The sequence below is a fragment of the Enterobacter cloacae complex sp. ESBL7 genome, assembly GCF_041679625.1.
In the GTDB taxonomy this organism is placed as follows: domain Bacteria; phylum Pseudomonadota; class Gammaproteobacteria; order Enterobacterales; family Enterobacteriaceae; genus Enterobacter; species Enterobacter asburiae_B.
In genome coordinates, this window is sequence record NZ_JBGORN010000003.1 from 456365 (window position 1) to 513878 (window position 57514).

Genomic DNA, 57514 nt, shown 5'->3' on the forward strand with positions numbered 1-57514 from the left:
CAGCTCCTGCCAGCGCAGGTTATTGGCGGTAATGTCCGCCAGCAGCTGCGGCGCCTCCACCGTACCGCGCACTTTCACGAGGCCCTTCGCCGTGCCGCCCAGCCCCGGCAGGGCGTTATCCAGATTCGGCGCGTCGATGGTGGCGTCCAGATTGAGATCTTTCACCCCCAGCTCGCCTTTGATATCCGCCGTGTTGCGGCCCAGCGCCACGTGCAGCCCCGGGATAACCCACTGCAGATAGCTGTTGCCTTTCACCGAGCCTTCAACGTTAACCTTGTTCTGCTTCACGTTCCCGGTGAGCTTGATTTCCGGCACGTCCATCTGCCACGTACCGCCGTACAGGCTGCCGCGGGTTTTAATCAGGCCATCCAGCTTCGACGGCCAGTCCGGCACCTCTTTGGCGGTGTTAATACCCGTCAGCTTCAGCTCGCCGCGCCAGCTGATCGCCTGCTGCCAGTCGAGCAGCGCGGTCAGCTCGGTTTTGCCTTCCAGCGCCGCGACTGTCAGCTTGTCGAGGTTGACCTGCTGTTCGTTGCCCTTCGCATCCAGCGTGATATTCGCAGGCGGCACGCCCTGGCCCTTCACCGCGGTGCGGAACGAGAGCGTGTAGTCGGTCATCTTGCCGCTCAGCTTCAGCTTCAGGTCATCGGCCTGGAACTGCTTTTCGCCGGTGAACGGCCAGTAAAGCTGCTTGCTGACAACCTCCAGATTGAGCGGCAGCCCGGCTTCCGCCAGCTGCGTTTGCGCGCGCAGGACCATGTCCACCGGGCCGGAGAGATTCACCCCGACATCCAGCTTATCGCGCAGCGCACCGCCCACTTTGACCTTCACCTTTTCGCCTTTCAGCGGATCGATGTTGAGGGCACTGTTAAGCGTGATGTCCACCGGCCAGTTATCGCGCAGCAGGGCATTCCCTGACGCATTCACCGAGCCCTGGTTGGTGTCGATATCCAGCGCGTCGAGCTTCATGTTGCCGTCAATGCTGCTGACTTTCAGCAGCATGGTGTAGACCGTCAGATCGGTATCGCCGGTCAGGCGCAGCTGCTCACCTTTGAACTCCTCGATATTAAGGTTCAGCGGCAGATGAACGTCGGTCATTTCCGGCAGGACAGGCTTCGAGAAGAGATCTTTCAGCGTTTCGCCCAGCGGCTTTTCTTCCGGCTGCGGGTTCTGGATCTTCGGCTCGACGATCTCTTCCTGCGCCACGTCGGCCACCTTCGGCAACGCGATCAGCAAGCCCTGCAGGGACGTCGGCGTCAGGGTCAGGTTTTTCTCCTGCCAGCGCAGGCCGGAGGTGAAATCCATCACGGACACGGTAGTGTCGTCGATTTTGATATTGACGTTATCGAGCGCGACCCGATAGAGCGCGATCGGGTACGGCGTGGAGAGATTCAGCGGGCCGCTGTCCTCTTCCTCGACCGGCGCAGACTTCGGCATTTTTTTCGAATCTATCGCCACGTTGACGTCTTTTAGCGACAGATCGTTGACGCAGAGCTTGCTGTCGCGCAGGCAGCCCAGCTTCACCGCCAGGTGGAACTCCCCGGCGTTCACCGCCACGCCCGGCTGCTCGTAGCGGATATTCTTCAGACGCAGATCGCGCCAGCCGCCCGTTACCTGGCCAATCTCCAGCCCAGGCACCCAGCGGTTCGCGGCGTTAAACAGCAGATGCAGCCCGGTCGTCGTTCCCACCAGAAACGCCACCGTACCGAGCAGCAGCACGATAAAAATCAGCACCCCGAGGCTTATTTTCTTCCATAAACTCATAATTCAGGCCCCAGACCGATGTAAAACTGTAATCCGTGCTCTTCTTTGTCGCCGACAGGCACGGCGAAGTCGAGCTTGATGGGCCCGACGGGCGACTGCCAGCGTACGCCCACGCCCGCGCCGGTTTTAAAGTCGCTGCGGCGGATATCGTTCACCGCTTCGCCACCGTCAACAAACATGGCGCCCCACCACTTTCCGCTGACGTTGTACTGATACTCCAGCGATCCGGTCGCCAGTTTTGACGCACCGGTCAACTGGCCCTTTTCGTTCTCAGGTGAGATCGATTTGTACTTATACCCACGAATGCTGCGGTCGCCCCCGGCGAAGAAGCGCAGATCCGGCGGAACGCGCTCGAAGTCGCCCGTTTCAATCCAGCCGAGATTGCCGCGCATCACAAAGCGGTGTTTGTCGTACAGCGTGCGGATCCAGACGTTTTGCGCCTGAATAACCGAGAAATCCACGTCGGAGCCCCAGGCGGAGTTGGAATAATCGATGGAGTAGCGCTGTGAGTCGCCCCAGGTCGGCATCAGGCCGCCGCGCGAGCGGGTACGGCTGATCATCACGCCCGGATAAAGCAGCATGGTGGTATTGGTGACGTTGGCCTGGGTAAAGTGGTCCAGGCTCCAGCGCAGGTTAATGGCGCGCTGCCAGCCGCTGGAGAGATCCCAGAAGCGGGAGACCGCAAGGGTCGTAGAATCCTGCTTGGTGTCGTTCAAGTCGGTGCGCTTAAAACCGCCCTGCACAAGGTAATATTGCTCAAGCGGGTTTTTCAGCAGCGGCATTTTGTAGCTGAAATCCAGCTGCTGCTCGGGCGCAGAGAGGCTCAGGCTGGTGGTCAGGCTGTGACCGTACGAGTTCATCCACGGCTTTTTCCACGAGGTTCTCACGCGTGGTCCAACATCCGTCGAGTAGCCAACACCGGTCTCAATGGTGTTCTCGGTGCGCGGCGAGACAACGCCATGCAGCGGCAACACCTTCGTTTTGCGAGACTTATCAAATTCCGGTGCGACAACCACGGAGTTAAACCAGCCGGTAGCGGAAAGACGACGGTTCAGTTCCGCCAGGTCTCTCGACTGGTAGTAATCCCCTTTTTTGAACGGCACGAGGTTTTGCAGGTATTCTTCACGAATTTGCGAACCTTCAAACGTCACATCGCCAAAGCGGTAGCGTTCTCCGCTGTCGTAGTCGATATCCCAGAAGGCCTGACGCCGATCCAGCGCAATCCCCAGCTGGCTTTTATTGAACTGGCTGTCGAAGTAGCCCTTACGCAGGGAAACGTTCGTCAGCTCTTTTTTGAAATGGTCGTAGTCACCGTGGTTAAGCACGGTACCGATTTTCGGCCGCGTGCTGAGCAGGTCCAGGTAATCCCGGTCGGTACGCGCCCCGCCGCGCAGGATAACGTTCGTGCCGCCAATCAATACCGGCTCACCCGGCGAAACGCGGGCAATAAGAACCTGGCGCCCCTTCTTTGGCGGCGGGCGAAGATCGAAATCAATGGTGGGTTCGTAATACCCCAGCGCTTTAAGCCCTTCACGGATAGCGTCATCGACGCGCGCGCGAAAACGCCGGTCCGGCGTCACCTCATCACTCTGGATGGTCGACAACTGCGCACGCACGTTTTTTTCCAGCGCCCCGGATAACCCCTCAACCTGCAAACGGACATTCGCCGCGCTGGCAATCCCGCTTGTCAGCAACACACTGACTAAACATAACTGGCGGATTTTTGTCACGTTTTCTCCTGAATATCCCTGTTTCCACCCTGGAAGCAAATGAAGTACCGCTCCGCGGCAAAATACGGCCTGTTGGCCAAAAACCCAAATCACGGGTTGAAAACGGGTGTAACACCCAAATATTTCTTATGATTAAATCTAGACTCATTCAGCGCATTTATTGTGTTCAATTAAACGCTTCGTGACAACCTTAACCGAAACATCGCACCCCGGGAGGCCCCATCGTGAGTTTATTCGACAAAAAGCATCTGGTTTCACAAACTGATGCATTACCGGGACGCAACACCCCTATGCCTGTGGCGACCTTACACGCCGTCAATAACCATTCCATGACCAACGTGCCGGAGGGAATGGAAATCGCCCTGTTCGCCATGGGCTGCTTCTGGGGCGTTGAGCGCCTCTTCTGGCAGCTGCCCGGCGTTTACAGCACGGCGGCTGGCTACACGGGCGGCTACACGCCGAATCCTACCTATCGCGAAGTCTGCTCCGGCGAAACCGGGCATGCGGAAGCGGTACGCGTGGTCTATGACCCTGCAGTCATTAGCTACGAACAGCTCCTGCAGGTCTTCTGGGAAAACCACGACCCGGCGCAGGGCATGCGTCAGGGCAACGACCACGGCACACAGTACCGTTCGGCCATTTATCCGCTCACGCCCGAGCAGGATGCCGCCGCGCGCGCCAGCCTTGAGCGTTTCCAGCAGGCCATGCGTGAAGCGGGCGATACGCGCGAGGTGACGACGGAAATCACCACCGCGAAACCGTTCTACTATGCCGAGGACGATCACCAGCAGTATCTGCATAAAAACCCGTACGGCTACTGCGGTATCGGGGGCATCGGCGTCTGCCTGCCGCCACAGCTGGCCTGATTATCGACCCAGCGCCACGCGAGCCGCGTGGCGCTCAAAGAAGCGACAGCGTTGTCTCATAGCTTAACATCCATCCACCAGCCGCCCCCGCCGGCCATCTTCGCCAAATTGTGACCTCTGGCAGATTTACATCTCTTTACGCTATACTACCCGCTGAAATAATCGGCTCAACGCTACGAGCTGATTTTCAATGTGTTTTCACACAAATGGTATCAACTCCCCTTCTGAGGATCTGGCGAGAAGCCGGATAAACTATGTTAAACAGTATTTTAGTAATACTTTGTCTGATTGCCGTCAGCGCGTTTTTCTCGATATCTGAGATCTCGCTGGCCGCGTCCCGTAAAATCAAACTGAAGCTGCTTGCCGATGAAGGCAACATCAATGCTACCCGTATCCTGAAAATGCAGGAAAACCCCGGGATGTTCTTCACCGTGGTGCAGATTGGCCTCAACGCGGTCGCCATTCTCGGCGGTATCGTGGGTGATGCGGCGTTTTCTCCGGCGTTTTATAGTCTGTTTGTTAAGTACATGTCCGTTGAACTGGCCGAACAGCTGAGCTTTATCCTCTCCTTCTCGCTGGTAACCGGCCTGTTCATCCTCTTTGCAGACCTGACCCCGAAACGCATCGGTATGATTGCGCCAGAAGCTGTGGCTTTGCGTATCATCAACCCGATGCGCTTCTGTCTGTACGTGTTTCGTCCGCTGGTGTGGTTCTTCAACGGCCTGGCGAACGTCATTTTCCGCATCTTTAAGCTGCCGATGGTGCGTAAAGACGACATCACCTCTGACGACATTTATGCGGTGGTGGAAGCCGGCGCGCTGGCCGGGGTGCTGCGCAAGCAGGAGCACGAGCTGATTGAGAACGTATTCGAACTGGAATCCCGTACCGTGCCGTCTTCCATGACGGGCCGTGAAAACATTATCTGGTTCGATTTACATGAAGATGAGCAGAGCCTGAAAAACAAAGTGGCGCAGCATCCGCACTCTAAGTTCCTGGTCTGTAATGAAGATATCGACCACATCATCGGTTACGTCGACTCCAAAGACCTGCTGAACCGCGTGCTGGCAAACCAGAGCCTGGCGCTCAACAGCGGCGTGCAGATCCGCAATACCCTGATTGTGCCGGACACCCTGACGCTCTCAGAAGCGCTGGAAAGTTTCAAAACCGCCGGGGAAGACTTCGCGGTTATCATGAACGAATACGCGCTGGTGGTGGGTATTATCACCCTGAACGACGTGATGACCACGCTGATGGGCGACCTGGTTGGCCAGGGGCTGGAAGAGCAGATTGTTCAGCGTGACGATAATTCATGGCTGATTGATGGCGGCACACCGATTGAAGACGTGATGCGCGTGCTGGATATCGACGAGTTCCCGCAGTCCGGTAACTACGAGACCATTGGCGGCTTTATGATGTTTATGCTGCGTAAGATCCCGAAACGTACCGACTCGGTGAAGTTCTCCGGCTACAAGTTTGAAGTGGTGGATATTGATAACTACCGCATCGACCAGCTGCTCGTGACCCGCATCGACAATAAACCGACCGTACTGGTACCGAAGCTGCCGGACGCGGAAGAGAAGGTGTCGGCGTAAAGCGCCAGCCTCTACAAACATCAACGGCTCCCATTGGGAGCCGTTTTTTTTAACTACTGCATAGCACGTTGGTTAAGCCATCTCAGTCTGCAGACGCATAACCTGACGGTTGACTTCGGACATCACAGACAGGTGCTGTTTGTCCTTCACTTTTGGGACAAGGATCTTGCCCTTATCAAACTCAAAAGCGCCAACATCCTTGATATACAACCGTCCACGGAACAGGATCTTCACGTACTTCGCCACCTGAAGCGGGTTGTAGCGTTGGAAAATTTTCATTCTTGTATCTCCTGCGAATCATACGCTCTTGCGGTGCCACAATCGGCCCGACTGTCCTGAGCGCAAATTTTAATGCCCAATGACTATAGACCAGAACTACGGTGTTACCCAGTGTGCATAAGTTTATTTACCGTTTGATTACAATTATTCAGAATAATCTTTGCAAAGCGTGACCTGGCGCAGTATAAGCCGTCGTTTTTTCATGGATATGTGCGTTCGCCCGCAAACTGGCATCGGGATTGCGGGAAAACCCCATTGATCGCACTTATGATTAAAAGCGCAAGACCAAGTGGTCGGATCACCTGCAAACAATAAGGAAACGCCATGACCCTACGTAATATCCTTGCAGCAGCCTGCCTGCTGCTGCCGCTGTGGGCTTCCGCTCACAACATTGAAAAAGGACAACGTGTACCGCCAGTCGGCATTGCTGACCGGGGAGAATTGATTCTCGACAATGATAATTTTAGCTACAAACCCTGGAATAGCGCGCAGCTCGCGGGCAAAGTGAGAGTTGTACAACATATTGCCGGTCGTACATCCGCAAAAGAGAAAAATGCTACCCTGGTGGAAGCGATCAAGGCCGCAAAATTCCCTCACGACCGCTACCAGACGACCACCATTGTTAACACCGACGACGCCATTCCGGGCTCCGGGATGTTTGTGCGCTCCAGCCTTGAGAGCAATAAAAAGCTCTACCCGTGGTCGCAGTTTATCGTCGACAGCAACGGCGTAACCCGTAAGGCCTGGCAGCTGGAAGAAGAGAGCTCCTCGATTATCGTGCTGGATAAAGAGGGCCGCGTACAGTGGGCGAAAGACGGCGCGTTAACCCAGGAAGAGGTGCAGCAGGTTGTCGACCTGCTGCATAAGCTGCTGGCTCAGTAGATAGAGACGCGGAAGCCGGGGTTGAGGAAGGATTCGCGCGGGGTATAGTCCAGCGGCTTGCCCTGCCAGTCATGAACATGCGCCCCGGCGGCCGCGGCAACGGCATGACCTGCTGCGGTATCCCAGACGTTGGTTGGCCCAAAGCGAGGGTAGAGCTGCGCGTGGCCTTCCGCCACCAGGCAGAATTTCAGCGATGAGCCAATCGAGGTGGTCTGGTGTTCACCCAGCTGCTGCAGGTACTCCTGCAGCTCGCTGTCGCTGTGCGAGCGGCTAATCACCACCAGCGGTGGACGCGCATCGCGCACCTGGATCTGCTTGCGCACGCCGCACTCTTCCTTCCACGCCTTCCCTTCTGCAGCGCTGTACATCACCTTCATTACCGGCGCGTAGACCACGCCCAGCACCGCTTTGCCCTTCTCAATCAGGGCGATATTGACGGTGAATTCACCGTTGCGCTTGATGAACTCTTTTGTCCCGTCCAGCGGATCGACCAGCCAGTAACGCTGCCAGTGCTGGCGCTCGTCCCAGCTTTGCGGCGCTTCTTCTGACAGAACGGGGATGTCCGGCGTTAAAGCCTGTAATCCTTTCAGGATCACCTTATGCGCCGCGATATCCGCCGCCGTGACCGGAGAGTCGTCGGCTTTGCTGACCACCTCCATAGGTTTACTGCCGTCATATACCTGCATGATGGCATCTCCCGCATCCCGTGCGAGCTGACAAATTTTATCTAGCATTTTCCACCTCTTTGTTAACGCAGTGAGGTTAACTCTTTGTTTTAGTTATATCGTAATGTGAACAATTCCGCTATCTGTGAAGCAATTCCGGTTTCAGGTTACTTTTTTCTGTCAGGATTCACATTTCTGTAAGCAACAAGCTATAGATACATACTCTTTTGTGCTCTGCATCGAAAAAAGGACTCCTCTGATGATTAAGTTTAGTGCAACGCTTCTGGCGACGCTGATTGCAGCAAGCGTACAGGCGGCGACGGTAGATCTGCGTATTCTGGAAACGACCGATCTGCACAGCAACATGATGGACTTCGATTACTACAAAGATACCCCGACGGAAAAATTCGGCCTGGTACGCACGGCAAGCCTGATCGATGCGGCGCGTGGCGAAGTGAAAAACAGCGTGCTGGTCGACAATGGCGACCTCATTCAGGGCAGTCCGCTTGGGGATTACATGGCGACCAGGGGGCTGAAAAAAGGCGAGATCCATCCTGTTTATAAAGCGATGAACACCCTGGACTATACCGTCGGCAACCTCGGCAACCACGAATTCAACTACGGTCTAAAATACCTGCATGACGCCCTTGCCGGTGCGAAATTCCCGTACGTTAACGCCAATATCATCGACGTTAAGACGCAAAAGCCGCTCTTTACCCCTTACCTGATTAAAGAGACAAACGTCGTCGACCAGGACGGTAAAAAACAGACGCTGAAAATCGGCTATATCGGCTTTGTGCCGCCGCAGATCATGACGTGGGATAAAGCCAACCTCGACGGCAAAGTGACCGTTAACGACATCACCGAAACCGCGCGGAAATACGTGCCGGAAATGCGCGAAAAAGGCGCCGATCTGGTGGTCGTTGTCGCCCACTCGGGTCTCTCCGCCGATCCGTATCAGGCCATGGCAGAAAACTCCGTTTACTATCTGAGTGAAGTCCCGGGCGTCGACGCGATCCTGTTCGGCCACGCCCACGCGGTCTTCCCGGGCAAAGATTTCGCCAGCATCAAAGGGGCGGACATTGAGAAAGGGACGCTCAACGGCGTGCCGTCGGTGATGCCGGGCATGTGGGGCGACCATCTTGGCGTGGTGGATCTGGTGCTGAATAACGACGGCGGCAGCTGGAAGGTGACGCAGTCAAAAGCCGAAGCGCGCCCGATTTACGACGCTGCGGCTAAAAAATCTCTGGCGGCGGAAGATAAAAAACTGGTCGACGTGCTGAAGCACGATCACGACGCCACGCGCGAATTCGTCAGCAAGCCGATCGGCAAATCCGCCGACAACATGTATAGCTTCCTGGCGCTGGTGCAGGACGACCCGACCGTTCAGGTCGTCAACATGGCGCAGAAAGCCTATGCCGAACACTTTGTGCAGGGCGATCCGGATCTGGCAAAACTGCCGGTCCTGTCAGCGGCTGCGCCATTCAAGGTGGGCGGGCGTAAGAACGACCCGGCAAGCTATGTTGAAGTCGAAAAGGGCCAGCTGACCTTCCGTAACGCCGCCGATCTCTATCTCTACCCGAACACGCTGGTGGTGGTAAAAGCGACGGGCCAGGAGGTGAAAGAGTGGCTGGAGTGCTCTGCCGGACAGTTTAACCAGATTGACCCGCACAGCAGTAAGCCGCAGTCGCTGATTAACTGGGACGGCTTCCGAACCTATAACTTCGACGTGATCGACGGCGTAAACTACCAGATTGACGTCACCCAGCCAGCGAAATATGACGGCGAGTGTCAGGCGATCAACCCGCAGGCGGAGCGCATCAAAAACCTGACCTTCAACGGCAAGGCGATCGACCCGAATGCCACCTTCCTGGTGGTGACCAATAACTACCGCGCCTACGGCGGTAAGTTTGCCGGTACGGGCGATAGCCACATCGCCTTTGCCTCGCCGGACGAGAACCGCTCGGTGCTGGCGGCGTGGATCAGCGCGGAGTCGAAGAAGGCGGGCGAAATTCATCCGGCGGTGGACAACAACTGGCGCCTCGCGCCGATCCACAGCGATACGAAACTGGATATCCGCATAGAAACGTCGCCGTCCGATAAGGCAGCCGCGTTTATCAAGGATAAAGCCCAGTATCCGATGAAGAAGGTCGCAACGGATGATATCGGGTTCGCGATTTATCAGGTGGATTTGAGCAAGTAAAAACAAAACGGCAGCATACGTTGCCGTTTTTCGTGTTTGTTCCCTCTCCCTACGGGAGAGGGGTCCTCAGTAATTTTCCAACTCGAAGCGATGAATATTTCTTCAGAAAAATTAATGAATTGCAGCGATGCCCTGGTCCGGCTGTAAATCGCCGAAGCGTTTCCGCAAGGCCGGGGCGAGGCGCAAGGATGCGCCGAGAGGGCGTGGCCTGCAGGGATGCAGGCTCATGCCCGACCCGATAGCCTGAAGGAATAAGCTGAGGACAAAATTGCCGGGAGCAATTTTGGACAGCGCCTGAGCTGGCCCTGAAAGGGTGAGCCCCAGGGATGGGGCGAGCAATCCGCGAAGCGGCGATTTACCGCCGGGAGCCCGGGTCGCCAGGGCGGCGGCGATTGAGCCGCCCTGGCACATTCACAGGCCATGTCGTTACAGAGAAGCAAGGAACATAAAGTGAACGGAATGACCACCAGAGTTATATGTTCCCCCCTCACCCCAGCCCTCTCCCTCAAGGGAGAGGGGGTCGCCCACGCAGGCATTAGGTCAGGGTGAAGACATCAGGCCGCACGATCGTCCCGATTCGCCATCACCTTCGGCGTATTCACCTCAATCCAGTCCGCCAGCGCAGCGACTTTCTCGCTGACCTCAATCCCCATCGGCGTCAGGCTATACTCTACGTGCGGCGGCACCACCGGATACGACACGCGATCGACAAACCCGTCCAGCTCCAGCGCCTGGAGTGACTGGGACAGCATCTTTTCGCTCACCCCGCCCATTTTACGGCGCAGATCGCTAAAGCGATGCGTTCCCTGGCGCAGGGCCAGCAGAATCAGGACACCCCAGCGGCTGGTCACGTGTTTGAGCACCTCGCGTGAAGGGCACTGTTCCGCGAAAAGATTGCCATCGCGCATTTGTTCGCTGAGCGTCGGTATCGTTGTTTTCATACTTACCTTTTTGCACGTACTTACTAAAAGTTAGCTATGGTGCTAGTGTGCCACAACACCAGACAAACACGAAGGAGATTCATCATGATCGCGATTACCGGCGCTACCGGCCAGCTTGGCCATCTCGTTATCGAACAGCTGTTGAAAACCGTACCGGCCAGCCAGATTGTGGCCATCGTACGTAACCCGGCGAAAGCGCAGGCCTTAAGCCAGCAGGGAATTGTCGTTCGCCAGGCGGACTACACGGATGAAGCCGCATTCACCGCCGCGCTGAGCGGCGTGGATAAGCTGCTGCTGATCTCTTCCAGCGAAGTCGGCCAGCGCGCAACCCAGCACCAGAACGTGATTAACGCCGCCAAAACGGCAGGCGTGAAATTTATCGCCTACACCAGCCTGCTGCATGCGGACAACTCACCGCTGGGTCTGCACGTTGAACACGTTGCCACTGAAAAAGCGCTGGCGGCGTCCGGCATCCCTTATGCCCTGCTGCGCAATGGCTGGTATACCGAAAACTACCTGGCGAGCGCGCCGCCTGCGCTGGAACACGGCGTGTTTATTGGTGCGGCAGGCGAAGGCAAAATTGCCTCTGCCACCCGTGCAGACTATGCCGCGGCGGCCGCCAAAGTGATCGCAGAAGAGGGCCACGCGGGCAAGGTCTACGAACTGGCGGGCGACCACGGCTGGACGCTGAGCGAACTGGCGGCAGAACTCAGCAAACAGAGCGGGAAGCCGGTAACCTATCAGAATCTCAGTGAAGCGGATTTTGCCGCCGCCCTGAAAAGCGTCGGCCTGCCTGCAGGGCTGGCAGATATGCTGGCGGACTCGGATGTGGGTGCGTCCAAAGGGGGACTCTTTGACGATAGCCATACGCTGAGCAAACTGATCGGGCGCGCAACGACGCCGCTGGCGCAGAGTATTAAAGCCATTCTTTAACAGTGTCACCGTTCTTTCCTGCGGCCGGGTGATTTCCCTTACCCGGCCCGCTCATATTTATTAATAATAAAAACAGATATAACGATTAAAAGTCCGGGTATTCTTTATCCGTCGCGTACGTTATCGGTTTTTCAAATCCGGGAATGGTGATGCCATTCATATCAATCTTAATATCTTCCTCATTTATCCCCTGCTGGCCGAAAAGATAAATGACATTGAGTTCACCCTGCGACGCAGCCTCGTCGTAGGCGTTAGCCTGACGTCGCACCTGCCGATTACGCTGCTGATAATCCGCAAACACCGCGTCCCCATAGCGTTTGCGCAACCATTGATGGGTAAGCTTTGGCGAGTAAACCACCCCCGTGGCATTATTACCGCCAAAGCCTTTTGAATTAATAAAGGCGATTTGTCCCTGGCCTTCCTCTAATTTGCAGTCCTGAAGAGGAATGGTTAAGCGCGCATTGTTCACCTGCGGCGCGATGTGGGACACGCTTTTAATTCCCGGCAAAATACCATAGCGGAAGACGCCGAGGCAGCCGATCAGCTGGTCGCCGCTGGCGGGGCCCAGAGAGTGTCCGAGATACGATTTCACCGCCGTCACCGGCCAGTCGCGAATCGAAAAGGCTTGCGCAACGCGGTCAAAAATATCCGCCTCGGAGACGCAATTCTTCGGCGTGCTTGAGCCATGCGCCTGAATAAACGATCCCTTCTGCACCGTCTCTATCCCGGCCATCGATACCGCAGAGGCTACGGCTTTCGCCATGGTGATGTAATTCCCCGGCCCCGGTGACGCAATAGAGCGTTTAAAGCCGTCAGCGTTGATGAAGACATTCCCCACCGAACCGTGGATCTCTGCGCCAAGCTGCAGCGCCAGCTCGTCGTCCATTAACACGACATACTGGCTGGATTCTGCGATAACAAAACCGCAGCTGTTGCCAAACGGGCGGCTGCTGTTGCGCCAGTCGGCCGTTTCCGTTTCATCAGTGTGCTTAAGCTTGCTCTCCGTTGCCAGGGCGCCCATGGCATCGAATCCTTCAATCACTTCTGAGGTGACCGGCGCTTCGGCGCTGCCAACGACGGCTACGCGAATGCACCCCGCTTTGATATCTTCAACTGCCGCATTCAGGTTATACAGAAACGTGGCGCACGCCCCCAGCGTGGCGCTGGTATGACCGACGCTACCCAGCACATAGGCATTGAGGAAATCGGCGCACATGCTGTTCAGGCCCAGCGGGCACTGTTTGGCGCTGACGCGATGGCCTTTCAGGCGCGACTGCAGCATTCCGCCAAAGCCATAATCGTCGAGCTGCCCCATGATATTGCCCGAATAGACGCCGAGCCGATCCGGCGTGATTTTGGCCTGTACCTCTCGCCACGGGATCCCCAGCGCGTTGATGGCGTCTGACGCTCCGACAATCGCCATCTGTAACGCCCGCGGATGGAACTGTGAATTGTAATGATCGCCCGGACGGAATCCCTGCGGCAACAGCCCTGCAGCCTGAACCTCCGTGCGCAGCAACGCCTCAATTTTGCAGTCCATCTCTCCCTGAACGGTAATACGGACGCGCCGATCCGCTAATTCCTCAACGTGCCATCCCGCCGGTAAGGGTTGAGGTAATTGCCTGGCAGATATATTAAAACTGAATCCCTCTTCGCCTGAAGCCATATTCAATTTTGCATGGCTGGCAATAGCATCGACATCAAAATAGTCGCGCGTAATTTTTCTGATAAGGGTTCCCTCTAGCACCTCGTCTTTTATCCTCGCGGCAGCCTGAGCAGGTGTGAATCTTTTACCGGAAATATCGCAATATCCACCTTCATCATATTTAAGTACGCCCATCAGGATGGCTAACGATAATAACGTATCCTGCCGTTCCTCTTCCGATAATGACTCAATAATCATTCGACGGAATGCATGATGTGAAGAACTACGCCCAGCTGGACCATAGCCGCCAAAAGCCGTTATTACGGGTAATTTCACCATAATTTATTCTCTCGTGGTCGTGGATTTATTTTATTAAGCAAGTGCGATAATTTCAGATATTAGTTTACAAATTACCAACAAAAGCTAATATGAAAATCCAGCCAAAACGCTGACTTTTTTGGCCACGGCAACGATGAGCCACCAAAAATAATAGTCAAAACAGGTATTAATCAAAAATGACAAATACACAAATAGGATTTGTGTTATGTGAACGCATGCTAAGTTCCGGTCTCAGTCTTCCGATTGAAATGTGGAAAGCGGCAGCCAGTAGCTATTTAGCTGAGCAAAAAACAACATCCTACGCAGGCGCGCACAAACCGGAAAAGTCGCCCTTCAGGCTCTGTCGCCCGGAGAATATTCTGAAGGTGAATACCATTGGCATAAACAGCGAGCCCATCCTGACGCACAGTGGCTTTAGCATTACCGCCGATACCACCCTTGCCGCAGACAGACACTATGACGTTATCTATCTTCCTGCCCTGTGGCGCAATCCTCGCGCGGTGGTCAGACAAGAGCCTGAACTTCTGGAATGGCTGACCGAGCAGGCCGCGCGAGGAACCCGCATCGCCGCCGTCGGAACGGGCTGCTGTTTTCTGGCGGAGTCGGGATTGCTCAACGGAAAGCCTGCCACCACCCACTGGCACTACTTCAAACAATTCTCGCGCGACTACCCCAGCGTAAAATTACAGACAAAGCATTTTCTCACTCAGGCCGATAATATTTTCTGCGCCGCAAGCGTTAAGGCCCTGTCAGATCTGACAATTCATTTTATAGAAACGATATATGGGAAACGTGTAGCCACCCATACTCAACGGACATTTTTCCATGAAATTCGTAGCCAGTTTGAACGCCAATGTTACAGTGAAGAAAACAAACCCCATCCGGATGAAGATATTGTTCAAATTCAAATCTGGATAAAAGACAACTGCGCCTCGGATATATCCATGCAGAATCTTGCAGATATGGCTGGCATGAGTTTGCGCAACTTTAATCGCCGCTTTAAAAATGCCACCGACATGTCCCCACTGCAGTATTTATTAACCGCCAGAATTGAATCCGCCATGACAATGCTGCAATCCACCAATCTGTGTATTCAGGAGATTGCGAATGCGGTTGGATATCAGGATATTGCGCACTTTAATCGCCAGTTTAAGCATAAAACAACGGTTTCACCGGGGGATTACCGTAAGACCGTCCGGGCAAAGATGTTTAGTGCATAAACTGCGGTCATCTCTGATAATGAAAAGATGACCACGAGGAGGCTCAACGTGCAAGGCGTACCTGAACAGTTTAATGATGAAAGAGACAGCGCGCGCTTTCGCCATCTGGCGCAGCTGCCGGGGCTGGAGCTTTATCACGCGCATATTTCTGACTACGCCTTTGAGCCTCACACCCATGAAGCCTTCGGGATCGGCACGATTGAAACCGGTGCCGAACGCTTTCGCTATCGCGGTACCCAGCATCTCGCGGCGGAAAAATCCGTCGTCACCATGAACCCGGACGAGATCCATACCGGTGAATCCGCCACCGAAGGCGGCTGGCGCTACCGGATGGTCTATATCGAACCCGATCTGCTGGAAGAGGTGACCGGCCTCCGGCACTGGTGGTTTAGCGATGTCACGCGTCATGACCCGCTACGCTCGCAGCAAATCGGCAGGCTGATTTACGGATTGTGGCATACGGACGATCCGCTTGCGCAAAAAGGATTACTGCTGGATCTGATTGAGACCTTCCAGCCGCTGGCCCATCACGCGCCGGTGATTCAGGAAGGCGCGCACCGCTTCGAACGCGTGCGCGAGTACCTGCACGACAACTACATGCACGCCCTGACGCTGGACGAGCTGGCCAGCGTCGTTTCGCTGAGCCCGTATCATTTCCAGCGCCAGTTCAAAGCCCATTTTCACGTTACGCCGCACCAGATGCTGATGGCCATTCGCCTCTGGCGCGCTAAAGCGTTCCTCACCCACGGCATGCCCGCCGCCGAAGTAGCAGCCGCGACCGGGCTGACCGACCAGTCCCATTTAACCCGCGCGTTTACCCGCCGCTACGGCATTACGCCCGTGCGCTACCAGAAGCAGGTTACCCGGCGCTAATGCGCAATCTCATACAATACGCGCGCATTTTCCCCTCCTACACTGCATGCAGCGTAAATACCTGTGGATGGAAAAATGATTAGTGGAGTGTTGTATGCCCTGCTGGCCGGGATGATGTGGGGGCTTATTTTTGTCGGCCCGCTGATCGTGCCCGAGTATCCGGCAATACTGCAGTCGACCGGACGCTATCTGGCGCTCGGGCTGATTGCTCTGCCCCTGGCGTGGCTGGGTCGCGCGCGCTTGCGTCAGCTCAGCCGTCAGGACTGGGGCACCGCGCTGGCGCTGACCATGATGGGCAATCTTATCTACTACGTTTGCCTTGCGAGTGCCATTCAGCGTACCGGTGCGCCGGTATCTACCATGATTATCGGCACGCTGCCGGTCGTCATCCCCGTCTTTGCTAACCTGCTCTACAGCCACCGCGATGGCAAACTGGCGTGGTCAAAAATGATACCGGCGCTGGTATGCACCGCCGTGGGGCTGGTATGCGTCAATATTGCCGAGCTGCGTCACGGGCAGGCGGATGTTGACCTGTGGCGTTACGGCTCTGGCATTGTGCTGGCGTTCATTTCCGTGGCGTGCTGGGCATGGTATGCCCTGCGCAACGCGCGCTGGCTGCGGGAGAACCCGGACAAGCACCCGATGATGTGGGCGACGGCGCAGGCGCTGGTCACGCTGCCCGTCTCGCTGGTGGGCTATGCCGGGGCGTGCATCTGGTTAGGCCATCAACAGCCAGACTTCGCCCAGCCCTTCGGGCCAAGACCCTGGGTGTTTATTGGCCTGATGGTTGCGATTGCGGTGCTGTGCTCATGGGTGGGCGCGCTGTGCTGGAATATTGCCAGCCAGAAGCTGCCGACGGTGATTTTAGGGCCGCTGATTGTCTTCGAAACCCTGGCCGGACTGCTTTATACCTTCCTGATGCGCCAGAGCGTGCCGCCGCTATTCACGGCCTGCGGGATCGCGCTGCTGGTGGTGGGGGTGGTGATGGCGGTAAGAGCGAAGCCGGAAAAACCGAGGGTCGTTCCGGCGTCGGAGGTGTGATTTTTGCCGGGTGGCGGCTCCGCCTTACCCGGCCTACAAGAAGCCGTTTCGTAGGCCGGGTAAGCGCCAGCGCCACCCGGCATGATGTTAAAACGTTTCCCAGTTCCCTTCAGACGCCGCCGCTACGGGCTGCGCTTTGGGCACGTAGGTTTTCACCGGCGCCGCTTTGACCGCCTGGTTGCGGGTGATTTTGAACACCGCCACCGCTTCGTTCAGGCGTGCAGCCTGATCTTCCAGCGCCGCCGCCGCGGCCGCAGATTCCTCTACCAGCGAGGCGTTCTGCTGGGTCACGCGGTCCATCTCGGCTACCGCCTGGCCCACCTGGTCGATACCGCGGCTCTGCTCGTCAGAGGCCGAGGCAATTTCACCCATGATGTCGGTGACGCGGGTGACCGCATTAACGATCTCTGCCATCGTCTCCCCGGCTTCGTTGACCAGCTGGGAGCCCGCGTTCACGCGCTCGCCGGAATCATCGATCAGCGCTTTGATCTCTTTCGCCGCCTGGGCGCTGCGCTGTGCGAGAGTACGGACCTCCCCTGCTACCACCGCAAAACCACGGCCCTGCTCGCCCGCGCGCGCCGCTTCAACCGCCGCGTTCAGCGCCAGAATGTTAGTCTGGAAGGCAATACCGTCGATCACGTTAGTAATTTGCGCGATTTTACTGGAACTGGTGGCGATTTCGTCCATTGTACGCACCACGCCTTCCACCACGTTACCGCCCTTCTTCGCCGTTGAGGAGGCGTCCAGCGCCAGACGGGAAGCCTGACGCGCGTTATCGGCGTTCTGCTTCACGGTTGCCGTCAGCTGTTCCATGCTGGCTGCCGTCTCTTCCAGAGACGCGGCCTGCTGCTCGGTACGGGAAGAGAGGTCGTTGCTGCCGGCAGAAATTTCACCGGCACCGGTGTAGATGGTATCCGCACCTTCACGCACCACGCCCACGGTGTTCGCCAGCGAGGTCTGCATCTCCTGAACGTTGCGCGCCAGGATAGCCATTTCGTTCTTACCTTCAGCCTGAATCGGCTGGGTTAAATCTCCCGCCGCAATGGCGCGAATATGGTTAATCACCTCTTCCAGAGGCAGCAGCAGCACGCGGCGCATGGCTACCCAGCTGGAGATAATCACCACAATCACCAGCAGCATAACCGCAGAGAGGATCCACAGGATGCGCCTGTAGTCGCTTTCATTGTCCTGGATGCCTTTATCGGTAAGCGTTGCCTGCGCTTCACGCCATTCACGGTAAACCGCCTGCATTGCGGTCTGCTTTTGCTCCGCGTTCTGCTTGAACATGTCTTCCAGATTGCCCTGGCTCAGCAGGACGTTCATTTGCGTCAGCGTTGAGGAGTAAATGCGGTACTGCTCTTCCAGACGCTTGGCCAGGTTCTCGTCCAGCCCCGGCGTATTTGGCAGGGCATAGTATTTATCGTAATGGACCTGCGCATCGGCGAGCAGATTTTTCGCCGTGTTGACCAGCTCATTGAGCTGCCCACCGTTAATCTGAGAGGCCATGCTGCTTTGCAGACGCAGCATCCCGCGGTTCAGCGTCACGCGCGCCTGGTTCAGGCTGATCCACGCATCGGTAAACTCCGCCACGTTCTTGCTGGAGAGCTGCGACACGGTGAAATTGTCTTTATCGTTATTCAGCGCGTTGATAAAGATACCCGCGGAAATCACTTGCATGATGCCGAGCACAAGCAGCACCGAAATCAGAAGGGTAATGACTTTTATACGTTTAAACATGCGTTGCCTTTGTTATATGCAGGTTTGTCTGACGTGGATATATCGGCAGGCGCGGCGGGTTGTTTACTGTTTCTACACCTTTAAAAAGTTTCTAAACCACTTTCCTAAGTCCATTCAGAGAGTTAAATGGGGTATTTTTTTGTGACCTGCATCTCATTTTCCCCCTTCCCTCTAAAGGGTTATAGCGCTGCCTTAAAGATGTATTTAATATACATCTTATATTATTGATGACGAGGTAACTGCTATGGCCTTTCGCGACCAACCCCTTGGCGAGCTGGCGCTCTCCATTCCTCGCGCTTCTGCGCTGTTTCGGAAATACGATATGGATTACTGCTGCGGCGGTAAGCAAACCCTGGCACGTGCGGCCTCGCGCAAAGAGCTGGACGTTGAGGTGATTGAAGCAGAGCTGGCGCTGCTGGCCGGGCAGCCCGTCGACAAAGACTGGCGAACCGCCCCGCTTGCTGAAATCATCGACCATATCATCGTGCGATACCATGACCGTCACCGTGAACAGCTGCCGGAGCTGATCCTGCAGGCAACCAAAGTCGAGCGCGTCCATGCCGACAAACCTTCCGTACCGCGCGGCCTGGCGAAGTACCTGACCCTGCTGCACGAAGAGCTTTCCAGCCATATGATGAAAGAAGAGCAGATCCTCTTCCCGATGATTAAACAGGGAATGGGAAGCCAGGCGATGGGGCCTATTAGCGTGATGGAAAGCGAGCACGATGATGCGGGCGAGCTGCTGGAAGTGATCAAACACACCACCCACAACGTCACGCCGCCGCCAGAAGCGTGCACAACGTGGAAAGCGATGTACAACGGCATTAATGAAATGATTGACGACCTGATGGAACACATCAGTCTTGAGAACAACGTTCTGTTCCCGCGGGCATTAGCTGGGGAATAAAAAAGGCCGCTGCGGCCTGATGCCCTCACCCCGGCCCTCTCCCACGGGGAGAGGGTGCAAAAACTAAAAACGGCAACCGAAGTTGCCGTTTTGCTTTTACCTTACGCCTGCCATACGTTTCTTACCGATAAACACCCAGCCCAGCCCCAGCGCGATAAACCACAGCGGCGTGACGATGAGTGCCTGACGGGTATCATCTTCCAGCGTCAGCAGAACTAGCACGAAGACGAAGAACGCCATGCACACCCAGCACATCAGCTTGCCCAGCGGCATCTTGTAGATCGATTTTTCATGCAGGTGCGGGCGCTGCTTGCGGTACACCAGGTATGAACAGAGGATGATGGTCCAGACGAACATAAACAGGATCGCAGAGACCGTGGTGATCATGGTGAACGCGCCAATCACGCTTGGGTTCACGTAGAGCATCACCACGCCGCCCAGCAGGCACATGCAGGAGAAGGTCAACCCTTTTGCCGGTACCGCGCGCTTCGACAGCTTGGCGAACGCGCTCGGCGCCACGCCTTCCTGCGCCAGACCAAACAGCATACGGCTGGTGGAGAATACGCCGCTGTTGGCAGACGAGGCAGCAGAGGTCAGCACCACGAAGTTAATCAGGCTCGCGGCAGCAGGCAGGCCTACCAGCACGAACAGCTCAACGAACGGGCTCTTGGTTGGCACCACGGAGCTCCACGGCGTCACGGACATAATGACGATCAGCGCGAAGACGTAGAACATGATGATACGCAGCGGAATAGAGTTAATCGCGCGCGGGAGAGACTTCTCGGGATCTTTGGTCTCCGCTGCCGTCGTGCCCACCAGCTCAATGCCCACGAAAGCAAAAACCGCGATCTGGAAGCCGGCAAAGAAGCCGCTAATGCCTTTCGGGAACCAGCCGCCGTCATTCCACAGATGGGTAAACGACGCCTGAACGCCCGTTGGCGACTGGAAGTGGGTGAGCACCATCACCAGACCCACGACGATAAGCCCGACAATCGCCACGATTTTGATCATCGCGAACCAGAACTCCATCTCACCGAACATTTTAACGGTGGCGAGGTTAAGGCTCAGCAGCAGAACAATGACCGCCAGCGAGGCGACCCAGTCCGACAGCCCCGGGAACCAGAACTGCGCGTAGGCGGTAATCGCCACGACGTCCGCCATACCGGTGACGACCCAGCAGAACCAGTAGGTCCAGCCGGTGAAATAGCCCGCCCACGGCCCGAGCAGGTCAGAAGCGAAGTCGCTAAAGGATTTGTATTCGAGGTTCGAGAGCAGCAGTTCACCCATTGCACGCATCACGAAGAAGAGCATAAAACCGATGATCATATAAACGAATATGATCGACGGCCCGGCGAGACTGATGGTTTTGCCTGACCCCATAAACAGCCCGGTACCGATGGCACCCCCAATCGCAATGAGCTGAATATGACGGTTTGTGAGATTGCGCCGTAGCGACTGTTCAGACGACGCCTCTTCGTCGGCGACGACTTTGACCTGATCTACCATGTGATATTTTCCTGTTTATGCCTGTCTGTGTTGTTAAGGCTCTTCTGGCCTTTAAATACGTCAAAAGATGACGTTCCCTTGTAAGGGCTAATCGATATTAGGTAAGAATCGGCGGGATGAATACTATGATTTAGATATTATGTTAATAATATGTTGAAAGTGAGTGTCATATCACTCATACAGCGCGAAACAGCTCACAAAAATACACGCAACAGTTTCGTTTGCAAGATAAAATGTTGATAGCACCGTAACTATAGGTTTTTACACTATTTTCCTCTCCCCAACCGGGGAGAGGAAATAAGAAAAGTCGATTACAGAATTTCCAGCAGCTCGACTTCAAAGACCAGGGTGCTGAATGGCGGGATGGACGCGCCAGCGCCGCGCTCGCCGTAGGCCAGGTTATGCGGGATAGTCAGTTCCCATTTGGAACCGACCGGCATCAGGGTCAGAGCTTCGATCCAGCCTGCGATCACGCCGTTGACCGGGAATTCAGCCGGTTCGCCGCGCGCCACGGAGCTGTCGAACACGGTACCGTCGATCAGCTTACCGGTGTAATGCACGCGAACGTGGTCGGTACGCGCCGGGATTGCGCCGTCGCCCTGATTGATCACGCGGAACTGCAGACCAGACTCGGTGCTGTTCACGCCTTCACGCTCGCGGTTCTCTTCCAGATATTTCACACCTTCGGCCGCCATCTCTTCGAAGCGCGCGCGACGCACGGCGTCAGCACGTTCGTGGATTTCACGCAGCGCACGGTGCACAACGTCTACCGGAACGGCAGGCTGTTTGCCTTCCAGCGCGTCAGCGATACCCGCCACCAGCGCTTCTGGTAACAGACCTTCCAGGCCGGATTCGCTCAGCTGCTGTCCTACCTGCAAGCCGATACCGTAACTTGCCTGCGCTTCGATAGTGTCAAAAGTCGGGGTGGTCATGGGTTTTCCTTCCATCACATTTAAAGTAGCGGGCAGCATATCAGCCATGCCCTTATGGGTAAAACTTTGTCTGAAGTTAAGGTGACAAACCGCGACGAAACAGAAACAATAGAGATAACCAGGATTAATCCCGAACTGATGTCACGGATGTCGGGTTTACTACGCCGTTCAGGCAGTTAGCAAACTATACTTCGGGGCACAGGATAAAAAATACGCGGAGCAGGAGGAGTGCCATGCCCGGGCGATTTGAACTGAAACCTACCCTGGCGAAAATCTGGCAGGCGCCGGACAATTTTCGCATCATGGACCCGCTGCCTCCTCTGCATCGCAGAGGGATCATCATTGGCGCGCTGATGGTGATCGTGGGCTTCCTGCTTCCTTCCGGGGGCGATGATGTCGATACCGCACCCGTCACCCGCAATGCCCAGCTGGACATTCAGTCGCAGACGCGGCCGCAGCCTGACGCACAGCCGATGCAAACGCAGCTTGTGACCCCGTCTAACGATCCGGGTCAGGTCGCGCCGGTTGAGCCAGAACCTATTCAGGATGAACAGCCGCAGGATCAAGCCGCCGCCCCGTCTCAGCCTCAGGCGCAACAGCCCACCGGCATTGAGCAACAGTGGCGTTCCTATCGCGTAGAGCCGGGCAAAACCCTGGCGCAGCTGTTCCGCGACCACAATCTGCCGCCAACCGACGTGTATGCCATGGCGAAGGTGGAAGGTGCGGGTAAACCGCTCAGTAATCTGCAGAATGGACAGATGGTACAGGTTCGCCAGAATGCCAGCGGGGTGGTGACAGGGTTAACGATTGATACGGGAAATGGACAACAGGTGCTGTTTACCCGCCAGCCAGACGGCAGTTTTATCAGGGCGCGTTAAGGCCCGGATCTGTAAAAAGCAAAACGCCGGCACAAGGCCGGCGTTTCAACGTGAGCAGAGTAAAAAATTACTCAGCTACAACGTTAACAACCAGTTTAGCGAACACTTCGCTGTGAACCTGGAAGTCAACTTCGTGCTCACCAGTGGTACGCAGAACGCCGTTCGGCAGACGAACTTCGCTCTTAGCCACTTTAACGCCTGCTGCAGAAACTGCATCAGCGATATCGCGGGTACCGATGGAACCGAACAGTTTACCTTCGTCGCCTGATTTAGACGCGATGGTAACGGTGCCCAGTGCGTTGATTGCTTCAGCGCGAGCGTTAGCAGCCGCCAGAACGTCAGCCAGTTTGGCTTCCAGTTCAGCGCGACGTGCTTCGAAAAACTCTACGTTTTTCTTGGTAGCTGGAACAGCTTTACCCTGTGGAACCAGGAAGTTACGTGCGTAACCCGCTTTAACGTTAACCTGATCACCCAGGCTGCCCAGGTTTGCTACTTTATCAAGCAGAATAACTTGCATTACCTTATCCTCTTAAAGTCGTATTAATGGACCGTGCCCGATTACTGATGACGATCAGTGTACGGCAGCAGGGACAGGTAGCGAGCGCGTTTGATAGCGCGAGCCAGCTGACGCTGGTATTTTGCACGAGTACCGGTGATACGGCTTGGGACAATCTTACCGCTTTCGGTGATGTAGTTTTTCAGCGTTGCGATATCTTTATAGTCGATCTCTTGAACGCCTTCCGCGGTGAAACGGCAGAACTTGCGACGACGGAAATAACGTGCCATATGGCTAGTCTCCAGAATCTATCAAATCAATCTGCTCGGCATGCAGAACCATTTTGCTCAGGCCGTTCTTTGCCTTGTGGCAAGAGATGAACCCCTGAACGATTACTGCGCTACCGACCGTTAAACTGTGAGTAATGGCCTGGTTTTCGTGTCCGCTAATAATAACGGGCATTTGGCACCACGCCTGCCGGTGAAACCCGGCTTCCTCTTGCACAGAACGATGCTCAAGCACGAACTGGCAATGCGGAATTCCTGATGGACTGACCTTTCGAAGGGGAGCCCTGCATACGATGCCGGACAACGCCAGACGGTTGGTCATCAGAAATTACTCTTCAGAATCCCCAGCATCAGAATCATCTGCGGTTTCGTTTGCGAAATCATCGCGACGCTCACGGCGCTCGTCTTTCGCTTTAACCATCGGAGATGCTTCGGTAACTGCGTTTTTGGTACGCATAACCATGCTGCGGATAACGGCATCGTTGAAGCGGAAGGTAGTTTCCAGCTCATCGATCACTTCCTGCGGCGCTTCAACGTTCATCAGAACGTAGTGTGCTTTGTGCAGTTTGTTGATCGGGTAAGCCAGCTGACGGCGGCCCCAGTCTTCCAGACGGTGGATCGTACCTTCTGCACCAGTGATGGCAGCAGAGTAACGCTCGATCATACCCGGAACCTGTTCGCTCTGGTCAGGATGGACCATAAAAACGATTTCGTAATGACGCATCGAATTGCTCCTTACGGATTATTCAGCCTCCTGTCTGGGTCAGCCGAGGCCCGGGGAGGCAAGGAACGTGTTAAAGGTCGGCTGAAAAATTGACGCGTCATAATACTTGCGCGCCCCTGGAAACTCAAGCTGATTGCACAAATAATTCGCACAAAGCGCGAAGCGGGTCTAAGTGGGTGATTTAAAATTGGTCACACCCGGAAGCGTTGTTTTTTTGAACAACTGCATCAGAAATGGTCACGCATCCCCGCCGGATGAGTGATTACACTTTAATCAGAGATCGCCTGAATTAAAGAAGGAGCATCCCCCCTCTCGCAGCACGTAGTCGTGGAGCGCATATCATGAAAAAAATCGCATTAGCCATAATGGCGGCGCTTTTGCTCAGTGCAAACGCGATGGCAGCCATCAAGATAGACAGCCGACAGGCCAGAAACATGGATGATGTGCAAAGCTTGGGCGTAATTTACATCAATCATAATTTCGCCACGGAAAGTGAAGCAGATCAGGCATTAAACGAAGAAACCGATGCGCAGGGCGCAACCTATTACCACGTGATGTTAACCCGTGAGCCCGGCAGCAACGGCAACATGCACGCCAGTGCAGATATTTACCGATAACGCTTTAACGCTAGCACCAGGAAAGCCAACAACGAGAACATAGCCATAGTTGACGTTGCCCCCTGCCCGGGGGCTTTTTTTTTGAATGGCTCCGGAATACTCCCGGTAAAAGAGCCCCCTGAGATCCTTCACATGCTGGAAGATAAGGGCGTCAAAGTCCTGCGCGTTTACAGGTGCTGGCGGAAAAAAGCCACCGTAGCGTCCAGCGCCGTTGGCGTAATGCGGTGGCGGACGCCCGGTTCCCACAGACAGGTCAGATTAGCGTCCAGCCCTTCATTCATTAACGCCTGCTGCAGACGGAAGGTTCCCTCGGGCGGGACCACATCATCCGCGTCACCGTGCCACAGCAGCAGCGGGCGATCGGCCACGCGCGGCAATGCCCGGGTCACTTCCCACTCTGCCAGCGTCGCGGTCATTTCCGTTAAATCCTGAGGGGGAAAGAGGGTCTTCGCCAGCGAAGTAAAGTAGCCCGAGCCCATCAGACAGGCGACAGACTTCACTTCAGGATGATGCGTCATAATCCCCAGCGCCGTCATACCGCCCATCGATGCCCCGGCTACCGCCAGACGATTGTCGGCCACCAGCCCTGCCTCATAAAGCGCATCGCGCAGCCCGGAAAACTCGGTCAGACTCCCGTGCAGAATGTGCCAGAACTGCCCCAGCCGCGCCTGTTCATTACCCGTAAAGCGTGCGCCGTGGTCGGGTGCATCTGGCATCACCACGCGAAAACCCGCCTGCGCCAGCGCCACCGCAAAATAACTGTAAACCAGCTTCGATGAGGTAAACCCGTGATAAAAAACGACAACAGGCAGCGGTTTATCACGTTTACCCGCCGGCATCGCGTGTAAAATTTCATGGTCGCCGAGGTGGCGTATTTCAATTTCAATCATTGTCGACCCTGTGCGAATCTATGATTCATAATGTTGAGAACTGGGTTACGCTTTCGCGTCATTTTCATTCGAAATATACGTCCCAGATAACACTTCGGGAACATTCCCCCAAAACTAAATTCACAGCCAACTACACTATGGCTATCAGGAAACGAGATATGGTTATGCGCAGGTTTGCTGCTTTATTGCTGGTGTTTCTGCTGAGTGGCTGTAGCGCGCTGCAGGGAACACCGCAACCCGCTCCACCGGTCGCCGATCATCCACAGGAGATTCGTCGTAATCAGACGGAAGGATTACAACGAATGGGCACCATCTCCGCGCTGGTTCGCGGTTCTCCGGATGACGCAGAATCGGCAATAAAAGCACAGGCCGTCGCCGCCAAAGCAGATTATTACGTCATCATTATGATCGACGAAACCATCATAACGGGACAATGGTATTCACAGGCCATTTTGTACCGTAAATAATGGTTTTCCTTTGAACGAGATTTACACTGCTTTGCGTCCATAGACATTTTCCTGTCCACAATAAACTCCACGCCCGCATCAATGGAAGGGAGTTTATTAGCGAAGGATTGCCCGGCGGATACCGGATATATGTGAAATGGAGCTGACGATGAAACGAACTCTTGCTTTGACCTCACTGTTGCTCTCAGCAGGCCTGCTGAGCACCACCGCGCAGTCAGCAGAATTCGCCAGTGCTGATTGTGTGACTGGCCTGAATGAAATTGGCCAGATCTCCGTGAATAATATCTCGGGGAGCCCGCAAGACGTTGAACGTGTCGTGGCATTAAAGGCCGATGAGCAGGGTGCTTCATGGTATCGCATCATCCAGATGCAGGAAGATAACCATATCGATCGCTGGCGGGTACAGGCCATTCTCTATGTGTAATCTCCTTCCTGATAAAAGCCACTTAGTTTTAGTGGCTTTTCGTTTTTGCAAATTTTTTATCTTATATAAAACCAATAAAGAACAATTAAATAACATTTTGTTACATTAAAACAGTAAACGTAATCCCCGCTCTGCCGTTGAAGAACCATAACTTTTCAATGATGAGCAATTTATGATCAACTTTTTCCGCCGTGCGGGCCTGGGGTCGAAACTCTCGCTGCTAACTGGCGTCAGTGTCGCCACGCTGTTTCTGCTATTCACTTTTCTGCTCAGCCAAAAAGCCAGCCAGCAGCTTGAAGCCCTTGCGGTCGAAGATCTGCATAATCAGTCCACCGGCATGGTCGACATGGTGCAGATGTTCAACACCAGCCTGAGTGAAGAGGTTGAGAGCTATACCCGTCTGTTTACCACCTTTTTACCGCAGCCCCTGAACATTGATACTTCCCAAACCCAGACGATTAACGGGCTCAGCGTTCCGCTTCTGAAAGGCGGAGAAACCGGGCTGCATGAAAACAACACGCTCTCGGACGAGTTCCTGAACCGTACGGGAGCCATTTCGACGCTGTTTGTACGCAGCGGTAACGACTTTGTGCGCGTAGCCACTTCCCTGCGCAAAGAGAATGGCGATCGGGCAATGGGTACCGTTCTGGATAACGCCAGCCCGGCCTTTGCAGCCGTCAACAAAGGTGAAGTCTACCGCGGCCTGGCGCTGCTTTTCGGCAAACGCTACATCACCCAGTACCAGCCCGTTAAAAACGCCGAAGGGCAGGTCATTGCGATCGTCTTTGTCGGGGTGGACATCACCCACTCCTGGAACGTCATGCGCGAGAAAATCCTCAACCGCCGCCTGGGCGAGAGCGGTCGCTTCTTCGTGCTGGATCGCAGCAACGGCAAAACGCGCGGGCAATACCTGTTCCACGCCAGCGAAGAGGGAAAACTGCCGAAATGGGACGGCGCGACGCAGCAACAGCTTCTGAGTGACAAACCCGGCACGCTGGAGCGTACAAGCGACGACGGCCGGACGCTGAAAATGGCCTATACCCCGCTGCCGGGCTGGAACTGGACTATCGTGGGCGAAGTGGATAAAACGGTGCTGCTCTCAAGCGTTACCGCCATGCGCGATCGCTTCCTGCTGGCCGGCGTAGTCTTGTCCATCCTTTTTGCTGGCCTGTTCGTGGTCATTATTCGCCGCGTGCTGACCCGACCGCTGCGCAACGTGATCCATCTTGCCCGACAATATGCCGCAGGGGATCTTCGTTCCAGCCTGCCCGTGACGCGTCAGGACGAAGTCGGCCAGCTGATCGATGCTATCAACGGCATCGGCGGTGGCCTGCAAAAAATTGTGCTGCAGGTTCGTGAGGCCGCAGGCGAGATCCATTTGGGCACCAACGCGCTGGCCGCCGACACTGGCGAGATTTCAGAGCAGATCAACAAGCAGGCCAGCAGCGTGGAAGAGACGTCTGCCAGCATGGAGCAGCTGGCCGCCACCGTTCAGCAAAATGCCGCCAACATGGAGCAAACGCAGCAGCTGGTGGGTGAAACCTCGCTCGCAGTCCATCAGGGCGGTGAGACGGTCACCCACGCGGTGTCGACCATGGACGACATTCGCGAAGCCTCAAAACGCATCGAAGACATCACGCGCGTGATCGAATCCATCGCTTTCCAGACCAATATTCTGGCGCTGAATGCGGCAGTGGAAGCGGCCCGCGCAGGCGAGCACGGAAAAGGGTTTGCGGTAGTCGCGCAGGAAGTTCGCGCGCTGGCGGGACGCAGCGCTAACGCAGTGAAGGAGATTGAACAGCTGATTGGCGATACGCTCAGAAAAGTGAGTGAGGGTCATGCGCTGTCTGAACAGACGCGCCTGGCGATGGACGACATCATCATTCATATCGATAACATCAGCCAGCTGGTCACCGAGATTAACCATGCCTCACGCGAGCAGTCCGCCGGGATCGGCCAGGTGAACCTCGCCATGACCCATATTGGCGAAGCGTCGCATATCAATGCCGATCGCATCTCACGCAGCGAGCAAACCGCTCAAACGCTGCGCGAGAAGGGTTCACACCTGACTCAGCTGGTGAGCCTGTTCCAGCTAAAAGGCTAACCGACTCTGCCCGTCGCACGCAGCAGCAGGTCGCTTTGCACCTGCTCGCTCATCAGCGTGCCGCCACGGGTATCCAGCATCATACGGCACCACGCCTGCGCCACCGGGGGCGATGCGTGCCGCAGCATCTGGCTTCCGGCACCCAGCAAGAAAAGCTGCTGCGCGATCTCCCGCCCCTGCGCCTCCTGCGGTTTACGCAGTTTTTGCTGAAGCTGTCGCCAGCTGCGGTCGAAGTGTCTGTCCTGCCCTTTCACCTGCGCAAACTCGTCGGCAAGCAGGTCGTGAATACCCGGCTGCTTCGCCAGCACGCGCAGCACGTCCAGGCACATGATATTTCCTGACCCTTCCCAGATGCTGTTCACCGGCATCTCGCGGTACAGGCGGGGAAGTTCGCTCTCTTCGCAATATCCATTCCCACCCAGCACCTCCATCGCCTCAGCGACAAACGGGATGCCTGCTTTACAGACGCTAAATTTCGCCGCCGGGGTAAACAGCCGCGCCCAGGCGGCCTCTTGCGGGTCGGCACGCTTGTCCCACGCGCGGGCCAGGCGGAACAGCAGCGCCGTTTGCCCCTCCAGCACCAGCGCCATCCGGCTTAATACCTCGCGCATTAACGGCTGATCGATGAGATTTTTGCCGAAGGTTTGACGCTGATGGGCATGGTACAGCGCCACCGAAAGCGCCCGACGCATCAGTCCGTGGCTGCCCAGCGCGCAGTCAAAGCGCGTCAGACCGCCCATTTTGAGGATCTGCCGTACCCCTTCGCCCTCTTCTCCCAGCAGCCAGCCGGAGGCATCGAGGAACTCCGCCTCGCTGCTGGCGTTGGAGCGGTTCCCGAGCTTGTCCTTGAGGCGCTCCAGACGCACGGCGTTGCGCTGTCCGTCTGGCAAAAAGCGCGGCACAAAAAAGCAGGATAGCCCGCCCTTCGCCTGGGCCAGCACCAGATGCGCATCGCTTTGCGGGACGGAGAAAAACCATTTATGCCCCACCAGCCTGTAGCTGCCGTCGCTGCATTTTTCCGCTTTGGTGGTGTTGCTGAGCACGTCCGAGCCGCCCTGCTTTTCCGTCATCCCCATGCCAATCAGCAGGCCGCGCTTTTGCGCGCCAGGGGCGAGATGCGGATCGTAGCGATCGCTGAGCAGCGGCGTCAGCCAGTCGTGAAATGCTTTGGGGAGCGCCTGCTGCAGCAGCGGCGTGGCGGCGAACGTCATGGTGACCGGGCAAAGCGTGCCCGCCTCCACCTGAGCATGAAGCACAAAGCGTGCGGCCCGAGCGACAAACGACCCTTTACGCGCCTCCTCTTCCCACGCCAGGTTATGCACGCGGTTGGCGCAAAGCCCCTGCATCAGCAGATGCCATGCCGGATGAAAACGCACGTCGTCCAGCCGCTCTCCGGTGGCATCATAGCGTAGTAACTCCGGAGGATTAACGTTTGCCAGCCGGCCCAGCTCCAGCGACTCCGCGGTGCCTAACTGCTGTCCGATGCTGGCGAGCAGCTCAATATCCCACTCGGCCCCTTCACGCGCGACCGCATCGCGCAGGGCGCAGTCCGAGAGGAAAAGGTTGCTGTTGGAAAGCGGTGCAGGTTGATTGAAAACGGTATGGGTCTGCCAGTGCATGCTGTCTCCCTCCTTCAGTGGCAATGACGATAAGTATGGACAGACCGCGCGCACGCTGCATGGGAGGGGAGTCACACGTTCACGATCCCGCTGATATCATTCGTGAAATAGCTCACAGAACATAAGAATAAACTATTTCATGACTCCGCTTTTGTTGAATAATTTATTCTTACACCTTAAGTGAGGATCGTTATGCAACCGGACGCGCACAAGCGAGCATTAATTGCAGGCTCCATTGGTAACTTTATCGAGTGGTATGAGTTTGCGGTCTATGGTTTTCTGGCGACCGTGATTGCGAAAAACTTCTTCCAGCTTGAAGGAGAAGCGGGGCTTACCAGCCTGATCCTCACCTATGCCTCGTTTGCCATCGCCTTCTTCTTCCGCCCGCTGGGTGCGGTAGTGTTTGGCCGCATCGGCGACCGGATTGGCCGTAAGCCGACGCTCATCATTGTGCTGGTATTGATGACGCTCGCTACCGCCGCCATCGGCGTTGTGCCGGTCTATGCCAGCATCGGGATTGCCGCGCCGCTCATTATTACGCTGCTGCGCATTCTGCAGGGGCTATTCGCGGGCGGCGAGTACGGCGGTGCGGTCTCGCTGATGACGGAGTTCGCCCCGCGCGGCAAGCGTGGGCTCTATGGCGCGTGGCAGTCCTTTACCGTGGCGCTGGGGCTTTTAGCGGGCGCAGGCATCGTGGCGCTGCTCTCCGCCCTTCTCACGCCTGAAGCCCTGCACGACTGGGGCTGGCGCATTCCTTTCTTCCTGGCGCTGCCCATGGGCGTCGTTGCGCTGTGGCTTCGTGTCAGCATGGAGGAGACGCCCAGCTTTGTGCAGCAGCAGGATAAACCGGCTGTCGCTCAGGCGGATACTGCCGCCACGCTCCGGGCCATCGTGATGGGGATTGGGCGCGTCATGGTCTGGTCTGCGGCGGGGTACACCTACCTGGTGATTATGCCGACCTATCTGCAGTCGGCGCTGCACACCGGGTTTAACCAGGCGCTGCTGATAGCGGTGATTTCGAATATTGGTTTTGCACTCACCATCATTCCGTCTGGGATCCTGAGCGACCGGATCGGCCGCCGCACGGTGATGATTATCGCCACCGCGCTGCTGCTGATCCTCGCCCTGCCGCTGCTGAAAATCCTGCAGGCGGAGTCGAGCACGCTGGCGGTGAAGGCTGGTGTGGTACTGATTGCGGGCGGTCTGGTGGGCATGCTGGCGGGGCCGGGCCCGGCGATGCTATCTGAGATGTTCCCGACGCGCGTGCGCTATACGGGGCTGGGGCTGGCCTACTCTTTGTCGAACGCGATTTTCTCGGGATGTGCGGGGCTAATCATTACCGGGCTGATTAAGCAGACGGGTAACCTGGATATTCCAGCGTATTACGTGATGGCGACGGCGGTAGTGAGTATTTTCGCGCTGATGACGCTGAGGAAGGATGACCATTTGCGGTCGTTAGAGGAGTGAGGTTGTTTTTGCCGGGTGGCGGCTTCGCCTTACCCGGCCTACAAAACCGTAGGCCCGGTAAGCGAAGCGCCACCGGGCGAAAATCAGCTACGCTGACGCACCGCTTCAAACAGGCAGATGCCCGTCGCAACGGAAACGTTCAGGGACGATACGCTGCCCGCCATCGGGATGCTAATTAGCTCGTCGCAGTGCTCGCGGGTGAGACGACGCATGCCTTCGCCTTCCGCACCCATCACCAGCGCCAGACGGCCGGTCATTTTGCTCTGATACAGGGTATGATCCGCTTCACCGGCGGTACCGACGATCCAGATGTTCTCTTCCTGCAGCAGACGCATAGTGCGCGCCAGGTTGGTCACGCGGATCAGCGGAACGTTTTCCGCCGCGCCGCAGGCCACCTTCTTCGCCGTCGCGTTCAGCTGCGCGGAGCGATCTTTCGGCACGATCACCGCGTGCACGCCCGCCGCATCGGCGCTGCGCAGGCACGCACCGAGGTTGTGCGGATCGGTAACGCCGTCGAGGATCAGGAAGAACGGGTTATCCAGCTCGGCAATCAGATCCGGCAGATCGTTCTCCTGATACTGACGCCCCGGCTTCACGCGGGCAATGATCCCCTGGTGCACCGCGCCTTCGCTTTTCTCATCCAGGAACTGGCGATTCGCCAGCTGGATCACCACGCCCTGCGCTTCCAGGGCGTGGATCAGCGGCATCAGACGCTTATCTTCACGCCCTTTCAGAATAAACACTTCCTGAAAACGCTCCGGTGCGCGCTCGAGAAGGGCCTGCACCGCGTGGATGCCGTAAATCATTTCACTCATTGATGGTTCTCGTAATAAGTATTTCCCTCCCCCCGCTGGGGAGAGGGTCAGGGTGAGGGGAGAATTTACTCCGCCTGCTTTTTCTTGGCCGCGCGCTTCGCTTTGGTGGCGGCAGCGATTTTCTGCGTTTTCGCGGAAGGTTTTTTCGCTGAACGGGCTTCTTTCTTCGCCGCCTTCGGCTTCTGTTTCTTCTCGCCGCGGAACGCGCTGTCCGGCTCGAAGTTTACCTTCTTGCCCGCCTGACGACGTTTACCGCCGCCCGGTTTACCGTTACCGGTTTTTTTCGCCCTTTCACGCTCGGTTTTACCGACGTTGCGCGGCGCGCGCTCGCTGGAGATCAGGCTGAAGTCGATTTTACGATCGTCCATATTCACGGCTTCGACCTTCACTTCCACACGATCGCCCAGACGGTAGGTCTGGCCGCCAGACTCGCCAATCAGGCGCTGGCCGACCTGGTCGAAGCGGTAGTAGTCGTTATCCAGGCTGGAGACGTGCACCAGACCGTCGATGAACAGTTCGTCCAGACGAACGAAGAAACCAAAGCCGGTCACGCTGGCAATCACGCCTTTAAAGACGTTACCGACCTGATCGAGCATAAAGTCACACTTCAGCCAGTCCGCCACGTCGCGTGTTGCTTCATCGGCACGACGTTCGGCCATGGAGCAGTGCTGACCCAGCTGCAGCATCTCTTCCATCGAATAGTGGTAGCCACCGGTTTCGGTGGTGTTCCCTTTATGGCCCTGCTCCTGCGCCAGCAGATACTTGATCGCACGGTGCAGAGAGAGGTCAGGATAACGACGGATCGGCGACGTAAAGTGGGCGTAAGACTGCAGCGCCAGGCCAAAGTGTCCGCGGTTTTCCGGATCGTAAATCGCCTGCTTCATAGAGCGTAACAGCATCGTCTGCAGCATTTCTGCATCCGGACGATCGCTAATGGATTCCAGCAGCTCGGCGTAATCGCGCGGCTCTGGCTTGTTGCCCCCGGGCAGTTCCAGACCCAGTTCAGCCAGCACGGAGCGGAACGACGTAATGGCTTCCGTGGTCGGCTTATCGTGAATACGGAACAGCGCAGGCTCTTTGGCTTTCTCGACGAAACGTGCCGCCGAGATGTTCGCCAGGATCATACACTCTTCGATCAGCTTGTGCGCGTCGTTACGCTGGGTCTGCTCGATACGCTCAATGCGGCGTTCGGCGTTGAAGATGAATTTCGCTTCTTCACTCTCAAACGAGATCCCGCCGCGCTCTTCGCGCGCCTGATCCAGCGTTTTGTAGAGGTTATGCAGCTCTTCGATGTGTTTAACCAGCGGCGCGTATTGTTCGCGCAGATCCTGGTCGCCCTGCAGCATATGCCAGACCTTGGTATAGGTCAGACGCGCGTGCGAGCTCATCACCGCTTCGTAGAACTTGTAGCCGGTTAAGCGCCCTTTGGTGGAGATGGTCATCTCGCAAACCATACAGAGGCGGTCAACCTGCGGGTTCAGGGAGCACAGGCCGTTAGACAGCACTTCCGGCAGCATCGGCACGACCTGAGACGGGAAGTAGACCGAGGTACCGCGGCTGCGGGCTTCGTTATCCAGCGGGGTGTGCGGACGGACGTAATAGCTTACGTCAGCGATAGCAACCCACAGACGCCAGCCACCGCCGCGTTTTTTCTCACAGTATACGGCGTCATCGAAGTCGCGGGCGTCTTCACCGTCGATAGTGACCAGCGGCAGGGAGCGCAGATCCACGCGGCCCACTTTGGACTCTTCCGGCACTTCTTCGCGCAGGCTTTCGATCTGCTCTTCAACCGCTTTCGGCCAGATGTACGGAATTTCATGGGTGCGCAATGCCATATCAACGGCCATCGTGGTGCCCATATTATCGCCAAGCACTTCGACGATTTTACCTACCGCTTTGGTGCGACGGGTTGGGCGCTGGGTGAGTTCCACCACCACCACAAAGCCCATGCGGGCGCCCATCACCTCTTCAGGTGGGATCAGAATGTCGAAGCTCAGACGGCTGTCGTCCGGCACCACGAAGCCCACGCCCGCGTCGGTAAAGTAGCGGCCGACGATCTGGCTGGTTTTTGGCACCAGAACGCGTACCACGCGCGCTTCGCGGCGACCTTTACGGTCAGCGCCCAGCGGCTGCGCCAGGATCTGGTCGCCGTGGATGCACATCTTCATCTGCTCAGATGAGAGGTACAGATCGTCTTTACGGCCTTCCACGCGCAGGAAGCCGAAACCATCGCGGTGACCAATGACGGTCCCTTTCAGCAGATCGAGGCGTTCTGGCAGCGCGTAGCACTGGCGGCGGGTAAAGACCAGCTGCCCGTCACGCTCCATCGCGCGCAGGCGGCGGCGAAGGGCTTCAATTTGCTCTTCACCTTCAATGTTTAATTCAACGGCAAGTTCTTCACGATTGGCGGGTTTTTCGCGTTTTGTTAAGTGTTCAATGATGAACTCGCGGCTGGGAATAGGATTCGCGTATTTTTCGGCTTCGCGTTCCTGGAAAGGATCATGTGACATGTCGGTTCCTCCGTTGTCAGCTCCGGTGGAAATTTTCTTCATTCCACCAGCAATAATTTATAAAGCGGTTGATTCTCTTCAACCAAATCGGCCAGCGTGTAGTTATCCAGTTCCATGAGAAAACTTTGCACGGCCTTTGAAAGCGCCTTTTTCAGGCGGCAAGCGGGCGTGATGTGGCAGAACTCGCTGCTGCAGTTCACCAGAGACAGCGGCTCCAGTTCACGTACCACATCGCCAACACGAATACTCTGTGCCGGTTTACCGAGACGGATCCCACCATTCTTCCCGCGGACGGCAGCAACGTATCCGGCACGACTAAGTTGATTGATTATTTTGACCATATGATTACGGGATACGCCGTAGACCTCTGTCACTTCAGAGATACTGGTCATCTTCCCCTCGGGTAACGACGCCATGTAAATCAGCGCACGTAAGCCGTAATCGGTGAAACTTGTTAACTGCACATCAACCTCAGGAAAAAGGGAAAACGCGGTCAAACCGCAGAGATATTCATTAATGATGATAAACCAGCCAGATAGTTAGCGGCTAATTTATTTGACAGACGGGGCGAAAAAGCGGAGATCCAGGAGCGGTCGCCGGATGGCGCTACGCTTATCCGGCCTACGGGTCTCCCCGCAGGCCAGCAGTCACGAAGATTATGCGTCGAACGGGTCGCGCAGGATCATCGTTTCAGTACGATCCGGGCCGGTAGAAATAATATCGATCGGCACTTCGGTCAGTTCTTCAATACGCTTGATGTAATCCAGCGCCGCCTGCGGCAGGCCACTACGCTCTTTCACACCGAAAGTGGTCTCAGACCAGCCCGGCATGGTTTCGTAGATTGGCTCAATGCCTTCCCAGTCGTCAGCAGCCAGCGGAGTGGTGGTCACTTCGCGGCCATCTGGCATACGGTAGCCTACGCAGATTTTCACTTCTTTCAGGCCGTCCAGTACGTCCAGCTTGGTCAGGCAGAAGCCAGACAGGGAGTTGATCTGCACTGCACGACGCACTGCAACCGCATCCAGCCAGCCGGTACGACGACGACGACCGGTGGTCGCGCCAAACTCGTTACCCTGCTTGCACAGGAACTCGCCGGTTTCATCAAACAGCTCGGTCGGGAATGGACCCGCACCCACGCGAGTGGAGTACGCTTTGATGATGCCCAGTACGTAATCCACATAACGTGGACCCAGGCCAGAGCCGGTCGCCACGCCACCTGCAGTGGTGTTAGAGGACGTTACGTACGGATAGGTACCGTGGTCGATGTCCAGCAGCGTACCCTGCGCACCTTCGAACATGACGAAATCGCCACGCTTGCGCGCCTGGTCCAGCAGATCGGACACGTCAACAACCATACCGGTCAGAATGTCAGCGATCGCCATGACGTCATCCAGCACTTTCTGGTAGTCAACAGCGTCAGCTTTGTAGAAGTTCACCAGCTGGAAGTTGTGATATTCCATCACTTCTTTCAGTTTTTCAGCGAAGGTTGCTTTGTCGAAGAGGTCGCCCACGCGCAGACCGCGACGTGCAACTTTATCTTCGTAAGCCGGACCGATACCACGACCGGTGGTGCCGATCGCTTTCGCGCCGCGCGCTTTCTCACGCGCTACGTCCAGCGCCACGTGATAATCCAGGATCAGCGGGCAGGCTTCGGAGAGCAGCAGACGCTCACGAACAGGGATACCACGGTCTTCCAGACCTTTCATCTCTTTCATCAGCGCAGCAGGAGACAGCACAACGCCGTTACCGATGATGCTGGTGACGTTATCACGAAGAATGCCTGATGGAATAAGATGGAGGACGGTTTTTTCACCGTTGATTACGAGAGTATGGCCTGCGTTGTGACCGCCCTGGTAGCGTACAACATATTTAGCCCGTTCAGTCAGAAGATCAACAATCTTCCCTTTACCTTCGTCACCCCATTGGGTGCCCAGTACGACGACGTTGTTACCCATTTTTTTCAAAATCACCGTTTGCTTAAAAATGGATTCTACCATCGCTTTTTCAGATATACAGCACTTTTTGACCTCAAAATACGCCGATTGCGTCTACTTTTTGATCAGCCAATCGTTTTCCTCAACATGTAGTAGATCACGATGCCCGCAACCACAAGACCGCCGCCAAAACGACGCAAAATATTATCCGGCAGCTGGCTCATCGTGGCGATCATTCGGCGCCAGGCACGCGGATAAAGCATCGGTCCAAGACCTTCCAGCACCAGGACCAGAGCCAGTGCGAGCCAGATCGTTGAATTCATTTTTATTCCTTATAAAAGAAAACCACCGCTCCGTTGAGAGCGGTGGTTTGAATACTCAAACGAGCCTGAGTTTATCGCGTTGCGTTAGTCGGCGTCTTCATATAACGGAAGAAATCGCTGTCCGGGCTGAGCACCATCACATCCTGGTTGCTCTGGAAGCTATTCTCGTAAGCGCGCAGGCTACGGATAAAGGCGTAGAAGTCAGGATCCTGGCTGAAGGCATCGGCGAACAGCTTCGCCGCTTCGGCATCGCCTTCACCGCGCAGGATACGGCCCTGACGCTCAGATTCCGCCAGCGTCTTGGTGACTTCGTAGTCCGCTGCGGCACGCAGCTTCTCAGCCTCTTCCTGGCCCTGTGAACGGTGACGACGGGCTACCGCTTCACGCTCGGCGCGCATACGGTTGTAAATCGCCTCGGACACTTCAACTGGCAGGTTGATCTGCTTGATACGCACGTCAACCACTTCGATACCCAGCGCAGCCATACTGTTCGGGTTGATCACCGGCACTTTACCGTTGGTCTCCGCCTGAACGCGTTCAGCCGCTTTGGCAATCGCATCATCTGCTGCCGGCGTTGAAACTTCATCTTCAGTGCCCGCTGTACCGGAGTTCAGCGCATCGCGAACTTCCAGGGTCAGACGACCACGGGAGTCGGTCACGATGTCTTTCACATCCAGACGACCAATCTCGGAACGCAGACGGTCAGAGAACTTACGTTTCAGCAGCACTTCTGCCTGAGAAACGTCGCCGCCGCCCGTTGCCAGGAAGTAACGGCTGAAATCGCTGATGCGCCATTTGATATAGGAATCAACGATCAGGTCTTTCTTCTCTTTGGTCACGAAACGGTCGGCCTGGTTATCCATGGTCTGGATACGCGCATCAAGCGTTTTCACGGACTGAATAAACGGTACCTTGAAGTGCAGACCCGGCTCGTAAATCACCGGGCGTTTGTCGCCATCACGCACGACGCTGCTGAACTGGAACTTGATCCCACGCTCGCCTTCTTTCACCACAAAGATCGAGGTATAAAGCGCGACCAGTACGATGACGATGATCGCAATAACTGACTTACGCATCCTTATTCCCCCTGACGCTGGTAGTCGTTACGCTGCGCGTTAGCACGGCGTTGGTCCATAATGTCACCATCGTTCGAAGAAGGCGTTGTGTTCGTGCTGGCGCTGCCTGTTGAGGCTGGCGGCAGACGCAGCAGGTTGTTCGCGCCGCTGGTGTCGCCTTTCGCTGCTGGTGCAGAACCGCCTTTCAGCATCTGATCCAGCGGCAGAACCATCAGGTTTCCGCCTTTACTGTCGTTAACCAACACTTTGCGGGTGTGGCTCAGCACTTTTTCCATGGTCTCGATATAGAGACGCTCACGGGTAATTTCCGGTGCCGCTTTATATTCCGGCAGGATTTTCGCGAAGCGGGCCACTTCACCCTGAGCTTCCAGGATGGTCTGCGTCTTATACGCGCGCGCTTCTTCCAGAATACGCTGCGCCTGACCGTTAGCGCGTGGCTGAACTTCGTTGGTGTACGCTTCTGCTTCACGGATGTACTGCTGTTCGTTTTCACGGGCAGCAATCGCATCGTCAAATGCGGCTTTCACCTCTTCCGGCGGACGCGCAGCCTGGAAGTTGACGTCCAGCAGGGTAATACCCATGTTGTACGGACGAATGGTCTCTTCCAGCTCGCGCTGGGTATCGCTACGAATAACGGTACGACCTTCGGTCAGAATACGGTCCATGGTGTATTTACCGATCACACCGCGCAGGGCGCTGTCGGTCGCCTGACGCAGGCTGTCATCGGCGCTGGTCACGCTAAACAGATAACGCTCAGGATCGGTCACGCGGTACTGCACGTTCATCTCAACGCGCACCACGTTTTCGTCAGAGGTCAGCATCACGCCAGAGGCGGCCAGTTCACGGACGGATTCCACGTTTACCGCGGTCACATCGTCAATGAAGGTCGGCTTCCAGTTCAGACCCGGCTCAACCAGATGGCTGAACTTACCGAAACGGGTGACTACGCCGCGTTCTGCTTCTTTAATGGTGTAGAACCCGCTGGCTGCCCAGATGATGACTACCGCAGCGGCCACGATGCCCACTACGCGGCCACCCATTGGCGGGCGCGAACTCTGAGTGGAATTGCCACCCGAGCCAGAACCTTTTCCTCCGCCAAGGCCACCAAGCTTCTTGCTCAGTTTGCGGAAGATATCATCCAGATCCGGCGGCCCCTGCTCGCGACCACCTTTGTTGCCATTTCCCTCAGAGTTGCCGCCAGGTTTGCTGCTTCCCCACGGGTCGCGGTCTTGTCCGTTATTACCGGGCTGATTCCACGCCATGTATATGCTCCATATTTGTTATGCAAGGGCGAATTATTCAGGCATCCCCTTTCTGATCAGACGATGTAGTCGACCAGCGCAGGTTCTTGTTTACAGAGGCGACGCCAGTCAACGATCGGCATACGCACCTGCATCCCCACGCTGCCGTCATCCTCCATCCACTCTTTTTCTATCGCCTGAAGCTGATAAAACCGGCTGCGCAGCCTGCCTTCCTGTGGCGGCAATCGCAGCGTGTGCTGAGCTACCTCACCGGAAAGACGTTCTGTCAAAGCCTGGAAAAGCAGTGGCACACCAATACCGGTCTGGGCAGAAAGCCAGACCCGAATCGGTTTGTTTTCTTCATCTCTGTCGATACGCGGTTCGAAATCGTCCAGCATATCGATCTTATTCATGACCAACAGCGTTGGGATCTCGTGGGCATCGATCTCTTCGAGCACCACGTTCACCGCGTCGATGTTCTCCTGCACGCGCACGTCTGCCGCATCAATCACGTGCAGCAGCAGAGTCGCCTGTCGCGTCTCCTGCAGGGTGGCTTTAAACGCCGCCACCAGGTCATGCGGCAGGTGGCGGATAAACCCTACGGTATCCGCCAGCACCGTTTCACCGACGTCTGCAACGTCAATACGGCGCAGCGTAGGGTCCAGGGTCGCAAACAGCTGGTCTGCGGCATACACCTGGGCCTCGGTTATCTGGTTAAACAGGGTGGATTTACCGGCGTTGGTATAGCCCACCAGCGACACCGTCGGGATGTCGGCTTTGGTTCGCGCCCGACGCCCCTGTTCACGCTGTTTCTCTACACGTTCCAGACGTGAAAGGATCTGGGTAATTCGGCCACGCAGCAAACGACGGTCGGTTTCGAGCTGGGTTTCACCCGGGCCGCGCAAACCAATCCCGCCTTTTTGTCTTTCAAGGTGTGTCCAGCCACGCACCAGACGCGTTGCCAGATGGCGCAGCTGCGCCAGCTCAACCTGCAGTTTCCCTTCGTGGGTACGTGCACGCTGAGCAAAGATATCTAAAATCAAACCCGTGCGATCGATAACACGGCATTCGCAAAGGGCTTCCAGGTTGCGCTCCTGGGCTGGAGACAGCGCATGATCAAACAACACGACTGACGCGCCGGTTGCTTTTACGGCATCCGCAATTTCGACTGCTTTACCTTCACCAACAAAATACTTTGGGTGCGGCGCTTTACGGCTACCGGTAATCACCTGCATTGCTTCGACACCGGCGGAAGAGACCAGAGATTCAAACTCCTGGAGGTCTTCCATATCTTTGTCTTGCGAAAAATAGATGTGTACCAGCACCGCCTGCTCACCGGCATCATAACGGTCAAACAAGCGTAAACCTCTCTAAAAAGATCAGCGGGGAACGCAGGATCCCTGGCTCCCCGTGTGGATAACAGTGCGAAACCTTATTCGGTCTCGTCGCTGTCCTGCGCCGGCGTTGAAGAACCCTGCGCGCTGCTGCCATGATGGTAGTTACTACCAGTGCCGCCGCCAGCGTTATTGCTGTGATGAGATACCGGACGGGACGGAACAACAGTAGAAATAGCGTGCTTGTAGACCATCTGACTGACCGTGTTTTTCAACAGAATCACAAACTGATCGAAAGACTCAATCTGACCTTGCAGCTTAATACCATTCACCAAATAAATAGAAACTGGAACACGTTCCCGACGCAATGCGTTCAGGAACGGATCTTGTAAAGATTGCCCCTTAGCCATTCTATCTTTTCCTTATATGCTTGTTTTGTACTTAGAACCTTGCGATTCTGAAAAATTGCGCACGATACGTCTCAATTGTACACATTCAGTGAGCGATATCACCAACAACCTCAATCACTTCGTTTAACGCCTGTTGCGGTTTTTCACTGTCTAACCAGTGAACCCCCTCCCAACCGCGCAACCAGGTGATCTGGCGCTTCGCTAACTGTCTCGTGGCGCAAACACCTCTATAAACCATTTCATCGTATGAAATCTCACCTTCAAGATACGACCACATCTGGCGGTATCCCACACAACGAATGGAAGGCATGTCCGTATGCAAATCTCCACGGGCAAATAGCGCCCGCACTTCTGCTTCAAAATCTGAAGCTAACATCTGATGAAAACGCTGCTCAATTCGCTGATGGAGCAGTTCACGGCTCGCCGGGGCGATGGCGAACTGATGCACCTGATACGGCAGAGCGTCTCCTGACGTTTGCGTCAGTTCCGTTAAAGTTTTACCCGAAATGAAAAAAACTTCCAGTGCCCGGGAAAGCCTTTGCGGATCATTTGGATGGATCCGTGCTGCAGCAACCGGGTCAATCTCCGCCAGTTGCTGATGCAAAACGTCCCAACCCTGCTCTGCCGCCTGCTGCTCAATTTTCGCTCTTATTTCCGGATCCGCGGATGGCAGAGGTGACAACCCCTCCAGCAACGCCTTGAAATAGAGCATGGTTCCGCCAACCAACAGCGGTATACGCCCCGCCGCCGTTATCTCGGCCATCTCGGCTAAGGCATCCCGGCGGAAATCCGCTGCGGAATAGGCCTGAGCCGGGTCGAGAATATCGAGCAAACGGTGCGGCGCCGCACGCAACTCTTCTGCGTCAGGCTTCGCCGTGCCGATGTCCATCCCCCGGTAGATGAGGGCGGAGTCGACGCTAATCAACTCTACAGGCAAAACTTTACGCAACTCAATGGCTAGCGCCGTTTTGCCGGAGGCCGTTGGGCCCATTAAAAAAATTGCCTTAGGCAGGCTCGCCTTACTTGCGTCAATCATGTTTCAGGGCGTTCATCGCCGTTTGTAAATCAACAGGTTGTAATAACCCACCCGGCGGCGTTTTCACCAGATGCGGACAGAGGCGTTCCACCTCCGCCAGCACGCTAATGGCCTGCGCCATACTCCACGGCGCGTGTTCGCTTGCCAGATGGCGGGCGATCCACTGCGCGGTGTTGGCGGCATCAAACGACGTTTGCTGCGCCAGGTAGCCTATCAGTTCAGGAATCAAGTTTTGTAAATTTTGTTGGCGTAAGGGTAAAGGCACTGCACGAATTGTCACATGTTGTGGTTCGAGCACGGTTTCAATACCCATTTGCGCCAGCTGCGGCTCTGCGCGCTGCAATACCCTCATTTCATCAGGGGATATTTTCAGGCGAACCGGAATTAATAACGGCTGCGCGCAGGCTGCATTTTCACCTGGCGTGAGCTGCACCTGCTTGAGCCAGCGTTCGGCGACCGGCAGGGCCAGAAGCATCAATTTGCCGTCACGTTCAAGCAGCGCCATATCCGGCGCGATAATCGTCAGCACCCGGCCAAAACTTTGGCTATGGCCGTCCAGAGAAGGCTGAGCGGCGGGAATGTGCTCTTTACGCTCCACGGCTGGCGTTTCCAGCAGCTTGCGGTACAACGCGCCCTGCTGCTTCTGATAGCCAGGCTGTGCATTCGGGTAGTTCGCGCCCGTTGGACGCGGTGCGCTCCCGGCCTGGGAGAAACGCGGAGCTTCCGGTTCACGCGCGACGGCAGGCTCAGCAAAATGGTTGCGCCCTGCCGCTACACGGTTTTCAGGCAGCGGACGCGGCGCAGGGGCGTCGTTCTCCAGCGGCAGCGTTGGCGCTGCCTGCTGCTGCAACACGGCGGCCACGCCCTGATAAATGAAGTCGTGAACCAGACGCGACTGGTGGAAACGCACCTCATGCTTGGCAGGATGAACGTTTACATCCACCTGATGGGGGTCGATTTCCAGATAAAGGACGAAAGCAGGCTGCTGATCGGCCCCGAGTTTGTCTTCGCAGGCCTGGCGAATCGCGTGATTGATGAGACGATCGCGCATCATGCGCCCGTTCACGTAGCAATACTGAATTTCAGAGAACGCAGCACTGCTCGCGTTTGGATCGGCAACCCAGCCGCGTAAAGCCAGATCGCCGTGCTGCCACTCAATGGCCAGAGCCTGTTCCAGAAACGGCGTCCCGCAGATAGCGCCCAGGCGACGCTCTTTCTGTCCACCTTCCGCCACCGCGCGGTACTGGCGCATCACCTTACCGTTATGGCTGAGGTTGATGGCGACATCGAATCGGGCGAGCGCAATACGGCGAATGATCTCGTCGATATGGCCGAACTCGGTCTTCTCGGTACGCATAAACTTGCGTCGGGCGGGGGTGTTGTAGAACAGATCCAGGACTTCCAGCGTCGTGCCGACAGGGTGCGCCGCGGGTTTGACCGTCACATCCATATCGCGCCCTTCGGCGTAAGCCTGCCAGGCTTCCTGCTGTTCAGCGGTACGGGAGGTCAGCGTTAAGCGCGAAACCGAGCTGATACTGGCCAGCGCTTCGCCGCGAAAACCGAGGCTAATAATCGCTTCCAGATCGTCCAGAGAGGCGATTTTACTGGTGGCGTGACGAGCCAGCGCCAGCGCCAGCTCCTCTTTTTTAATGCCACAGCCGTTGTCGCGAATGCGGATAAGCTTCGCGCCACCGCGTTCGATATCAATATCGATGCGGGTTGCGCCCGCATCGAGGCTGTTTTCCACCAGCTCCTTCACCACCGACGCAGGGCGTTCCACCACCTCACCGGCGGCGATTTGGTTCGCGAGCTGCGGCGGTAGAACCTGAATCGGCATGAATGCTCCTTAGTTGGTCGCGGTCATCTCACCCGGCAGCGCTGCGCTGGCCGTCTGTGCTGAGCCGCTCTGCGGCGCAGACTGCAGAGGATGCGCCTCAAAATATTTACGTAAACCGTTATAAATCGCTTCGGCAATTTGCTGCTGGTAACTGTCGCTTCCCAACAGACGCTCTTCACCGTTGTTACTGATAAAGCCCGTCTCTACAAGGATGGACGGAATATCCGGGGAGCGCAGAACGCCGAGGCTGGCATGTTCCGGACGGCGCTTATGCAGCACGCCAACGCTTTGCAGCTGGTTCAATACGTTAGTGGCGACATCATACCCGACGCGCTGCGAATGACCGAACTGTAAATCCAGCACCGCCTGGCTGAGGTACGGATCGGACTGGCTGTTCGCCAGCACGTCGCCCGCGCCGCCTAACAGTTCAGACTGCTTCTCGTGCTCTTCCAGCCAGTTGGCCATTTCGCTGTTAGCGCGACGGTTCGACAGCACCCAAACCGAGGCGCCGGTCGCGCTACGATTCGGTGCGGCGTCCGCATGAATAGAGACCAGGAAGTTCGCGTTTTGCTTACGCGCCACGTCCGAGCGTCCCATTACGGAGATAAAGTAATCCCCGTCGCGGGTCAATACGCCTTTAAACATCGGGTCGTCATTGAGCAGCGAACGCAGTTTACGCGCGATAGCGATAGTCACGTTTTTTTCTCGCGTGCCGCCAGGGCCAATCGCCCCCGGGTCTTCCCCACCGTGGCCCGCATCAATGGCGATAATCACTTTGTCACCGCTGACCGTCGCGCGTCGCGCGCTGGCCGCAGGACGCGTCACCGTATTGCTGCTGGTTGCCGCAGTAATGCGATCGTTCTGCGATTTAAACGGATTACGCGCAGGTTCAGAAGGACGCGGCGTATACACCGGTTCTTCCACGCGCTTCGCTACGACCGGCGGCGGTGGAGGCGGTGGCGGCGCGTCGGCATTGATGGTAAACACCACCGTATAGTTCGCCCCGTTTTGCTGCTTCACCGCCTTCGTTTTGCCCTTTTCGGTCAGATCGACCACCAGGCGTAACGACTGGCTATCCTGCGGCGTTCCCGAACGGATACTTTTCACCAGGTTGTTACCGCTGAACCGCAGCGGTAGCCCCTGGATCACGCCTGTTTGTTTGATATCCAGCGCCACGCTGTGGCTGTCTGGCTGTGAGAACGCATATTCAGGATCGCCCATAAAGCTGAACGTGATCCGGGCCTGGCTTTCGCCGTTTGATACCTGAATATCTGAGAGGTTTGCCGCCCCGGCCTGCGCGCACAGCAGCACGGTGGCAGCCAACAACCAACCTTTAACGCGATTTATCATCCCGTCATCCCTACGCTTAACCGGCCAGTCGCGCCAGTAAGGAACTGCCTGATGAGGAAACAGCACTGATGCGCGCCTCACGCCCTTGTGCCTGGTAATCTAAGTGAATTTCGACATCCGGGTCAGGCAGCACACCCGCACCTTGTTGCGGCCACTCCACCAGGCAAATGGCGTCGTTGGCAAAATAATCACGGATCCCCATAAATTCCAGCTCCTCAGGATCCGCAAGGCGGTATAAATCGAAGTGGTACACCATGAGATTTTCAAGGGTGTACGGTTCTACCAGCGTGTAGGTTGGGCTTTTCACATTCCCGTTATGCCCTAACGCCTGCAAAAAACCCCGGCTGAAGGTGGTTTTACCCGCACCTAAATCACCATACAGATAAATGACGGTTGCCCCCTGACAGGCCTGCGCCACGCGCTTGCCGAGTTCTAAAGTGGCTTGTTCATCAGGTAAAGGAATCGCTCGATTAGTCATTTTCTACGTCAATCACATCCGGGTTAACAACACGCCGCAGCGTGCAAAAAAGATCGGTGGCCAGCATGCCGCGTGTACCGTAACGCGCGGCCAGTTTATCCGCCGCGACACCGTGGGCCACGCAGCCCGCGCAGGCTGCATCATAAAGGGGAAGTTTCTGTCCAAGCAATGCGCCAATGATGCCGGAAAGCACATCGCCCATGCCGCCGCTTGCCATGCCCGCATTTCCGGCATCAATAATGCCCTGCGTCTCGTCACTGGCGACAACGGTTCCTGCCCCTTTCAAAACAGCAACACCTCCGTAACGTTTTACCAGACGCTGAGCAGAAAGTAAGCGATCGCTTTCAATTTCTGCCACGCTGCAGTTAAGCAGGCGCGCGGCTTCGCCGGGGTGTGGCGTCAGAATGCGATTGTGACGCTTATCGGGGTTTATTGCCAGAAGGTTAAGCGCGTCGGCATCCCACAGCATCGGTTTACGAAAATTCTCGACCTTTTGCAGGGCCTGTTTACCCCATGCCTGCTGCCCAAGCCCGGGGCCAATCACCACCACGTCCGCCCATTCCAGACTTTCTTCAAGCGCCTGAGGCGTAAGCTCATGGACCATCAGCTCCGGTCGGGCCGTAACGATCGGCGCTATATTCTCAATGCGAGTGAGTACTCGCACTAATCCGGCACCGCTGCGCAGAGCCGCTTCGCCGGTCATGCGAATTGCACCTGCCGTACCATGGTCGCCGCCAATAATCACCAGCCTGCCGTGATCGCCCTTATGGGACGTTGGTCGGCGCGGCGGGAGCCACGCAGCAAGCTGGGATGCATCAAAACGCGCGAGGTGCGTTTCCTGCCCGGACATCCAGCTCTCCAGCCCCAGCGCATGGTGGTGCAGCACGCCAACAACGTCTCGTGCTTTACCGGTCAGTAGCCCCGGCTTGAGGGCGATGAAGGTCACCGTATTTGCAGCCTCAATGACAGCTCCCGGCGTCGCGCCGGTTTGAGCAATCAGGCCAGAGGGAATATCCAGGGCGACGACCGGCGCGGAATGTCTGTTAGCGTGTTCAATAAGGGCGGCAATGTTCTCGCGAGGCGCACTGCGTAGCCCGGTACCCAGCAGACCGTCAACAATCAGATCCACCTCTTCCGGCCAGACGATATCAGGCGCATGAATCACGCCGCCTGCGTTAAGCCACGCCTCCCGCGCCGCGCAGGCCTCTTCCGGCAGCGGTTTATCACTCTCCAGGGCCAGCAACGTCACGCGGATACCTGCCGCAACCGCGAGACGGGCGACGACATAGCCGTCGCCGCCGTTATTGCCGTGACCGCATAGAATCATCCAGCGGGCGGCCTGAGGGTACGCGCTGCGGGCAACGTTAAACGCCGCCTCCCCCGCGCGCAGCATCAGTTCATAAAGGGTAATCCCGAGGCTGTCTGCGGCCTCTTTTTCGGCGCGCCGGAGGTCATCCGCATGCCAGATGGAATGTGGTATACTTGCGGGGTTTTTCTTCACCGTATGGTCCGTCATGTCACAGCCCCTCGATCTCAATGAATTAGCGCAAAAAATTAAACAGTGGGGTGCTGAGCTTGGCTTCCAGAAGGTGGGCATTACCGATACCGACCTTTCCGCCAGCGAGCCAAAACTGCAGGCCTGGCTGGACAAACAATACCACGGCGAAATGGAGTGGATGGCGCGTCATGGCATGATGCGCGCCCGCCCTCACGAGCTTTTGCCGGGCACATTACGCGTCATCAGCGTGCGCATGAATTATCTGCCCGCCAACGCGGCCTTTGCGCGCACGCTAAAAAATCCCGCTCTGGGTTACGTCAGCCGGTACGCCCTGGGACGTGATTACCATAAGCTCTTGCGTAACCGTTTAAAAAAACTCGGGGAAACTATTCAGCAGCACTGTGTTTCGCTGAATTTTAGACCCTTTGTCGATTCTGCGCCTATTCTTGAGCGCCCGATCGCCGAAAAAGCCGGGCTTGGCTGGACAGGTAAGCACTCACTTATCCTTAGCCGCGACGCCGGATCGTTCTTCTTCCTGGGTGAACTGCTGATTGATTTACCGCTGCCGGTAGACGGCCCGGTAGAAGAAGGCTGCGGACGCTGCGTGGCCTGCATGACCATCTGCCCGACGGGTGCCATCGTCGAGCCTTACACCGTTGATGCGCGCCGCTGCATCTCCTACCTCACTATCGAACTGGAAGGAGCCATTCCAGAGGAATTTCGACCGCTTATCGGCAACCGCATCTACGGCTGCGACGACTGCCAGCTGATCTGCCCGTGGAACCGCTATTCGCAGCTCACGGACGAAGAGGATTTCAGCCCGCGTAAGGCGCTGCATGCGCCGCAGCTGGTTGAGTTATTCGCCTGGACCGAAGCCTGGTTCCTGAAAGTGACGGAAGGTTCGGCCATTCGCCGTATCGGTCATCTGCGCTGGCTGCGTAATGTTGCCGTCGCGCTGGGTAATGCCCCGTGGGATGAAGCGAATATTCGGGCGCTTGAAAGCCGTAAAGGTGAGCACCCACTTCTTGATGAACACATAGAATGGGCGATTGCGCAGCAAATAGAGAAGCGTAATGCCTGCACGATCGAGGTGCAGCTACCGAAGAAACAGCGTCTGGTGCGGGTGATTGAAAAAGGGCTTACGCGGGATGCCTGAACTATTCACAGCCTGTGAATAAAATTACAAACTCAAGCGCCATCTGGGCTGGAGAAGAGGTCAAGTGATCTCAATAACATTTTGAAATGAAAATTTATTTACTAAATACAGCGCGTTACAAAGATATTATTCACCCTGCTAAGTTTTAATCCTGTTACGGTTAAGCGTAGTTTCTGTGGATAACTCTGTTCACAAGAGTATTTCAGAGACAATAGAAAACGTCCCCAACGACTCTTTTCGCTGTGGATATTTTAGAGATTAAGAAGAATTTGGAGCGGGAAACGAGACTCGAACTCGCGACCCCGACCTTGGCAAGGTCGTGCTCTACCAACTGAGCTATTCCCGCTTGGGTGGTCCGTGCTTTAGAAGCACTTTCAAATTTTGGAGCGGGAAACGAGACTCGAACTCGCGACCCCGACCTTGGCAAGGTCGTGCTCTACCAACTGAGCTATTCCCGCTTGGGTGGTCCGTGCTTTGGAAGCACTTTTCAAATTTTGGAGCGGGAAACGAGACTCGAACTCGCGACCCCGACCTTGGCAAGGTCGTGCTCTACCAACTGAGCTATTCCCGCAAATCTGCACTGCTTTTGTTGCTGTCGTAACGTGTAATTCTCTGTCGTTACGGGAGGCGCATTATACGAGAAATCCTTTTAGCTGCAACCCCCCTTAAAGCGATTTTTTCGAAATTAAGTTCAAATGCTTAATTAATCGGCAAGCTGAACAATTTAACGACAAAAACCCGGCCACGCAAGGCGCCGGATCGCAAAATCACAGCTTAATAAAGTTTTCGCGGTAGTAGGAAAGCTCCGCCACGGACTCACGGATATCGTCCATCGCCTGGTGAGTCCCCTGCTTTTTGAAGCCGTCGAGGATTTCAGGCTTCCAGCGACGCGCCAGCTCTTTCAGGGTGCTGACATCCAGATAGCGGTAGTGGAAATATGACTCCAGCTCCGGCATGTACTTAAACAGGAAACGGCGATCCTGGCCGATGCTATTCCCACAGATAGGCGATTTGCCTGCCGGAACCCACTGTTTCAGGAACTCAAGCGTCGCCAGCTCCGCCTCGCGATCTCCGAACGTGCTCGCCTTCACGCGCTCTACCAGGCCACTGCCGGTGTGGGTGCGCACGTTCCATTCATCCATCAAAGCCAGCTGGTCGTCGGACTGATGCACCGCAATCGTTGGCCCTTCAGCCAGGATATTCAGGTTAGCGTCCGTCACCAGCGTTGCAATTTCAATGATGCGATCGCGCTCGGGATCCAGCCCGGTCATTTCGAGATCGATCCAAATCAGGTTGTTTTCATCCGCGCTCATGTTATTTTCCACCCTTCTCGCATAACCGGCAGTAGCAGGTTAACTAGTATTAATTAGAGTGTATCATAGAGGTTTTGCCCCTTACGGGCGACCAGGAGCCAGCGCGATTGAGTAAAAATAAACTCTCCAAAGGGCAGCAGCGCCGCGTAAACGCCAACCACCAGCGCCGTCTTAAAACCACTTCGGAGAAGCCGGATTATGACGACAACCTGTTTGGTGAAGCGACAGAAGGCGTAGTCATCAGCCGTTTCGGTATGCATGCCGATGTCGAATCCGCCGACGGGGATATTCACCGTTGCAATATCCGTCGTACCATCCGTTCACTGGTTACCGGCGATCGCGTGGTCTGGCGACCGGGTAAAGAGGCGGCGGAAGGCGTTACGGTAAAAGGTATCGTTGAAGCGGTTCATGAGCGCACGTCCGTGTTAACCCGTCCCGATTTCTACGACGGGGTCAAACCCATTGCCGCCAACATTAACCAGATTGTTATCGTATCGGCGATTTTGCCCGAACTTTCGCTCAACATTATCGACCGATATCTCGTCGCCTGCGAAACGCTGCAGGTTGAACCGATTATCGTGTTGAACAAAATCGATCTGCTGGATGACGACGGCATGGCCTTCGTGAATGAGCAGATGGATATCTACCGCAAGATTGGTTACCGCGTGCTGATGGTCTCCAGCCACACCAAAGATGGCCTTAAACCGCTGGAAGAGGCGCTGACCGACCGCATCAGCATCTTTGCTGGCCAGTCCGGCGTGGGTAAATCGAGCCTGCTGAACAACCTGCTCGGCCTCCAGCAAGAGATCCTGACCAACGATGTGTCCAACGTCTCTGGCCTGGGCCAGCACACCACCACCGCCTCGCGTCTGTATCATTTCCCGCACGGCGGCGACGTGATCGACTCCCCGGGGGTGCGTGAGTTCGGTTTGTGGCACCTTGAGCCGGAACAAATCTTTAACGGATTTGTCGAATTCCATGATTATTTAGGCGCCTGTAAATACCGCGACTGTAAACACGATAACGACCCTGGCTGCGCTATCCGTGAAGCGGTTGAGAAAGGCGAGATCGCGGAAACCCGCTTCGAGAATTACCACCGCATTCTTGAGAGCATGGAAGACGTAAAAACGCGTAAAAACTTTTCTGATTCTGATAACTGACAACTAAGCTAAGCATCGCTAAAATCGTCCCCTTTTTTCAGGTTCCGGCGGCTTAACGCCGGATCAGGAACGACAAAACAATGGCCTGGAGGCTACCTTGTTAAACGCATTTAAACTTTCGCTTCAATACATTCTGCCAAAACTGTGGCTCACTCGCCTGGCGGGCTGGGGCGCAAGCAAACGCGCGGGCTGGCTGACCAAACTGGTCATCGACCTTTTCGTAAAATATTACAAGGTCGATATGAAAGAGGCGCAGAAGCCGGATACCGCCAGCTACCGCACCTTCAACGAGTTCTTCGTACGCCCGCTGCGTGACGAAGTGCGCCCGCTGAACACCGACCCTAACGTCCTGGTGATGCCGGCAGACGGCGTGATCAGCCAGTTGGGTAACATTGAAGACGACAAAATCCTGCAGGCGAAGGGCCATAACTACAGTCTGGAAGCGCTGCTGGCGGGTAACTACCTGATAGCGGATCTGTTCCGGAACGGTACGTTTGCCACCACCTATCTTTCACCGCGCGACTATCACCGCGTGCATATGCCGTGTAACGGTATCCTGCGTGAAATGATTTACGTCCCGGGCGACCTGTTCTCCGTAAACCACCTGACAGCGCAGAACGTACCGAACCTGTTTGCCCGCAACGAGCGCGTCATCTGTCTTTTCGATACTGAATTTGGCCCTATGGCGCAGATTCTGGTGGGTGCGACCATCGTAGGCAGCATCGAAACCGTCTGGGCCGGCACCATCACCCCACCGCGCGAAGGCGTGATCAAACGCTGGACCTGGCCTGCCGGTGAAGCGGAAGGCTCGGTGGCCCTGCTGAAAGGTCAGGAGATGGGTCGCTTCAAGCTGGGCTCTACCGTAATCAACCTGTTTGCGCCGGGCAAAGTGAAGCTGGCTGAACAGCTCGAAAGCCTGTCGGTCACCAAGCTGGGCCAGCCGCTGGCGGTCTCTACCGAAACCTTCGTTACGCCGGATGCAGAACCAGCGCCGCTACCGCAGGAAGAGATCAACGCCGAGCACGACGCCAGCCCGCTGGTTGACGACAAAAAAGACGAAGGCTAACAACAGAAGGATCGCTGACGTGCGCCCGATTATCGTTCTACTGATGGCCTGGTGCCTCAGCATGGGGGCGTACGCAGCGACAGCCCCCGACGCCAAACAGATAACCCAGGAACTGGAGCAGGCAAAAGCGGCTAAACCCGCTCAGCCAGAGACCGTCGAGTCGCTCCAGGCTGCCCTGAACGCGCTTGAGGAGCGAAAAGGCTCTCTTGAGCGCGCTCAGCAGTATCAGCAGGTTATCGACAACTTCCCCAAACTCTCGCAGACGCTGCGCGCGCAGCTCAATAATCTGCGTGACGAACCGCGCGACGTGCCCGCAGGCATGACCTCCGACGCCCTGAACCAGGAGATCCTGCAGGTCAGCAGCCAGCTTCTGGAAAAGAGCCGCCTTGCCCAGCAGGAGCAGGAGCGAGCGCGTGAAATTGCCGACTCCCTCAGCCAGCTTCCGCAACAGCAAACCGACGCCCGCCGCCAGCTTAATGAAGTTGAGCGTCGCGTGGGTACGCAAAGCGGCAATACGCCACAGGCTCAGGCCCAAAATCTGGGCCTGCAGGCAGAATCGGCTCGCCTGAAGGCCCTTGTCGATGAGCTGGAGCTGGCGCAGCTTTCCGCCAATAACCGCCAGGAACTGTCGCGGATGCGCTCTGAACTCGCTCAGAAGCAGAGCGAGCAGCTGGATGCGTATCTCCAGGCCCTGCGCAATCAGCTCAACAGCCAGCGCCAGCGTGAAGCGGAGCGCGCGCTGGAAAGCACCGAACTGCTGGCGGAAAACAGCGAAAACCTGCCTGCCGGTATCAACGAACAATTCAGGGTCAACCGCGAGCTTTCTGCCGCACTGAATCAGCAGGCGCAGCGCATGGATCTGGTTGCATCCCAGCAACGTCAGGCGACCAATCAAACCCTTCAGGTTCGCCAGGCGCTCAACACCCTGCGCGAGCAGTCCCAGTGGCTCGGGTCATCAAACCTGCTGGGCGAAGCGTTACGCGCCCAGGTCGCGCGCCTGCCGGAAATGCCGAAGCCGCAGCAGCTGGATACCGAGATGGCCCAGCTGCGCGTTCAGCGCCTGCACTTTGAAGATCTTCTCAATAAACAGCCGCAAATCCGCCAGATCCGTCAGGCTGACGGCCAGCCCCTGACCAGCGAGCAAAACCGTATTCTGGAAGCCCAGCTGCGTACCCAGCGTGAACTGCTGAACTCTCTGCTCCAGGGCGGGGATACGCTGATTCTGGAGCTGACCAAGCTAAAAGTCTCCAATAGCCAGCTGGAAGATGCGCTGAAAGAGGTGAACGAGGCTACGCACCGTTATCTCTTCTGGACGTCCGACGTGCGTCCGATGACCTTCTCGTGGCCGATTGAGATTGTCCAGGACCTGCGCCGCCTGATTTCGCTGGACACCGTCAGCCAGCTGGGACAGGCCAGCGTGATGATGTTTACCAGCAAAGAGACCATTTTCCCGCTGCTGGGGGCGTTGATTCTGGTGGGCTTCAGCATTTACTCGCGCAGACATTTCACCCGCTTCCTGGAGCGTTCCAGCTCCCGGGTCGGGAAAGTCACCCAGGATCACTTCTGGCTGACGTTGCGCACCGTATTCTGGTCGATTCTTGTTGCCTCTCCGCTGCCGGTGCTGTGGATGACGCTGGGGTATGGCCTGCGGGAAGCCTGGCCCTATCCGCTCGCGGTCGCGATTGGCGATGGCGTCACCGCCACGGTGCCGCTGCTGTGGGTGGTCATGATTTGCGCCACCTTCGCGCGCCCCAATGGCCTGTTTATCACCCACTTTGGCTGGCCGCGTAATCGCGTTGCGCGCGCCATGCGTTACTACCTGATGAGCATCGGGCTGATTGTGCCGCTGATTATGGCGCTGATCATGTTCGATAATCTCAACGACCGGGAATTCTCAGGCTCGCTGGGGCGCCTCTGCTTTATGCTGATATGCGGGGCGCTGGCCATCGTCACGCTCAGCCTGAAACGCGCGGGTATTCCGCTCTATCTCGATAAATCCGGCAGCGGCGAAAACATGTTCAACCGGCTGCTCTGGAACCTGCTGCTTAGCGCGCCGCTGTTTGCGATGCTGGCAGCAGCGGTAGGCTATCTGGCAACCGCGCAGGCGCTGCTGGCGCGGCTGGAAACCTCGGTGGCCATCTGGTTCCTGCTGCTGGTGGTGTACCACGTGATCCGCCGCTGGATGCTGATCCAGCGCCGCCGTCTGGCCTTTGACCGAGCCAAGCATCGCCGGGCGGAGATCCTCGCCCAGCGCGCGCGGGGTGAGGAAGAGCCAAACCACGTCAACAGTACGGAAGGCACAACGGAAGCGGACGAAGTCGAACTGGATCTGGATGCCATCAGTACCCAGTCCCTGCGCCTGGTTCGTTCCATCCTGATGCTGATTGCCCTCCTGTCGGTGATCTTCCTGTGGTCAGAGATCCACTCCGCGTTTGGCTTCCTGGAGAACATCTCGCTCTGGGACGTGACGTCTACGGTGCAGGGTGTTGAAAGCCTGGAGCCGATTACCTTAGGGGCGGTGCTGATTGCCATTCTGGTGCTGATCATCACCACGCAGCTGGTGCGCAACTTCCCGGCGCTGCTGGAGCTGGCGCTGCTGCAGCATCTGGATTTAACGCCGGGGACGGGCTATGCGATTACGACCATTACCAAATATCTGATCATGCTGTTTGGCGGGCTGGTTGGCTTCTCGATGATCGGTATTGAGTGGTCGAAGCTGCAGTGGCTGGTGGCGGCCCTTGGTGTAGGGTTAGGTTTTGGTTTACAGGAGATCTTCGCCAACTTCATCTCTGGCCTGATCATTCTGTTCGAAAAACCGATCCGTATTGGCGATACCGTAACGATCCGCGATCTGACCGGCAGCATCACGAAGATCAACACCCGTGCGACGACGATCAGCGACTGGGATCGGAAAGAGATCATCGTGCCAAACAAGGCGTTTATTACCGAGCAGTTCATCAACTGGTCGCTGTCAGACTCCGTTACCCGCGTGGTGCTGACGGTACCGGCGCCGTCGGACGCCAACAGCGAAGAGGTCACCCAGATCCTCTACACTGCCGCTGAGCGCTGTTCGCTGGTCATCGACAACCCGGCACCGGAAGTATTCCTTGTGGATTTACAACAGGGGATCCAGATTTTCGAGCTGCGCATCTACGCCGCCGAAATGGGACACCGTATGCCGCTGCGCCATGAGATCCACCAGCTGATTCTGGCGGGCTTCCGCGAGCACGGTATTGATATGCCGTTCCCACCGTTCCAGATGCGTCTCGAAAGCCTGGACGGGCGTAAAACGGGAAGAACGCTGACGTCAGCGGCGCGTACGCGCCCGGCGGGAAGTTTGTAAGGTAAGCAGTGCAACCCTCTCCTACGGGAGAGGGTTAACTGCCGTCAGGCGCGATCTACGGTAAACGCAATCACATCGCCAAGCTGCTCTGCGCCCAGGGCCAGCATCACCAGACGGTCAACACCCAGCGCCACGCCGGAGCAATCCGGCAGACCTGCTTTTAATGCTTCAAGCAAATTCACATCAATAGGCTGCTGCGGCAGACCGCGCGCGGCGCGCTTGCGGTTATCCTGCTCGAAGCGCTGCTGCTGCTCGCGGGCATCCGTCAGTTCGTGGAAGCCGTTCGCCAGTTCGATGCCTTTGTAATAGACCTCAAAACGCTCTGCGACACGATGATCTTCGGTACTGATCTGCGCCAGTGACGCCTGGCTTGCCGGGAAGTGGTAGACAAACGTCGGACGATCCTTGCCAATCTGCGGTTCTACACCGAAGGTAAACAGCAGCTGCAGCAGCGTGTCGCGATCCTCTTCGGTATCCGCCACGTTGCTCAGATCCAGTTTTGCCGCCACTTCGCGCAGCTGGGTTTTGTCCGCCGACAGCGGATCGATTTCCAGATGGCGCTGGAAAGCCTGCTGATAGGAGAGCGTTTCGGCTTCCGAGCAGTCCAGCACCTGCTGGAGCAGATCGTCCACCTCATTCATCAGGCGGTACATATCATAATGCGGGCGGTACCACTCCAGCATGGTGAATTCCGGGTTGTGGTGACGCCCCATCTCTTCATTACGGAAGCTGCGGCACAGCTGATACACCGGGCCACACCCCGCCGCCAGCAGGCGTTTCATGTGGTATTCCGGGCTGGTCATCAGATACAAATTCATGCCCTGAGAGTGGCCGGGGCCAACAAAACGGGTTTCAAACGGCACCAGATGAATATCCGTTACCGTTGCCTGACTCATGCACGGCGTTTCCACCTCCAGGACTCCGCGGTCGGCAAAGAAACGGCGGATCTCCGCCATAATTGCAGCGCGTTTTAACAGATTAGGGATGGATGCGCTCGGCTGCCAGGTGGCCGTTTCGCTCATGAGTTGTTCTCCGATTTCAGACAAGGGCACGAAGTCTACTCGTTAGCAGGGGCAGAGACAAATTTTGCGCAGTAAAAAAGGGCATTTCATTTAGGTGAACTTTTTCGTGACGTATTTCATCAATCTTCATGATAAATCGCCGTACAGAACAGCAAAAAAATCGAACACGTCAAATTTCCCTGACATCTACACGGTTATACTGTTTTACCCATAAAGGAGCAGTGGAAACGCTTTCGCAATCGTCCTTTTGGACGGGTGAACTACCTTTAGTTTGTCGCGTTGCGAAATAACAAAAATCTGGAGGAATGTCGTGCAAACTTTTCAAGCCGATCTTGCCGTAATAGGCGCTGGCGGGGCTGGATTACGTGCTGCGATTGCTGCAGCACAAGCTAATCCCAACGCTAAAATCGCATTGATTTCAAAAGTCTATCCAATGCGTAGTCACACAGTGGCAGCAGAAGGAGGGTCCGCCGCCGTTGCGCAGGATCATGACAGCTTTGAATACCATTTCCACGACACGGTTGCAGGGGGCGACTGGCTTTGCGAACAGGATGTCGTTGACTACTTTGTGCATCATTGTCCCA

At 56.2% G+C, this 57514-nt stretch carries 51 protein-coding genes and 3 tRNA genes (2 of these 54 cut by a window edge); 20 read left to right on the forward strand and 34 right to left on the reverse strand.

Annotation, left to right across the window (positions count from 1 at the left end; genetic code table 11):
• Both tamB and tamA read right to left on the reverse strand, forming a co-directional pair.
• A protein-coding gene (tamB, locus tag ACERY3_RS15535) for an autotransporter assembly complex protein TamB (protein ID WP_058840441.1) crosses the window boundary here: on the reverse strand, nt 1-1764 show its 5' portion. It extends 2013 nt beyond the left edge of the window; only the first 1764 of its 3777 coding nucleotides appear in the window; the start codon lies at nt 1762-1764; its stop codon lies beyond the left edge, outside the window.
• On the reverse strand, nt 1761-3494 hold the full coding sequence (tamA, locus tag ACERY3_RS15540) for an autotransporter assembly complex protein TamA (RefSeq protein ID WP_033144487.1): 1734 nt from the start codon (nt 3492-3494) through the stop codon (nt 1761-1763). The genes tamB and tamA overlap by 4 nt, the downstream gene beginning before the upstream one ends.
• A 224-nt stretch (nt 3495-3718) precedes the next feature.
• Between tamA and msrA the strand changes: the two genes are divergently transcribed.
• Complete coding sequence (msrA, locus tag ACERY3_RS15545; protein WP_029741954.1) at nt 3719-4360, forward strand: peptide-methionine (S)-S-oxide reductase MsrA; 642 nt, start codon at nt 3719-3721, stop codon at nt 4358-4360.
• A gap of 254 nt (nt 4361-4614) precedes the next feature.
• Entirely contained in the window at nt 4615-5952 is a 1338-nt protein-coding gene (locus ACERY3_RS15550; protein WP_032662457.1) for a hemolysin family protein, read from the forward strand.
• Nucleotides 5953-6024: 72 nt separating this feature from the next.
• Here the strand turns inward: ACERY3_RS15550 and ACERY3_RS15555 are convergent, their stop codons facing one another.
• Entirely contained in the window at nt 6025-6231 is a 207-nt protein-coding gene (locus ACERY3_RS15555; RefSeq protein ID WP_008501430.1) for a DUF1107 domain-containing protein, read from the reverse strand.
• 324 nt (nt 6232-6555) lie between these two features.
• On the opposite strand from ACERY3_RS15555, the gene ACERY3_RS15560 reads away from it, so the two are divergent.
• The gene (locus tag ACERY3_RS15560) at nt 6556-7113 is read left to right on the forward strand and encodes a YtfJ family protein (protein WP_058840440.1); all 558 of its coding nucleotides are present in this window, start codon (nt 6556-6558) and stop codon (nt 7111-7113) included.
• Here the strand turns inward: ACERY3_RS15560 and cysQ are convergent.
• Complete coding sequence (gene cysQ, locus ACERY3_RS15565; protein ID WP_023310160.1) at nt 7107-7847, reverse strand: 3'(2'),5'-bisphosphate nucleotidase CysQ; 741 nt, start codon at nt 7845-7847, stop codon at nt 7107-7109. The two genes, ACERY3_RS15560 and cysQ, sit on opposite strands and share 7 nt — an antisense overlap.
• A 190-nt stretch (nt 7848-8037) precedes the next feature.
• Here cysQ and ACERY3_RS15570 point away from each other — a divergent pair, with 190 nt between their 5' ends.
• Nucleotides 8038-9981 carry a bifunctional 2',3'-cyclic-nucleotide 2'-phosphodiesterase/3'-nucleotidase gene (locus ACERY3_RS15570; RefSeq protein WP_094935136.1) on the forward strand — a complete coding sequence of 648 codons (1944 nt, stop codon included), beginning with the start codon at nt 8038-8040 and terminating at the stop codon, nt 9979-9981.
• A 554-nt stretch (nt 9982-10535) separates the two neighbouring features.
• Here the strand turns inward: ACERY3_RS15570 and ACERY3_RS15575 are convergent.
• Nucleotides 10536-10922: a helix-turn-helix domain-containing protein gene (locus ACERY3_RS15575; RefSeq protein ID WP_032651400.1), complete on the reverse strand. Its 387-nt coding sequence runs from the start codon at nt 10920-10922 to the stop codon at nt 10536-10538.
• An 84-nt stretch (nt 10923-11006) separates the two neighbouring features.
• On the opposite strand from ACERY3_RS15575, the gene ACERY3_RS15580 reads away from it, so the two are divergent.
• Nucleotides 11007-11855, forward strand: a complete 849-nt coding sequence (locus ACERY3_RS15580) for an SDR family oxidoreductase (RefSeq protein WP_033144480.1) — start codon at nt 11007-11009, stop codon at nt 11853-11855.
• Nucleotides 11856-11940: 85 nt separating this feature from the next.
• Here the strand turns inward: ACERY3_RS15580 and ACERY3_RS15585 are convergent, their stop codons facing one another.
• Nucleotides 11941-13395 (reverse strand): beta-ketoacyl synthase, encoded by a 1455-nt coding sequence (locus ACERY3_RS15585; RefSeq protein WP_373225952.1) that lies wholly within the window; start codon nt 13393-13395, stop codon nt 11941-11943.
• 620 nt (nt 13396-14015) lie between these two features.
• Between ACERY3_RS15585 and ACERY3_RS15590 the strand changes: the two genes are divergently transcribed.
• The 3 genes from ACERY3_RS15590 (at nt 14016) to ACERY3_RS15600 (ending at nt 16973) form a co-directional block, all read left to right on the forward strand.
• On the forward strand, nt 14016-15059 hold the full coding sequence (locus ACERY3_RS15590; protein WP_233423223.1) for a GlxA family transcriptional regulator: 1044 nt from the start codon (nt 14016-14018) through the stop codon (nt 15057-15059).
• A gap of 48 nt (nt 15060-15107) precedes the next feature.
• Nucleotides 15108-15932 (forward strand): AraC family transcriptional regulator, encoded by an 825-nt coding sequence (locus ACERY3_RS15595; RefSeq protein WP_033144477.1) that lies wholly within the window; start codon nt 15108-15110, stop codon nt 15930-15932.
• Nucleotides 15933-16007: 75 nt separating this feature from the next.
• Nucleotides 16008-16973 carry a DMT family transporter gene (locus tag ACERY3_RS15600; RefSeq protein WP_029741946.1) on the forward strand — a complete coding sequence of 322 codons (966 nt, stop codon included), beginning with the start codon at nt 16008-16010 and terminating at the stop codon, nt 16971-16973.
• 87 nt (nt 16974-17060) lie between these two features.
• On the opposite strand, the gene ACERY3_RS15605 is transcribed toward ACERY3_RS15600, so the two are convergent.
• The gene (locus tag ACERY3_RS15605; RefSeq protein ID WP_045888470.1) at nt 17061-18710 is read right to left on the reverse strand and encodes a methyl-accepting chemotaxis protein; all 1650 of its coding nucleotides are present in this window, start codon (nt 18708-18710) and stop codon (nt 17061-17063) included.
• A gap of 244 nt (nt 18711-18954) precedes the next feature.
• Here ACERY3_RS15605 and ytfE point away from each other — a divergent pair, with 244 nt between their 5' ends.
• Complete coding sequence (gene ytfE, locus ACERY3_RS15610; RefSeq protein ID WP_143347620.1) at nt 18955-19617, forward strand: iron-sulfur cluster repair protein YtfE; 663 nt, start codon at nt 18955-18957, stop codon at nt 19615-19617.
• Between the two features lie 96 nt (nt 19618-19713).
• Here ytfE and cycA read toward each other — a convergent pair whose 3' ends face one another.
• Nucleotides 19714-21123 carry a D-serine/D-alanine/glycine transporter gene (gene cycA, locus ACERY3_RS15615; protein WP_048977313.1) on the reverse strand — a complete coding sequence of 470 codons (1410 nt, stop codon included), beginning with the start codon at nt 21121-21123 and terminating at the stop codon, nt 19714-19716.
• 311 nt (nt 21124-21434) lie between these two features.
• Entirely contained in the window at nt 21435-22055 is a 621-nt protein-coding gene (gene fklB, locus ACERY3_RS15620; RefSeq protein ID WP_008502892.1) for an FKBP-type peptidyl-prolyl cis-trans isomerase, read from the reverse strand.
• A gap of 233 nt (nt 22056-22288) precedes the next feature.
• On the opposite strand from fklB, the gene ACERY3_RS15625 reads away from it, so the two are divergent.
• Nucleotides 22289-22933, forward strand: coding sequence for an OapA family protein (locus ACERY3_RS15625; protein ID WP_262769119.1), 645 nt, complete (start codon nt 22289-22291; stop codon nt 22931-22933).
• 67 nt (nt 22934-23000) lie between these two features.
• Here the strand turns inward: ACERY3_RS15625 and rplI are convergent, their stop codons facing one another.
• From rplI to rpsF, 4 genes are read right to left on the reverse strand one after another with little or no spacing between them, the layout of a single operon-like run.
• Entirely contained in the window at nt 23001-23450 is a 450-nt protein-coding gene (rplI, locus tag ACERY3_RS15630) for a 50S ribosomal protein L9 (protein ID WP_023310148.1), read from the reverse strand.
• A gap of 41 nt (nt 23451-23491) precedes the next feature.
• Nucleotides 23492-23719: a 30S ribosomal protein S18 gene (gene rpsR / locus ACERY3_RS15635; RefSeq protein ID WP_000135199.1), complete on the reverse strand. Its 228-nt coding sequence runs from the start codon at nt 23717-23719 to the stop codon at nt 23492-23494.
• A gap of 4 nt (nt 23720-23723) precedes the next feature.
• On the reverse strand, nt 23724-24038 hold the full coding sequence (priB, locus tag ACERY3_RS15640; protein WP_008502895.1) for a primosomal replication protein N: 315 nt from the start codon (nt 24036-24038) through the stop codon (nt 23724-23726).
• A 6-nt stretch (nt 24039-24044) separates the two neighbouring features.
• Nucleotides 24045-24440 (reverse strand): 30S ribosomal protein S6, encoded by a 396-nt coding sequence (gene rpsF, locus ACERY3_RS15645; RefSeq protein ID WP_014068637.1) that lies wholly within the window; start codon nt 24438-24440, stop codon nt 24045-24047.
• Between the two features lie 341 nt (nt 24441-24781).
• Here rpsF and yjfY point away from each other — a divergent pair, with 341 nt between their 5' ends.
• Nucleotides 24782-25057: a DUF1471 family protein YjfY gene (gene yjfY, locus ACERY3_RS15650; RefSeq protein WP_010427445.1), complete on the forward strand. Its 276-nt coding sequence runs from the start codon at nt 24782-24784 to the stop codon at nt 25055-25057.
• A 167-nt stretch (nt 25058-25224) separates the two neighbouring features.
• On the opposite strand, the gene yjfP is transcribed toward yjfY, so the two are convergent.
• Complete coding sequence (gene yjfP / locus ACERY3_RS15655) at nt 25225-25947, reverse strand: esterase (RefSeq protein WP_058840433.1); 723 nt, start codon at nt 25945-25947, stop codon at nt 25225-25227.
• 137 nt (nt 25948-26084) lie between these two features.
• On the opposite strand from yjfP, the gene bsmA reads away from it, so the two are divergent.
• From bsmA to ACERY3_RS15670, 3 genes are all read left to right on the forward strand, one after another.
• Nucleotides 26085-26414: a biofilm peroxide resistance protein BsmA gene (bsmA, locus tag ACERY3_RS15660; protein ID WP_029740376.1), complete on the forward strand. Its 330-nt coding sequence runs from the start codon at nt 26085-26087 to the stop codon at nt 26412-26414.
• A gap of 136 nt (nt 26415-26550) precedes the next feature.
• On the forward strand, nt 26551-26838 hold the full coding sequence (gene yjfN / locus ACERY3_RS15665) for a DUF1471 family protease activator YjfN (protein ID WP_032665074.1): 288 nt from the start codon (nt 26551-26553) through the stop codon (nt 26836-26838).
• A 172-nt stretch (nt 26839-27010) separates the two neighbouring features.
• Nucleotides 27011-28942, forward strand: coding sequence for a methyl-accepting chemotaxis protein (locus ACERY3_RS15670; protein WP_058840432.1), 1932 nt, complete (start codon nt 27011-27013; stop codon nt 28940-28942).
• Here ACERY3_RS15670 and ACERY3_RS15675 read toward each other — a convergent pair.
• A complete protein-coding gene (locus ACERY3_RS15675; RefSeq protein WP_033144468.1) occupies nt 28939-30561 on the reverse strand; it encodes an isovaleryl-CoA dehydrogenase in 1623 nt (540 codons plus the stop codon). The two genes, ACERY3_RS15670 and ACERY3_RS15675, sit on opposite strands and share 4 nt — an antisense overlap.
• A gap of 192 nt (nt 30562-30753) precedes the next feature.
• Between ACERY3_RS15675 and ACERY3_RS15680 the strand changes: the two genes are divergently transcribed.
• A complete protein-coding gene (locus ACERY3_RS15680; RefSeq protein WP_054829813.1) occupies nt 30754-32028 on the forward strand; it encodes an MFS transporter in 1275 nt (424 codons plus the stop codon).
• A gap of 83 nt (nt 32029-32111) precedes the next feature.
• Here ACERY3_RS15680 and rlmB read toward each other — a convergent pair whose 3' ends face one another.
• From rlmB to nnr, 14 genes are all read right to left on the reverse strand, one after another.
• Nucleotides 32112-32843, reverse strand: coding sequence for a 23S rRNA (guanosine(2251)-2'-O)-methyltransferase RlmB (rlmB, locus tag ACERY3_RS15685; RefSeq protein WP_058840431.1), 732 nt, complete (start codon nt 32841-32843; stop codon nt 32112-32114).
• Nucleotides 32844-32908: 65 nt separating this feature from the next.
• Nucleotides 32909-35353, reverse strand: a complete 2445-nt coding sequence (rnr, locus tag ACERY3_RS15690) for a ribonuclease R (protein WP_033144465.1) — start codon at nt 35351-35353, stop codon at nt 32909-32911.
• 38 nt (nt 35354-35391) lie between these two features.
• A complete protein-coding gene (nsrR, locus tag ACERY3_RS15695) occupies nt 35392-35817 on the reverse strand; it encodes a nitric oxide-sensing transcriptional repressor NsrR (RefSeq protein ID WP_023334253.1) in 426 nt (141 codons plus the stop codon).
• A 192-nt stretch (nt 35818-36009) separates the two neighbouring features.
• Nucleotides 36010-37308: an adenylosuccinate synthase gene (locus ACERY3_RS15700; protein WP_024907332.1), complete on the reverse strand. Its 1299-nt coding sequence runs from the start codon at nt 37306-37308 to the stop codon at nt 36010-36012.
• 104 nt (nt 37309-37412) lie between these two features.
• The gene (locus tag ACERY3_RS15705) at nt 37413-37610 is read right to left on the reverse strand and encodes a DUF2065 domain-containing protein (RefSeq protein ID WP_003855996.1); all 198 of its coding nucleotides are present in this window, start codon (nt 37608-37610) and stop codon (nt 37413-37415) included.
• A 71-nt stretch (nt 37611-37681) separates the two neighbouring features.
• Entirely contained in the window at nt 37682-38686 is a 1005-nt protein-coding gene (hflC, locus tag ACERY3_RS15710) for a protease modulator HflC (protein ID WP_023334250.1), read from the reverse strand.
• A 2-nt stretch (nt 38687-38688) separates the two neighbouring features.
• Entirely contained in the window at nt 38689-39948 is a 1260-nt protein-coding gene (gene hflK, locus ACERY3_RS15715) for an FtsH protease activity modulator HflK (protein WP_023310137.1), read from the reverse strand.
• Nucleotides 39949-40004: 56 nt separating this feature from the next.
• Complete coding sequence (gene hflX / locus ACERY3_RS15720) at nt 40005-41285, reverse strand: ribosome rescue GTPase HflX (RefSeq protein ID WP_023310136.1); 1281 nt, start codon at nt 41283-41285, stop codon at nt 40005-40007.
• A gap of 74 nt (nt 41286-41359) precedes the next feature.
• Nucleotides 41360-41671 carry an RNA chaperone Hfq gene (hfq, locus tag ACERY3_RS15725; RefSeq protein WP_023334248.1) on the reverse strand — a complete coding sequence of 104 codons (312 nt, stop codon included), beginning with the start codon at nt 41669-41671 and terminating at the stop codon, nt 41360-41362.
• An 85-nt stretch (nt 41672-41756) separates the two neighbouring features.
• A complete protein-coding gene (gene miaA, locus ACERY3_RS15730; protein ID WP_023310135.1) occupies nt 41757-42707 on the reverse strand; it encodes a tRNA (adenosine(37)-N6)-dimethylallyltransferase MiaA in 951 nt (316 codons plus the stop codon).
• Nucleotides 42700-44544 carry a DNA mismatch repair endonuclease MutL gene (gene mutL / locus ACERY3_RS15735; RefSeq protein WP_373225954.1) on the reverse strand — a complete coding sequence of 615 codons (1845 nt, stop codon included), beginning with the start codon at nt 44542-44544 and terminating at the stop codon, nt 42700-42702. Before mutL ends, miaA begins: the two co-directional genes overlap by 8 nt.
• Nucleotides 44545-44553: 9 nt before the next feature.
• Nucleotides 44554-45894: an N-acetylmuramoyl-L-alanine amidase AmiB gene (gene amiB, locus ACERY3_RS15740; protein ID WP_033144462.1), complete on the reverse strand. Its 1341-nt coding sequence runs from the start codon at nt 45892-45894 to the stop codon at nt 44554-44556.
• A 16-nt stretch (nt 45895-45910) separates the two neighbouring features.
• On the reverse strand, nt 45911-46372 hold the full coding sequence (tsaE, locus tag ACERY3_RS15745; RefSeq protein ID WP_013095283.1) for a tRNA (adenosine(37)-N6)-threonylcarbamoyltransferase complex ATPase subunit type 1 TsaE: 462 nt from the start codon (nt 46370-46372) through the stop codon (nt 45911-45913).
• Nucleotides 46365-47888: a bifunctional ADP-dependent NAD(P)H-hydrate dehydratase/NAD(P)H-hydrate epimerase gene (nnr, locus tag ACERY3_RS15750; RefSeq protein ID WP_373225956.1), complete on the reverse strand. Its 1524-nt coding sequence runs from the start codon at nt 47886-47888 to the stop codon at nt 46365-46367. Before nnr ends, tsaE begins: the two co-directional genes overlap by 8 nt.
• Between nnr and queG the strand changes: the two genes are divergently transcribed.
• Nucleotides 47887-49026: a tRNA epoxyqueuosine(34) reductase QueG gene (queG, locus tag ACERY3_RS15755; RefSeq protein ID WP_373225958.1), complete on the forward strand. Its 1140-nt coding sequence runs from the start codon at nt 47887-47889 to the stop codon at nt 49024-49026. The two genes, nnr and queG, sit on opposite strands and share 2 nt — an antisense overlap.
• A gap of 270 nt (nt 49027-49296) precedes the next feature.
• Here queG and ACERY3_RS15760 read toward each other — a convergent pair.
• The 4 genes from ACERY3_RS15760 to orn all read right to left on the reverse strand — a co-directional run bounded on the left by ACERY3_RS15760 (nt 49297) and on the right by orn (nt 50339).
• Nucleotides 49297-49372, reverse strand: a tRNA-Gly gene (locus tag ACERY3_RS15760).
• Between the two features lie 36 nt (nt 49373-49408).
• Nucleotides 49409-49484, reverse strand: a tRNA-Gly gene (locus ACERY3_RS15765).
• 37 nt (nt 49485-49521) lie between these two features.
• A tRNA-Gly gene (locus tag ACERY3_RS15770) sits at nt 49522-49597 on the reverse strand.
• Between the two features lie 196 nt (nt 49598-49793).
• Nucleotides 49794-50339 (reverse strand): oligoribonuclease, encoded by a 546-nt coding sequence (gene orn / locus ACERY3_RS15775; RefSeq protein ID WP_023310130.1) that lies wholly within the window; start codon nt 50337-50339, stop codon nt 49794-49796.
• A gap of 107 nt (nt 50340-50446) precedes the next feature.
• On the opposite strand from orn, the gene rsgA reads away from it, so the two are divergent.
• The 3 genes from rsgA to mscM all read left to right on the forward strand — a co-directional run bounded on the left by rsgA (nt 50447) and on the right by mscM (nt 55908).
• Complete coding sequence (gene rsgA / locus ACERY3_RS15780; protein ID WP_023334242.1) at nt 50447-51499, forward strand: small ribosomal subunit biogenesis GTPase RsgA; 1053 nt, start codon at nt 50447-50449, stop codon at nt 51497-51499.
• Nucleotides 51500-51596: 97 nt separating this feature from the next.
• Nucleotides 51597-52565: an archaetidylserine decarboxylase gene (gene asd, locus ACERY3_RS15785; protein WP_058840427.1), complete on the forward strand. Its 969-nt coding sequence runs from the start codon at nt 51597-51599 to the stop codon at nt 52563-52565.
• A 19-nt stretch (nt 52566-52584) separates the two neighbouring features.
• Nucleotides 52585-55908, forward strand: coding sequence for a miniconductance mechanosensitive channel MscM (mscM, locus tag ACERY3_RS15790; RefSeq protein WP_039261016.1), 3324 nt, complete (start codon nt 52585-52587; stop codon nt 55906-55908).
• A gap of 44 nt (nt 55909-55952) precedes the next feature.
• Here the strand turns inward: mscM and epmA are convergent, their stop codons facing one another.
• Nucleotides 55953-56930: an elongation factor P--(R)-beta-lysine ligase gene (epmA, locus tag ACERY3_RS15795; RefSeq protein WP_024907345.1), complete on the reverse strand. Its 978-nt coding sequence runs from the start codon at nt 56928-56930 to the stop codon at nt 55953-55955.
• Nucleotides 56931-57240: 310 nt separating this feature from the next.
• Between epmA and frdA the strand changes: the two genes are divergently transcribed.
• Nucleotides 57241-57514, forward strand: partial view of a fumarate reductase (quinol) flavoprotein subunit gene (frdA, locus tag ACERY3_RS15800; RefSeq protein WP_023310125.1) — the start only. It continues 1517 nt past the right edge of the window; only the first 274 of its 1791 coding nucleotides appear in the window; its start codon is at nt 57241-57243; its stop codon lies off the right edge, out of view.

Bases quoted from the DNA above. Each gene is read 5' to 3' on its own strand.
- hfq (WP_023334248.1), bottom strand. From the start codon at position 41,671: ATGGCTAAGGGGCAATCTTTACAAGATCCGTTCCTGAACGCATTGCGT.
- amiB (WP_033144462.1), bottom strand. From the start codon at position 45,894: ATGATAAATCGCGTTAAAGGTTGGTTGTTGGCTGCCACCGTGCTGCTG.
- yjfN (WP_032665074.1), top strand. From the start codon at position 26,551: ATGGAGCTGACGATGAAACGAACTCTTGCTTTGACCTCACTGTTGCTC.
- ACERY3_RS15580 (WP_033144480.1), top strand. From the start codon at position 11,007: ATGATCGCGATTACCGGCGCTACCGGCCAGCTTGGCCATCTCGTTATC.
- nnr (WP_373225956.1), bottom strand. From the start codon at position 47,888: ATGACGGACCATACGGTGAAGAAAAACCCCGCAAGTATACCACATTCC.
- cysQ (WP_023310160.1), bottom strand. From the start codon at position 7,847: ATGCTAGATAAAATTTGTCAGCTCGCACGGGATGCGGGAGATGCCATC.
- ACERY3_RS15550 (WP_032662457.1), top strand. From the start codon at position 4,615: ATGTTAAACAGTATTTTAGTAATACTTTGTCTGATTGCCGTCAGCGCG.
- rplI (WP_023310148.1), bottom strand. From the start codon at position 23,450: ATGCAAGTTATTCTGCTTGATAAAGTAGCAAACCTGGGCAGCCTGGGT.
- ACERY3_RS15705 (WP_003855996.1), bottom strand. From the start codon at position 37,610: ATGAATTCAACGATCTGGCTCGCACTGGCTCTGGTCCTGGTGCTGGAA.
- priB (WP_008502895.1), bottom strand. From the start codon at position 24,038: ATGACCAACCGTCTGGCGTTGTCCGGCATCGTATGCAGGGCTCCCCTT.
- ACERY3_RS15700 (WP_024907332.1), bottom strand. From the start codon at position 37,308: ATGGGTAACAACGTCGTCGTACTGGGCACCCAATGGGGTGACGAAGGT.
- ytfE (WP_143347620.1), top strand. From the start codon at position 18,955: ATGGCCTTTCGCGACCAACCCCTTGGCGAGCTGGCGCTCTCCATTCCT.
- miaA (WP_023310135.1), bottom strand. From the start codon at position 42,707: ATGATTGACGCAAGTAAGGCGAGCCTGCCTAAGGCAATTTTTTTAATG.
- epmA (WP_024907345.1), bottom strand. From the start codon at position 56,930: ATGAGCGAAACGGCCACCTGGCAGCCGAGCGCATCCATCCCTAATCTG.
- ACERY3_RS15555 (WP_008501430.1), bottom strand. From the start codon at position 6,231: ATGAAAATTTTCCAACGCTACAACCCGCTTCAGGTGGCGAAGTACGTG.
- orn (WP_023310130.1), bottom strand. From the start codon at position 50,339: ATGAGCGCGGATGAAAACAACCTGATTTGGATCGATCTCGAAATGACC.
- rlmB (WP_058840431.1), bottom strand. From the start codon at position 32,843: ATGAGTGAAATGATTTACGGCATCCACGCGGTGCAGGCCCTTCTCGAG.
- fklB (WP_008502892.1), bottom strand. From the start codon at position 22,055: ATGACCACCCCGACTTTTGACACTATCGAAGCGCAGGCAAGTTACGGT.
- queG (WP_373225958.1), top strand. From the start codon at position 47,887: ATGTCACAGCCCCTCGATCTCAATGAATTAGCGCAAAAAATTAAACAG.
- rpsR (WP_000135199.1), bottom strand. From the start codon at position 23,719: ATGGCACGTTATTTCCGTCGTCGCAAGTTCTGCCGTTTCACCGCGGAA.
- ACERY3_RS15600 (WP_029741946.1), top strand. From the start codon at position 16,008: ATGATTAGTGGAGTGTTGTATGCCCTGCTGGCCGGGATGATGTGGGGG.
- yjfY (WP_010427445.1), top strand. From the start codon at position 24,782: ATGAAAAAAATCGCATTAGCCATAATGGCGGCGCTTTTGCTCAGTGCA.
- cycA (WP_048977313.1), bottom strand. From the start codon at position 21,123: ATGGTAGATCAGGTCAAAGTCGTCGCCGACGAAGAGGCGTCGTCTGAA.
- ACERY3_RS15590 (WP_233423223.1), top strand. From the start codon at position 14,016: ATGACAAATACACAAATAGGATTTGTGTTATGTGAACGCATGCTAAGT.
- ACERY3_RS15570 (WP_094935136.1), top strand. From the start codon at position 8,038: ATGATTAAGTTTAGTGCAACGCTTCTGGCGACGCTGATTGCAGCAAGC.
- mutL (WP_373225954.1), bottom strand. From the start codon at position 44,544: ATGCCGATTCAGGTTCTACCGCCGCAGCTCGCGAACCAAATCGCCGCC.
- ACERY3_RS15670 (WP_058840432.1), top strand. From the start codon at position 27,011: ATGATCAACTTTTTCCGCCGTGCGGGCCTGGGGTCGAAACTCTCGCTG.
- ACERY3_RS15680 (WP_054829813.1), top strand. From the start codon at position 30,754: ATGCAACCGGACGCGCACAAGCGAGCATTAATTGCAGGCTCCATTGGT.
- tsaE (WP_013095283.1), bottom strand. From the start codon at position 46,372: ATGACTAATCGAGCGATTCCTTTACCTGATGAACAAGCCACTTTAGAA.
- bsmA (WP_029740376.1), top strand. From the start codon at position 26,085: ATGGCTATCAGGAAACGAGATATGGTTATGCGCAGGTTTGCTGCTTTA.
- hflK (WP_023310137.1), bottom strand. From the start codon at position 39,948: ATGGCGTGGAATCAGCCCGGTAATAACGGACAAGACCGCGACCCGTGG.
- ACERY3_RS15605 (WP_045888470.1), bottom strand. From the start codon at position 18,710: ATGTTTAAACGTATAAAAGTCATTACCCTTCTGATTTCGGTGCTGCTT.
- ACERY3_RS15625 (WP_262769119.1), top strand. From the start codon at position 22,289: ATGCCCGGGCGATTTGAACTGAAACCTACCCTGGCGAAAATCTGGCAG.
- ACERY3_RS15575 (WP_032651400.1), bottom strand. From the start codon at position 10,922: ATGAAAACAACGATACCGACGCTCAGCGAACAAATGCGCGATGGCAAT.
- ACERY3_RS15675 (WP_033144468.1), bottom strand. From the start codon at position 30,561: ATGCACTGGCAGACCCATACCGTTTTCAATCAACCTGCACCGCTTTCC.
- hflC (WP_023334250.1), bottom strand. From the start codon at position 38,686: ATGCGTAAGTCAGTTATTGCGATCATCGTCATCGTACTGGTCGCGCTT.
- ACERY3_RS15560 (WP_058840440.1), top strand. From the start codon at position 6,556: ATGACCCTACGTAATATCCTTGCAGCAGCCTGCCTGCTGCTGCCGCTG.
- ACERY3_RS15585 (WP_373225952.1), bottom strand. From the start codon at position 13,395: ATGGACTGCAAAATTGAGGCGTTGCTGCGCACGGAGGTTCAGGCTGCA.
- yjfP (WP_058840433.1), bottom strand. From the start codon at position 25,947: ATGATTGAAATTGAAATACGCCACCTCGGCGACCATGAAATTTTACAC.
- rnr (WP_033144465.1), bottom strand. From the start codon at position 35,353: ATGTCACATGATCCTTTCCAGGAACGCGAAGCCGAAAAATACGCGAAT.
- rpsF (WP_014068637.1), bottom strand. From the start codon at position 24,440: ATGCGTCATTACGAAATCGTTTTTATGGTCCATCCTGACCAGAGCGAA.